A 54820-nucleotide genomic window follows, 5' to 3' on the forward strand; every position below is an offset into this window, starting at 1 on the left:
GCCCCCCGGGGCGCGGGGGGCGGGCGGGGCGGGCGGGCGCCCCCCCCGCCCGGGCCCGATCGGTGTGGGCCCGATCGGGCCGAGTCCTGAACGGACTGGATTCCGATCGGTGTGGGGTCGGGCCCGATCGGAGTGGGGCCGGGTCTTGATCGGCGGGCCGGGCGTCCCGGAGAATCGGGCCATGACCGCTCCGGGCCTGCCCCTCCTCGTGCGCCGACTGCACGTGGACCTCGGGCGGGTGTGGGCGGCGGGGTGTCGCGGTCGGTGGATGACGTCAACCGACCGCAGGCAGTCCCGCCCCCAGGAGTGTGTCCGTCCATGGCTCTCACCTTCCACTGGTTCCTCCCCACCAACGGCGACAGCCGGCTGATCGTCGGCGGCGGGCACGGCTCCACGCCCGGCACCGCCGGGTCGGACCGGCCGCCGAGCATCGGCTACCTGGGCCAGATCGCCCGCAGCGCCGAGCAGTTGGGCTTCGAGGGGGTGCTGACGCCGACCGGGGCCTGGTGCGAGGACGCCTGGCTGACCACCGCGATGCTCACCCAGGTGACCGAGCGGCTGAAGTACCTGGTGGCGTTCCGGCCCGGGCAGATCAGCCCGACGCTGGCCGCGCAGATGGCCGCGACCTACCAACGGCAGTCCGGCGGGCGGCTGTTGCTCAACGTGGTGACCGGCGGGGAGTCCGCCGAGCAGCGCGCGTACGGGGACTTCCTGGACAAGGACGCCCGCTACGCGCGGACCGGGGAGTTCCTGGACGTCACCCGGCGGCTCTGGGCGGGGGAGACGGTCGACCACCACGGGCCGCACCTGCGGGTCGAGGGGGCCCGGCTGAACCGGCTGCCGGACCCGGTGCCCGCGGTGTACTTCGGCGGGTCCTCCCCGGCGGCCGGCGACGTCGCGGCCCACTACGCCGACGTCTACCTGACCTGGGGCGAACCGCCCGCGCAGGTCGGGGAGAAGATCCGCTGGATCCGCGAGCTGGCCGCCGCCCGGGGCCGGACCGTCCGGTTCGGCATCCGGCTGCACGTGATCACCCGGGACACCGCCGCGCAGGCCTGGGCGGAGACCGAGCGGCTGCTCGCCGCGATGGACCCGCGCCGGGTCCGGGAGACCCAGCGGGCGCTCGCCGAGAGCGAGTCGGAGGGCCAGCGGCGGATGCTCGCGCTGCACGGCGGCTCGACGCGGCGGCTGGAGGTGTACCCGGGCCTGTGGGCCGGCATCGGGCTGCTGCGCGGCGGCGCCGGGACGGCGCTGGTGGGCAGCCACCGGGAGGTCGCGGACCTGATCTGCGAGTACCACGGGCTGGGCGTCGACGAGTTCGTGCTGAGCGGGATGCCGCACCTGGAGGAGGCGTACTGGTTCGGCGAGGGCGTGCTCCCGCTGCTCGCCGCCCGCAACCTGTGGGAGCGCCCGTGACGCCGGTGGGTGCGCCGGTGACACCTGGGGGAATGCTGGTGACACTTGGGGGAAGACCCGCGACACCTGGGGCGGGACCCGATCGTGACCCGCAATTCATTGGTCCGGGGCCCGCATCGGACCGAGAATTCCTGGTATGATCCAGCAGCCCCTGCTCCTCCTCGACGTGGACGGCCCGCTCAACCCCTTCGCCGCGCCGAAGCGGCGGCCCGAGGGCTACGCCACCCACCGGCTGCGCCCCGCCTGGTGGGTGGCGAAGCAGGAGCACCTGGCGGCGGTCCAGGCCCGGCAGGCGACGCGCGCCAGGCACGCCAAGCCGCCCGCCGTCCGGGTCAAGCCGCTGCGGGTCTGGCTGAACCCGTCGCACGGCGAGGAACTGTTGGCGCTGCCGTACGAACTGGTGTGGGCCACCGGCTGGATGGGCGAGGCGAACACCCACATAGGGCCGAACATCGGCCTGCCCGAACTGCCGTTCATCCGGTGGTCCGACCTGTTCGGGCAGGACCCGGACGGGCTGCACTGGAAGACCAGGGACGTGGTCGCCTGGGCCGCCGGGCGCCCGTTCGTCTGGGTGGACGACGAGCTCGGCCCGCAGGACCAGGAGTGGATCGCCGCCCACCACCCCGGCCGGGCGCTCGCCCTGCACGTCAACCCCCGGATCGGCCTGCTGGCCGAGGACTTCGCCCGGCTGCGGGAGTGGGTGGAGGGGTAGCCGCTCCAGTGCTGTGCTTCATGGGGGCGCGAGTTCTGGGGGGCGCGAACGGGAGCGTGGGGGCGCGCGAGGCGCGAACGGACGGGTGGAGTGCGCCGTGCGCCCGTTGTGCTCGTGGTACCAACCTTTCTAACGTCCAGTCATGACCATTCACACGGAGCCCATCGGCAGCATCCCGCGGCCGAGCACCCTGCTGAACGCCCTGGCCGAGCACGCCGAGGGGCGGCTGTCCGACGCGGACCTGAAGAAGCTGCAGGACGAGGCCACCGCCGAAACCCTGGCCAAGCTGGCGGAACTGGGCTGCCCCGTCCTGGTGGACGGCGAGCAGGCCAAGCCGAGCTTCGTCACCTACCCGCTCGCCGGGCTGGCCGCCCTCGCCGGGGACGGCGCCGTCATCCCCTTCGCCGACGGGCACACCCGGCAGCTGCCGCGGCTGACCGCCGGTCCCTTCCGGTACCAGGTCCGTGCCGAGACCTATCTGCGCGACGCTCGCCGCCACACCTCGCAGCCGGTCAAGCAGGCCGTCATCGCGCCCTCGGCGCTCAGCCTGCTCTACCCGGCCGACGGCATCGACGGGTACTCGCGCGAGGAGTTCCTGCGGGACCTGGCCGACGAGGCCGAAGCCGACATCCGCGGCTGCCTGGACGCGGGCGCCCACGTCGTCCAACTCGACTTCACCGAGGGGCGGTTGTCGCTCAAGCTGGACCCGTCCGGCGGCCTGCTGCGCGACTTCGTGGCCCTGAACAACCAGGTGCTCGACCGGTTCACCGAGGAGGAGCGGGCCCGCCTCGGCGTGCACACCTGTCCGGGCGGGGACCAGGACTCCACCCACAGCCTGGACGTCGACTACGCCGCGCTGCTGCCGGATCTGTTCCGGCTCAACGTCGGCAACTTCTACGTGCAGCTGGCGAGCGAGGCCGACCCCGAGGGCGTCCTCGCCATCATCGCGGACCAACTGCGTCCCGGGGCCCGGGTGTTCGTCGGGGTGACCGACCCGATCGACCCCAGGGTGGAGACGGCGGAGGAGGTGCGCGACCGCGTACTGGCCGCGGCCCGGTACATCCCGGTCGAGCAGCTCGGCACCACCGACGACTGCGGATTCTCGCCGTTCGCCGACGACGCCTCGACCTCGCGCGAGACCGCCTTCGCCAAGATCGCGGCCCGGGTGCGGGGCACCGCCCTGGCGGCGGAGACGCTCGGGGTGTAGTGCCGCTGCGCGGTTTCCGGGGCCGCCTGCTCCAGCCCGAAGTCCTCGTACATGACCGGGAGTTCCTTCTGCGCGACGTGCTGGAACTGGTCCAGTCGCGCGTGCATCAGGTCGTCGACGATCCGGACCGCCGCCGCGTAGTCGCAGTTGAAGAAGGACTGCACCACCAGGACGGCGTTGTGCAGTTCGCCCTCGTACTCGATCTCCTTCTGGTACGAGAAGAGGTCGTTCATCATGCACGCGTAGTCCATCGCGGAGTTCTCCAGCGCGCGCAGCGAGCCGTGGTCGTACACCTCCTGCGGGACGGTCCGCCCGTGGCCGAGCCGGGAGAGGCTCGTGGTGAGCTCGGAGCCGAAGGTGGAACGGCGCATCTCCAGGTAGTCCACCGGGTCCGGGATCCGGTTCTGGATCTGGTTGGCCAGCTCCCAGATCCAGCTGTCCAGCATGGCCTCGACCGCCACCCGGAACCGGCCCCTGGCCTCGACGGTCATCGGGCCGGCGGTGCGCTCCCAGATGTCGGCGAGGCCGCGCTCCAGCGCGTTGACGGGCTCCGCCGCGGGGGTGCCGTCCACCGGCATGAACAGCGACAGCCGCGCGTTGGCGGCCTTGGCGCCGGCCAGGTCGCGGGTGTGCCCGAAGGCCCGGGGGTAGTAGTCGTCGGCCCAGGTGCCCCAGGCCAACCAGGCCGAGGCGATGTCGAGTTGGTCCGCCGTGGCGTCCGGGTGGAGGCCGGCCGCGCAGAGCGGGAGGTCGTAGTCGCGCATCGTCTCGGCGTCCCAGATGCCGGAGGCGGGGACGCCCGGCTCCGGCGCCAGCAGGCCCATCCGATCGGCCCACTCGATCACGCGCTCCCGGGCGCCGTCCAGGTGCGGACTCAGCCGGAGGTCGAACGGCAGCTCGAACTCCGGCAGCCGGGACGGCCCGACGGCCTCGTACGGCACGTGGCTGTACGACCGCGCCCGCCGCTCGGCCGGGCCCCGCGCCGCCGAAGTCGCCGAAGTCGCCGACGCTCTCGGGGCCTCCGAGGACCCCGACGCCCCCGACGCCCCCGCGGCCGTGCTGCGCAGGATGTCCAGCGCCGCGGTGCCGATGCCGCCGATCGCGTACTGGTCCCACCAGTTGCCGCCCCCGGACCCGCCCGGCAGCCCCGGCAACCCCGGCAGCCCGGCCGGCGCACCCCCCGAGCCGGGCGCCACACCGCCCGAACCCGCCGCCGCCCCACCGCCGTTCATGTACCGGCTGGACCGCAGGTGCCACTCGTGCCCGCCGGACTGCCAGTCCTGGAGGCCCTTGACGTACGCCATCACCCGGGCACGGCCCGCCGGGTCGAGCCCGGTCTCCGCGAAGAGCACCGGCAGTTCGGTGAACACGGTGTTCTCGAACTGCTGGAGCCGCGAGGTGAGCAGGTCGTTGACCGCCTCGGCGGCCTCCTGGGTGGAGCACTCCAGGAACCGCTCCAGCACCAGGATGCCGTTGCTCAGCTCACCCTCGTCCTCCACCTCCCGCTGGTACGAGAAGATGTCGTTGCGCAGGTGCACCCCGTCGGAGAAGGCGTCCATCAGCACCCGCAGCGCCCGCGAACCCGACACCTCCCCGGGCACCTCGGCCCCGGCCGCGTACTCGACCAGCTGCGCTGACCAGGGCGCGCCGCCGACCTTGCGGCGCATCTCGATGTACTCCACCGGGTTGGCCACCCGGCCCTCGTTGATGTTGGCGAGCTCCCACAGCGACTCGTTGAGCAGGTTCCGGGTGCTCTCGGCGAACCGGATCCGCCAGTCCTCGCCCATCACCGGCACGGTGCGCCGCCACAGGTCGGCCAGGCCCGCCTCGACCGGGTTCTCCGGCTCGGGCAGCTCGGCGGCCGGATCGGCCGGCATGAACAGCGGCAGCCGGTCGAGGTGGGCCTTGCCCGCCTCACGGTCGTTGCTGCGCTTGTACATGTCGAGGAAGTGGTCGTCGAAGAAGAAGACCCACACGTACCAGTCGGTGACCAGCGACAGCGCCTCGGCGGAGGCGTCGGGGTGGGTGTACGCGCAGAGCAGGCCGTAGTCGTGGGCCTCCAGGTCGGCCTGGTCCCAGATCCCGGACCCTTCCAGCATCCCCATCTCCCGGGCCCAGTCGGTGGAATGGGACCGCGCCTCGTCCAGGTGCGGGTTGAGGCGCGCCGGGTGCGGCACGTAGAAGGACGGCAGTTCGAACGGCTGGGTCACGGCGGGCAGGCCTTTCTGGACGCGTCGAAGTGGACCAAGGATGACCCGCCGTCAGCTCACCGCACCGACACAACAGAAATAGTCATATGAAACGACTCGCCACCCCCACACAAATCCATCCACCCGGCCGAGCGCCCACCCACCCCCCGCACACCCCCACGCGCACGCCGATCCGCCGGGCGGGGCCGTCATCGGCCCGCCCGGCGGAAGCGGCGGAAGCGGCGGACGCCGCGAGGCAGCGGTTCAGGCCGCGAGGCCGAGGGTGAGGGAGGCGGCGGCGGGGGCCAGGTAGAGGAGGGGGAAGGGGACGTGGGCGTAGGCGCGGGCGCGGAGGACGGTGACGACCGCGCCGAGGAAGTAGAGGATCACGCCGACCGCGGCCGCGTAGCCGACGGCCGGGACGGCGAGGCCGGCCAGCAGGCCGAGGGCGCCGGCCGCCTTGGCGACGCCGAGCCAGGTCCACCAGGCGCGCGGGACGCCGTAGTCGGCGAGCGGCTTCACGACGTACTCGGCGCCGGCGAAGACGGAGTAGGCCGAGAAGCCGACCATGAGGGCGCCGAGGACGGTGACGACGGTGTGGGCGACGGACATTGGAGGGCTCCCCATTCGACGGCTGTTCGGTTCGACACTCCCCTGACCCGGGGCACCCGACGGATGTGACAGGGGCGGGCAAAAAATTGTCCGCCCCACCCCGCCGCCACGCCCGGAAACCGCCCGGAAACCGCTCCGCCAACGAACAAAGCAGCGCTGCCAAGGCCTGGAACAGACAAGACTTCCCCGGCTACGGGCGTGTTGACCGCGTACGCCAACGCCGCGTCCACCAGACTGGGCGCCGACCCGACGTCAACTCCGAGGAGGGCAAGCCCATGAACGTCACCGTTCGGCTCGCACAGCAGCCCGAGGCCGACGAGCTGCTCGGACGCAGTGCGCTCGCCGCGCTCGTCGGCATGCTGCTGGACCAGCAGGTCCCGATGGAGTGGGCGTTCACCGGCCCGCTGACCATCGCCCAGCGCCTCGGCCACGACGACCTGGACGCCCACGAGATCGCCACCTACAACCCGGAGGAGTTCGTCGCGCTCCTCTCCGCGAAGCCCGCCGTCCACCGCTACCCGGCCGCGATGGCCAAACGGGTGCAGCAGCTCTGCCAGTTCCTCGTCGCGCAGTACGACGGCGACGCCGCCGCGCTCTGGAAGAACGTCCGCACCGGCAAGGAGCTGCTCAGCCGGCTCAACGCCCTGCCCGGCTTCGGCAAGCAGAAGTCGCAGATCTTCCTGGCCCTGCTCGGCAAGCAGTACGGGGTACGGCCCGAGGGCTGGCGCGAGGCCGCCGGGGTGTACGGCGAGGAGGGCGCGCACCGCTCGGTGGCCGACATCACCGGGCCCGAATCCCTCACCCTGGTACGGGAGTTCAAGCAGGAGGTGAAGCGCGCCGCGAAGGAGGCCAAGGCCGCCGCCAAGCCGCGCACCACCACCCGGAGCACCGCCGCCCCCGCCCCGACCGGTGCGCGCTGACGACCGGCTGCCCGGCCCGAAAGCCTGCCGGCCGGCTCCGGGAGCCGGTTCGGCCCGCGCCCCGAAAACCGCTTGCCCCGCCCCGCCCCGCCGGGCGACGCTCCCGGCATGACCGCAACCAGCCCGGCCCGACCGGACGTGTCCGCCCTCTTCGCCCCCGACGGGCGGCTGATCGCCGTCCCCCGCAAGGCAGCCCGCCGGGAGCAGCTGCTGACCCACCTCGCCGGCACGCTCTTCGAGCCCGGCCGCGACTACACCGAGGCCGAGGTCAACGCCGCCCTGCGCACCGTCCACGAGGACGCCCCCGCCCTGCGCCGCTACCTCGTCGAGGCGGGCCACCTCGCCCGCCCCAAGGACGGCAGCAGCTACCGGCTGGTCCCCGACCGCCGGTAGGGGTACCGCCCGCGGATCCGCCGGACGAAGTACCGCCCGTGGCTCTCCGCCGCCAGCAGCTCCCGGTGCACCCGCGCGGGGACGCCCGCGTAGACGTACACCCGCCCGCCGGTGAACTCCAGCTCCAGGAGCCGCACCGCCGGGTCGTAGCCGACCGAGCGCAGCACCGAGGAGTCCACCGCCGTACGGTCCACCGTCCCAGTGTGCGCCGCGGGCCCCGGCCGCGCCGCGCGACCGGGGCCCGCAAAGGGGAGCGCTCCGTCAGGCCAGGACGGACTCCCGCTCCTCCGCGGTGGAGCCGGCCACCGGCCCGGCCGCCGCGCGCCGCCGCGGCAGCGCGAACATCAGCAGGAACACCGCGAGCAGCACCCCGGCGACCCACCACAGCGCGTGCACGAAGGCCCCGCCGAACGCCGCCCCGACCGCCTCCGGCGCGACCACGTCGTCCATCGCCCCGAAGAAGGCCACCGACACCAGGCCGAGCCCGAGCGCGTTGCCGACCTGCTGCACGGTGTTGATCAGCCCGGACGCCGAACCGGCGTGCTCGCGCGGCACCTCCGCCAGCACCGCGTCGGTGATCGGCGCGACGATCAGCCCCATCCCGAGGCCCATCACCACCAGCGGCAGCGCCATCTGCCAGGCCGTGATCGCCGTCCCGTACCGGTCCGCCTCCCAGATGTAGACGAGCACGCCCGCCCCCATCACCAGCGCACCGGTCTGCAGCACCTTCCGCCCGAACCGCGGCACCAGCTTCTGCACCGACAGCCCGGCCGCCGTGGAGACCGCGATCGAGAACGGGATGCCGGTCGCGCCGGCCTTGAGCGGGCTCCAGCCCAGCCCCACCTGCATGTAGAGGGTCCAGACCAGGAAGTAGATGCCGAGCGCCACCCCGAAGGCCAACTGCACGCAGATCCCGGCCGCGAAGGACTTCACCCGGAACAGCGCCAGCTCCACCAGCGGCGAGCCGTCCCGCCGCGTCTTGACCCGCTCGTACGCCACGAACAGCGCGAACACCGGCAGGCTGCCGGCCATCGACAGGTAGCCCCACAGCGGCCAGCCGGCCTCGCGGCCGTGCGTCAGCGGGTAGATCAGCATCAGCAGGCCGAGGCTGGCCAGCGCCACGCCCACCAGGTCCAGCTTCAGCGCCTGGTCGGCCTTCGACTCGTCGATGAAGCGGCGGCCGAGCAGCAGCCCGGCTATGCCGACCGGCAGGTTGATCAGGAAGATCGGCCGCCAGGCCAGCCCGAACAGGTCCCACTCGGTGAGCAGCGCGCCGATCATCGGACCGGAGACCGCCCCCAGCCCGACCACCGCGCCGAACAGGCCGAACACCTTGCCGCGCTCCTCCGCCGGGAAGGTCGCGTGGATGATCGACAGCACCTGCGGCACCATCAGCGCCGCCGTCCCGCCCTGGAGCAGCCGGGTCGCGACCAGCATCTCCGGGCCGGACGCCAGCCCGCACAGCGCCGAGGCCAGCGTGAAGCCGCCGATCCCGATCAGGAACACCCGCTTGCGGCCGTGGATGTCGCCCAGCCGGCCGCCGGTGATCAGCCCGATCGCGAAGGCCAGCGCGTAGCCGCCGGTGACCCACTGGAGGGTGCTGAAGGAGGCACCGGTGTCCTGCTGGATGCTCGGGATGGCGATGTTGACGATGGTCACGTCCACCAGGTCCATGAAGGAGGCGACCATCACGATCGTCAGCGCGATCCACCGCCGCCGGTCCGCCCCCGCGGCGCTCGTTCCGCGGTCCTCTTTCTTCTGCACGTCGACTCTCTTCTTCACGTCGACGACGGTAACGGCCATGTAGGTCAGAAGCTGTCCCAGTTGGTCCGGCATTCTGGAATGCATGAGCGACACCCCGGCCCGGCTGCTGAACCTGCTGTCCCTGCTGCAGACCCCGCGCGAGTGGCCCGGCAGCGAGCTGGCCGAGCGGCTCGGCGTCAGCCCCCGCACCATCCGGCGCGACATCGACCGGCTGCGCGAGCTCGGCTACCCGGTGCGGGCCAGCATGGGCGCGGTCGGCGGCTACCGGCTGGTCGCGGGCACCGCGATGCCCCCGCTGCTGCTGGACGACGAGGAGGCGGTGGCCATCGCGGTCGGGCTCCGCGCGGCCGCCGGGCACGCCGTGGTCGGCATCGAGGAGGCCTCGGTACGGGCGCTCGGCAAGCTGCTCCAGGTGCTGCCGGGCCGGCTGCGGCACCGGGTCGGGACGCTCAACTCCGCGACCGTGCCGCTGCTCACCGGGGACGGGCCGACCGTCGACCCGGAGGACCTCACCGTGCTCGCCCGCGCCGTCACCGCCCGGGAGCGGCTGCGCTTCGGCTACCGGGCGTTCGACGGCGCCGAGACCAGGCGGCAGGTCGAGCCCGAGCGGCTGGTCTCGGTCGGCCGGCGCTGGTACCTGGTCGGCTACGACCTGGACCGCGCGGACTGGCGGCTGTTCCGGGTCGACCGGCTGACCGACCCGGCCGCCACCGGCGTCCGCTTCACCCCGCGCCAGCTCCCCGCCGAGGACGCCGCCGCGTACGTGGCGGGCAAGCTGCGCCGCCCGTCCCCGAGCGGCACCGTGGTCGCCACCGTGCACGCCCCGGCCGAGCGGGTCCGCCACAGCCTGCGGCACGGCGACTGCGAGGTCGAGCCGATCGACGGCCGGAGCTGCCGGCTCCGCTCCCGCTCGGACTCGCTGGAGTGGACGGCGATGCGGCTGCTGTCGCTGGACTGCGCCTTCGAGGTGCACGAGCCGCCGGAGCTGCGCGACCGCCTGCGCAGGCTCGCCGACCGCGCCCGGCACGCGGCGGGGCCCGACGGCCAGGCCTGAAGCCGCCGAGGAAACGACGACCAGGCCTGAAGCCGCCGAGGAGACTACGCCGCCACCCGGAACCAGCCGTTGCCGGACCGGAACCAGAGCGCGCCGTCCCGGCCGTACGCGCGGTACCGGTCGAGCTCCCCGAGGACGCCCACCCGCTCGCGGCGCACCTCCCGCCAGCCCTTCCGGCTCTCCCGCTCGCACCGGATCAGCTCGCCGCCGGGCTGGAGGAACACGGCCCGGTCCCCGGCGATCGCGAAGCCGATCGGCTGCCGGGCCGGCAGCCGCATGACCACCGGCTCGTCCTCGGCGGGGTCGATCCCGGTGAGGTGGCTCCTGTCCCCGTACCAGGCCAGCCAGGCCCGCCGCCCCTCGGTGGCGGCGGCGAGGCCCTCCAGCGGGTGGTCGCCCAGCGCCTTGAAGTCCGGCTGCCAGACGGTCCGCCCGGCGGTGTCCAGCCCGAGCAGGCCGCGCTGGGCGAGCGGGTTCTCGCCGTAGTTGCCCTCGTCCCCGAAGGCCAGCCAGATCCGGCCGTCCCGGTCGGTGATCAACGCCTGGACGTCGTCGCCGAGTTGCAGCTCCCGGGCGAGCCCGCCGTCCGGCCCGAACACCTGGCCGTTGCGCTCCCAGCCGTCCGCCGTCCGGTCGGCCCGCGCACCGGCGATCAGCACCCGCCCGCCCGGCAGCAGGGCCAGCAGGTCCGGCGGGACCCCGGCCCCGGTGACCGGCACCCGCCACTCGCCCTGCGGGCCGCGCACCACCACCTCGCCGTCGAACGGCAGCCGGGCGGACGGCCACGAACCGGCCGGCGCCAGGTACCGCTCCGGCACCAGCAGGACGGCCAGCTCCCCCTGCGGCCCGACCGTCCAGGTCACGGCCCGGCGGCCGGCCCGGACGTCCTCCTCGGGCAGCCGCCAGACCTCGACCGGACGATCGGATGCCGCCACGGCCCTCAGACCCCGTACTCGGCGGTCAGCAGCGCCCGGCCCAGGGTGTGGAAGGTCAGGTTGAAGCCCACCTGGGCCGCCGGGGTGTCGGCGGTGACGTCCAGCTTCTCCACGTCCAGCGCGTGCACCGCGAAGACGTAGCGGTGCGGGGCGCCGGGCGGCGGGGCGGCACCGTCGTACCGGTTGCCCGGGAAGTCGGTGCGGCCGTGGAAGGAGGCCTCGCCGGGCAGCGTGGCGTCCGAGGAGCCGGCACCGCGCGGCAGTTCGGTGGTGTCGGCGGGCAGGTTCAGGGCGAGCCAGTGCCACCAGCCGGAGCCGGTCGGCGCGTCCGGGTCGTAGCAGGTGACCGCGATGCCCCGGGTGCCCTCCGGCAGGCCCGACCAGGCCAGCTGCGGCGAGAGGTTGCCGCCGGCGTGGATGAACTCCTGGCCCAGCGTGCCGCCTTCGGTGATGTCCTGGCTGCTCAGCGGGAAGGACGGTACCTGCGGAAGGAACTCGTACGGCAGCGGCGGACGAACACTCATGGGGTGGTCACCTCTCACGGTCGGACTGACACGAGTCACTGTAATGGGGTGCACGCGCCGTCCCGGCGCCCCTAGAGTCGACGGCATGGCCGCCAAATTCGCCCAGCTGTTCGCCGATTCCCGTCGGGCGCTCCTCACCATGCTCGGCATCCAGGCCGTCATCTGGACGGTGCAGGTGGCCAACTGGCTGGACGACTACGGGCTGTCCCGGGAGTTCGGCCTGCGTACGGAGCAGGTCGGCGACCTGCCCGAGATGTTCACCATGCCCTTCCTCCACTTCAGTTGGAGCCACATCGAGGCCAACTCCTGGCCGCTGTTCGTGCTCGGCTTCCTGTCCGCCTACCGCGGCATGAAGAAGTTCCTGCTGGCCAGCCTGGTGATCCTGGTCTCCGGCGGGCTGCTGGTCTGGCTGCTGGAGAGCCCGAACACCGTGACGGCCGGCGCGAGCGGCATGGTCTACGGCTACCTCGGCTACGTGGTGCTGCGCGGGGTGCTGGACCGCAACGTGCTGGACGCGGTGGTCGGCGTCGCCGTCGCGGTGGTCTACTCGACCATCCTGATCGGGGTGCTGCCGGTCACCCCGGGCGTCAGCTGGCTGGGCCACCTCGGCGGGCTGATCGGCGGACTGGCCGCCGCCGTCCTGCTCCGCAACCGCCCGGCCGCGCGGCAGGCCCCGGCGCCCGCTGCCGACACCCCCGGTTCCGCCCTGCTCAAGCAGCTGGACGACCTGGGCATCTAGCCCACCCGGACCACCAGGTATAGACCAATCCCACCCCTGCGGCTAGCGTGGACGGCTCACCCGCCCAGCTCCGGAGCCGCACCGTGCAGTCGTCCGTCCTCGCCTTCGCCACCGACCTGCTCGACGAGGGCGCCGACACCTTCTTCGGCAACCTCACCGACCGCGCCGGGGTCGGCGGCGTCACCCTCGCCTCGGTCTACCACCAGGCCCGCGACGTCTTCCCGCACAACCCCCACCGGGTGGTCCGCTACCTGGAGCCCGGCGCGGCCTACTTCCGCCCCGACCCGGCCCGCTGGTCGGGCCGCCGCCTCGCCCCCGTGCCGTCCACCGCGCTGGGCGAACGCGACCCCTTCGCCGAGGCCGCCGAGGAGGCCCGCCGCCGCGGCCTGAAGCTGCACGCCTGGACGGTCTTCTGCCACAACGACCGGCTCGGCTTCCTCCACCCCGACTGCGCCCCGGCCAACGCCTTCGGCGACCGCCACCTCACCGAGCTCTGCCCGGCGCACCCGGAGGTCCGGGAGTACGCGCTGACCCTGGTCGCCGAGCTGGCCCGGTACGGCGTGGACGCGATCCGCGTCGAGTCCCTGCACTTCCACGGCCTGCGCCACGGCTACCACCACGAGCGCTACTTCGAGCAGCTGGGCCCGATCGCCGAGGCCCTGCTCGGGGTCTGCTTCTGCCCGCACTGCCGCGCCGCCGCCACCGCCGCCGGCGTCCCCGCCGAGGAGGTGGCCGGAGCGGTCCGCGCCGAGCTGCGCCGCCGGCTGGCCGACGAGTCCGCGGCCGCCGGGCCCGCCGACCTGAGCGCCCTCGCCGACGGCGCCTTCGCCGCCTACGTGGACGCCTCCGCCGCCACCGTCACCTCGCTCGCCGCCGAACTCACCGAGCAGGCCCGCCGGCACGGCATGCGGCTGAGCTTCATGGACGGCGGCGGCCCGGGCACGGGCTGGCTCTCCGGCATCGACCTCCCGGCCCTCGCGCGGGCCACCGACCAGATCGAGACCCTCGGCTACGCGAAGACCCCGGCGGCCGTCCGGGAGAAGATCGCCGCCTTCGCCCTGCACGGCGTCCACCCGCGGTCCATGGCGGTGATCCTGCGCCCGATGTCCGCCGACTGCGACGGCCCGGAGAACCTCGCCGCCAAGATCGCCACCCTGCGCGAACTCGGCGTCCCCGAGGTGGAGTTCTACCACTACGGCCTGATGCGGCTGTCCTCCCTGGACCGGATCGGCGCCGCCCTCTCCGGCTGACCGGCCGACGCCGACCCGACCGGACGGCACCGACCCGACCGCCCGACGCCGACCCGACCGGACGAGCCAACCGGCCGCCCCCGACCGGTCAGCGCCGCCGCTTGGACGTCCCGAACAGGCTGCGCGAGATCTCCTGCCCGAGCTGCCGCCCGGCCGAGCGCGCGAAGGACTTCACCGTCGGGTTGTTCAGCAGCGATCCGAGCAGCCCGCCCGCGCCCCTGGGTTCCTCCCGCCGCGACGCCGGCTCCCGCGGCTCCTCCGGGGCCGGGGCCTCCCCCGACGGCGCCTCCACCGGCGCCGCCTGCGGCCTGGGCGCCCGCGCCGCCAGCTTCTCGTACGCCGACTCCCGGTCGACCGCGTCCCGGTAGCGCGCCGTCAACGGCGAGGCGTCCACCGCCGCCTGCAGGGCCGTCGCCTCGATCGGCCCCATCAGCGACTGCGGCGCCCGCAGCCTGGTCGCCGCGACCGGCGTCGGCGCGCCCTTCTCGGACAGGACGGTGACCACGGCCTCGCCGGTGCCCAGCGAGGTCAGCACCGCGCCGAGGTCGTACGAGGAGCGCGGGAAGGTCGAGACGGTGGCCTTGAGCGCCTTGGCGTCGTCCGGGGTGAAGGCGCGCAGCGCGTGCTGCACCCGGTTGCCCAACTGCGCCAGGACGTCGGACGGGACGTCCCGCGGCGTCTGGGTCACGAAGAAGATGCCGACGCCCTTGGAGCGGATCAGCCGCACGGTCTGGGTGATCGCCTCCAGGAAGGCCTTGGAGGCGCCCTTGAACAGCAGGTGGGCCTCGTCGAAGAAGAACACCAGCTTGGGCCTGTCCAGGTCGCCCACCTCGGGCAGCTCCTGGTAGAGGTCGGCGAGCAGCCACATCAGGAAGGTGGAGAACAGCCGCGGCCGGTCCTGCACCGCGGGCAGCTCCAGCACCGAGACCACCCCCTTCCCGTCCGCCGTGGTGCGCAGCAGCTCGGCGGTGTCGAACTCGGGCTCGCCGAAGAACGCCCCGGCGCCCTCGTTCTCCAGCACGGTCAGCGCGCGCAGGATCACCCCGGCGGTGGCCGCCGAGAGCCCGCCGATGGTCCGCAGCTCCTCCTTGCCCTCGGGCGAGGCGAGGAAGGCGATCACCGCGGTGAGGTCCTTGAGGTCGTACAGCTCCAGGCCCTTGCCGTCGGCGTAGTGGAACACCAGGCTGAGCGAGGACTCCTGGGTCTCGTTCAGGTCGAGCACCTTGGACAGCAGCAGCGGCCCGAAGCTGGTGACGGTGGCCCGGATCGGGATGCCCGCGCCCAGCCCGCCGAGCGCGTAGAACTCGGTCGGGCAGCCCTGCGGCGCCCACCGCTGCCCCACCTCGGCGGCCCGGGCGGCGGTCCGCTCGCTCGGCGTCCCGGGCGCGGCGACGCCGGAGACGTCCCCCTTGATGTCGGCCAGGAACACCGGCACGCCCTGCCCGGAGAGCTGCTCGGCGATCAGCTGGAGGGTCTTGGTCTTGCCGGTGCCGGTGGCCCCGGCGACCAGCCCGTGCCGGTTGAGCACGCCCAGCGGGATGCGCACCGGGGCGTCCGGGTACGCGGTGCCGTCCAGCAGCACCGCGCCGAGGTCGAGCGCCGGACCGGTGAAGGCGTACCCGTCGGCGATCTCCCGGACGGCCGGCGGGGTGGGGTCGGAAGGCATCGGTGCACACTCCTGAGCGGATCGGAACGCTTCGGAACGCTTCGGCATCGGCACGGAACCCGATCGGCACCGGGCGATGTTCGCGACATTTCCCATCAAACAGCCGCATTCGTCCATCCGCAGTTCACACCGGCGCGCGTGGCGGCGCCGCGGCTGCTGCGCCATCCGCCGTCCGAACGGTAGGCTTTCCGTGTGATCTTCAAGCGCATCGGCAATGGGCGGCCGTACCCGGATCACGGCCGGACGAGCACCCGCCAGTGGGCTGACGTCGCCCCGCGCCCGGTGCGACTCGACCAGCTGGTGACCACCAAGGGTCAACTCGACCTCGAAACCCTCCTGGCCGAGGATTCGACGTTCTACGGGGACCTCTTCGCCCACGTGGTGAAGTGGCACGGCGACCTCTACCTGGAGGACGGCCTGCACCGGGCCGTCCGGGCCGCGCTGCAGCAGCGCCAGGTGCTGCACGCCCGCGTCCTCGAAATGGAGTGACGGACCCTCGCCGCAGGGACCGTCGGCCCCACGGGCCTTCCGGACCGCCCCCAGCCACCCGGCGGAGGGCGGTCCGCTCGTACCCCGGTACCCCCTTTCGGGTACCGGGGTACGCCAGATGATGATCGTTTAGTACCTTCGACGCCGTACGGCACTAGGCTGCTGACTACGGCCGCGACCAGGGGATTCCGCCCGCACCGGGGGAAGTCCCCACCCGGCCGATCCGTCATCCCGACCCCGCCCCGGCACGAGGGGGAGACAAACCGTGAGCATGTTGACTCCCCGAGGCCTCAAGGGGAAGCAGTACCGCGTCACCGGCAACACCTACCCGCGGTTGGGCCGGCCCCCGAAGAAGAGCCGCAAGGTGATCGCCGCGCTCGCCGGCCTGCTCGCCCTGGCCCTGATCGGTCTCGGCGGCGTGCAGCTGTACGACATCTTCACCGGCAGGAACAAGAACACCTCGGCGCAGGCCTGCGCCACCCCGTCCGGCAAGGCGCTGGCCGCCCCGACGCCGGGGGCCACCCCGGGCGCCCCGGCCGCCTCCGGCGCACCCGCCGCCGCGCAGGGCGACCCGCACGCCGTCCCGCAGCCCACCGCCGTCACCGTGAACATCTACAACGCCACCACCAAGGCCGGCCTGGCCGGCCGGACGGCCGAGGAGTTCAAGAAGCGCGGCTTCGTCATCGGCAAGGTCGGCAACGCCCCGGCCGAGCTGGACAAGAAGGTGCCCGGCACCGCCCAGGTGATCGCCGGTCCGGCCGGCGCCGGCGCGGGCACCCTGGTCGGCTCGCAGATCGCCGGGGCCGCCGTCACCGCCGACGCCCGCACCGACGCCAGCGTGGACTTCGTGATCGGCGACAGCTACAACGCCCTGCTGGACGAGACCCAGGCGGCCGCCGCCCTCGCCCTGGCCACCAAGCCCTCCCCCACCCCGACCACCACCGGCAGCTGCTGAACCGGCACGAACACCGAGAGCCCCCGGCCGCCGGGGGCTCTCGGTGTTCGTTCGGTGGTTCGGGCGGGGAGGCTCAGCCGGCCGTGCCGTACAGGCGGTCGCCCGCGTCGCCGAGGCCGGGGACGATGTAGCCGTTCTCGTTGAGCCGCTCGTCCACGGCGGCGGTGACCACGGTGACCGGCAGGCCCGCCAGCTCCCGCTCCATCACCTCGACGCCCTCGGGGGCGGCCAGCAGCACCACGGCGGTGACGTCGGTGGCGCCGCGCTCGATCAGCATCCGGATCGCGGCGACCAGGGTGCCGCCGGTGGCCAGCATCGGGTCGAGCACGTAGACCTGGCGGCCGGAGAGGTCGTCCGGCATCCGGGTGGCGTAGGTGGAGGCCTCCAGGGTCTCCTCGTTGCGGACCATGCCGAGGAAGCCCACCTCGGCGGTCGGCAGCAGCCGGGTCATCCCGTCCAGCATGCCGAGGCCGGCCCGCAGGATCGGGACCACCAGCGGGCGCGGGTAGCTGAGCCGGGTACCCAGCGTGACCGCCACGGGGGTGGTGATCTCCACCTCGTCGGTCCGGACGTCCCGGGTGGCCTCGTAGGCGAGGAGGGTCACCAGTTCGTCGGTCAGGCGACGGAAGGTCGGCGAGTCGGTGCGCTCGTCGCGCAGGGTGGAGAGCTTGTGTGCGACCAGGGGGTGGTCGACGACGTGGAGACGCATGTATCGAGGTTAGCCCGGTCCTGGACGGGTGTACGACTCGCCGTGCCCCACCCGGGCGCCGGTCCGGGTGACGCCCCCGTGACACGCCGTGACCCGCCGCGGATGTCCGGACGGAAGCGCCCCCTGTGGTATCAACCGGGCCGTTCTGGGAATGTCACGTCTTATGACGAGCAACCCGAACGCCGGGGACGGCTCGATGGACGAGCCCGTCGACGGGCCGGGCCGGAGCCCGGGCCCGCCGTACGACCATCCGGAGACCGAGGCGGAGCGCCGCAAGCGGCGGGCCGTTTTCCTGCGCGAGCTCACCGAGGCCCGCGAGCTGCGGGAGCGGGTCCAGCCCCGGCGGACCAAGGAGCGGCGGATGCGCGAAGCGATGCGGATGCGGACCTTCCGGATCTGACCCGGGCCGAGAACGGATCGGGCAGGGGCCCCACCGCAGCCCGGATGCGGCCCGGAGGAGGGCCCGCACCGCCCTGGCACGATCCTGACGCGCGCCCGGCGGGCGCCCCCCGGCGGCGCCCGGAACGGCCCAACGCCACCCCGACGGGCGTTCGGAGCAAATTTCGACCGGCCTCGGACCGCACCGGCCCGATTCCGCCGTCCGCCACCCGGTCCTTCCGACACGACCTGCAAAGACGCGCTGCCGAACACCCCCCGCAAGGGCGGGCTTTCTGTCACGATTCCGATGGGACGGTCCGAACAAGCGGACCGCCTCTGGCGCGGGGGCGGCCAGATTTCCGCGTTGCCCGTGCGCGCCGACAGCCGAGACCGATGATCTTGGGAGTGTCCCTGGTGGCGTACTTCGCTGCAGTGCTTGCTCGCACCGAGGACGGGTGGGATGTGAGCGAGACGGAACTCGACGACGTCGAAACCCTGGCCGATCTGACCGATCTGGCCCGCGACTCCGCCCAGGACGACGACAGCGTCCTGATCTTCATCGAACAGGAGGACGCCTGGTTCGCCATCGTCCGCGTGGACGGCGAGGAGGACCCGCGGATCTTCGTGTCGGACGGCGCCGCGGCCGCCCGCAGCTCCTACGGCTCCGTCCTCACCGACGAGTTGGTCGACCAGGCCGGCGAGAGCGAGTTCGGCGACCTGGACCACCTGCTGGACGACGCCGAGGAGGCCGGGGAGCAGGACGAGGAGGAGGACGCCGACGCCCGCGGCGGCGTCCCGGTCGGCCCGCTCGGCGACGCCCACCTGCTCACCGAGTTCGGCCTCGCCTCCGACGAGCTGCTCGCGCTCAGCGGCGAGGGCGCGGTGCCGGGCGACGCCCTGGAGGAGATCGCCGAGGCCCTGGGCTGCGGCGAGGTCCTGGAGGCCGTCCGGTAGCGGGGTCGGTCGTGCCGGTGTCCACCACCGGATGCCCGACACTGGATGCCATGCAGCCCGCATCCACCCCGCTGACCGTCCCGCACGTCCCCCCGCTGCCCGCCCCCGTCCGCCCCGACCCGGTCCGCGACCGCTGGACGGCGCCGATGCGCCTCGCCATGGCCGAGGCCGCGCTGGCGCCGGCCACCGGGGACGTACCGGTCGGGGCGCTCGTCCTGGACCCGGACGGCGAGGTGATCGGACGCGGCCACAACGAGCGCGAGGCGGTCGGCGACCCGACCGCGCACGCCGAGGTGGTCGCGATCCGGCAGGCGGCGGAGAAGACCGGAGAGTGGCGGCTGAGCGGCTGCACGCTGGTCGTCACGCTGGAGCCGTGCACCATGTGCGCCGGCGCCATCGTGCTGTCCCGGATCGACCGGGTGGTCTACGGCGCCCTCGACGAGAAGGCCGGCGCGGCCGGATCGCTCTTCGACGTGATGCGCGACCGCCGGCTCAACCACCGCCCCGAGGTGGTCTGGGGCGTCCTCGCCGACGAGTGCGGCGAGCAGCTGCGCGCCTTCTTCGACACCCACCGCTGACGGCCCGCCCGACCGCCGCGGCGATACGGATTTCGTGACTGCGCCACCCCTCCGGTAGAGTTCCTCTCGGTAGCGTGTCCGAGCGGCCAAAGGAGCACGCCTCGAAAGCGTGTGTGGGGGCAACTCCACCGTGGGTTCGAATCCCACCGCTACCGCCATGAGCAGGACGAACGAAGGCCCTCGTTAGAATTCTAACGAGGGCCTTCGTCATGCCGGTCTCAGTTTTGGTCTCAGTTCGCCTGTCAGGCAGCCTTCTCCGTGCCGTCCGACTCGCCCGGCTCGTCGTCGGTGGAGCCCTTGGCCACCTCCCAGATGAGGCCGCCGATCTGCTTCGCCACGTCGCGCCTGATCCGGGCCGTCACGTGCTGGTACCGATGGGTCATGGCGGTGCTGGACCACCCCATGATCTCCATGACAATCCGCTCGGGGACGCCGAGCAGGAGCAGGATCGTCCCAGCAGTGTGACGAGCGTCATGCAGGCGCCCGTCCCGGATGCCGGCGGCGGCGAGCAGTTCCTTCCATCGGTCCCAGTCCGTTCGAGGGATGAGCGGGTGTCCGGTCTCCGAGGCGAAGACCCACCCGCCTTCCACCCACTCCTGACGGGCGGCCAGCCGCTCCCGGTCCTGCTCCTCCTTGTGAAGCTTGAGTAGCTTCACCAGCTGATCCGGCAGGCCAATCAGCCGCTTACCCGCCCGCGACTTCGTGAGCGCGGCGTCCGCGTTGGTCCGGACCCGCTCCGGGCACCGGCCGGCATGCTTCCGGCCGCACGGCTCCGAGCAGCCGTGCGCGTACTTCGGTCGCTGCCGGGCCTGCCGAACGCGCAGGGTGCCCGCCTCCAGGTCGACGTCCCTCCACTGGAGTCCGAGCGCTTCACCCTGCCGCAGGCCGAGCGCCAGCGCGATGGCCCACCGGCCGCTGTTTCGATTCTTGCCCGCCTCCAGGAGGAGCGCCTGCACCTCCTCCACCTCGTACGGCTCCACCTCTTCTTCCTCGACCTTCGGCGCGACCGCGAGCGAGGCCACGTTGCGGGTGAGGTGCCCGCGCCGGATCGCCTGGTTGAGCGCCGTCCGGATGGTGCGGTGCGCCTGATGGGCGGTGGCGGGCTTGCTGCCGTTGGCCTGCATCTTCTTGTAGAGCCTCTCCAGGTGCTCCGGCTCCAGCTTCTCCAGCCGGTGGGCCCCGACGCCGGGGATCAGGTGGACGTTCACCGCCACCCGGTACCCGGCGAGGGTGTTCGGCCGGACATGCAGCGCGGCGATGTTCTCCACCCAGTGGGTGAGCCAGGTCGCGACGGTCCACTTCTTGCCGGCCTTCGGGACGTTGCCGTCGTCCCGCTTCCTCTCCAGCTCCCGGACCTTCTTGGTCACCTCCGCCCGGGTCTTCCCCCGGACGTGCCGGCGGTCCGGCGTGCCGTCGTCCTTGACGCCGACGGTCACGCGGCCGTGCCACTTGCCTTCCTTGTCCTGGTAGATGCTGGATGCGCCGTTCGGCTGACGGGTCGCCAAGGGTGCTGCCTCCTCAGGCTGCAATGGGAGTGGTGGTGTGCTTCCGCATGCGACTGCGGGTGAACTCGACAACCGCCTCGGCCGGCACACGCCGGGCCCGGCCGATAGGGATGGTCTCGATCTCGCCATCGCGGATCAGGGCGTACATGGTGGTGCGGCCGATGCTGAGTCGGCGGGCGGCCTCTTCGACCGTGAGAGCGACGAGGGTGGGGTCGTGGTCGGGGTGGCCCCCGGGGGCGGTGACGGTCACTGCAGCTACTCCTTGGCAAGGGGAGCGGGCTCCGGGAGTTCGAGGGGCTTTTCGCGGTGCTTGTCCTAGGTGGGGATTTCTGCGTCACAGCGTCACCAGCGTCACGCGGGTCTCTGACCTGGGGCTTTGCGTGACGCAGTGGTCGGGGCTGCGTCATCGCTGCGTCACGGGCTGCGTCATCGCGTGACGTAGCCCGTGACGCAGGTGACGCAGGATGACGCAGCGGCCGTCGTCTGCGTCACGGGTGTCGGTGCAGGTCAGGGGCCGTTTTTTGGGCCGTGTGACGCAGGTGACGCAGCGGTTTCCTACTTAGGAAAAAGAGGGGGGTTTCTGTGGTGGTTCGTGCGCCTCAGAGCGTGAAGAAGGAGCCGCTGCGCGGCGCGTCCTTTGGCGGCTTCGCCGAACAGCAAGAAGAGCACCGGCAGCCGGGTGCTCTTCTTGCTTGTTCCGGGCGGTCAGGGCATCTGGAGCTGTTCGTGCGGGGGCGTGGTGGCCGGGCGGGCCGTGCGTGCCATTTCGAGGTAGCGGCCTTCTCGCGTGCGGCCGGTGTCGATGAGGACACCCCGCGCGGCGAGAGTGGGCTGGAGGCGCTTGAGCCGGTCGGAGAGGATCTTCCCGGTGGTCGGCCAGCCCTTGGGCAGGGGCCGCTGCTCGTCGCCGCTGTAGAGGCGGCCGAGGCAGGCCAGCCACTCGGTGGAGGTCATGCGCTGCGCGCCGCCGGGCTCGATGGTGTCGGCGTGCTTGAGGACGGTCTGCGCCAACAGGTCGCCCTCGATCACGTCGTCGTTCAGGTCGTCCAGGCTGGCCCGGTAGGCGGCCAGCGCCCCGAACCCGGTCGCGGCGTCGAGCTGCGCGCACAGGTGGGCGAAATCCGCCATCCGCAGATCGGTGGGCGTCTCCGCCTCGGCCGCGCGGACCTTGACCGTGAGGTCAAGCAGGGACCCGAGGACCACGGGCAGCACCTCCTCGTACTCCGCCCACAGCTCCGCCTCGGTGCGCCGGACGCTGGGCCGCTCCAGCCGCAGCGGCAGGAGCCGTTCGGCGAGGTCGGGCCGAATGACGCCGACGTCGATTCCGGTCAGGAGCAGGGGCCGGCGGTAGGCGGAGCGGTGCACGTCCCCGTCGGTGAACAGGGCGCGCTTGACGCTCTCGGCACCGGTGACGATGCAGCACATGGCATCCGACAGGTCCGGGGTCATGTGGGAGAGGTTGTCCAGGGCGGTGACCCACCCGGCCGCAACTGCCGCAACGAGGTTCTCCTCGTCCTTCGGTGCCCGGCGCAGGTCCCCGCTCATGCCCTCGATGATCCGCACGAGCATCCGGCCGCCGGTGGACTTGCCCGCGCCCTGCGGACCAGTGAGGAACGGCGCCGGGACCGGCACGGACGGGCCGAGGCAGCCGATGAGCCAGGCGAGGGCCAGGCACTCGGTCGTGGCGTCGGCGAAGTTCGTCAGCCGCAGCAGCAGGTCGATGCCCTTGCCATCGGTGTCCTTGACCGGCAGCGGGAGTTCGCCGGTGAGCTGGGTGCGCCGCCAGCACACCTCACGCGGGTCGGGGACGGCGATGTCCCAGCCGGTGGGGTGGATGCGCACGGACTTCCCGTCGGTGCGGCCCAGGTCGAGCCACGTGGCGCCGTCGAAGCCCGGGGCGACGCGGATGTGGACGGGCTGCACATCCTCGGACAGGGCGAGCGCCTCGATCAAGTCCAGCGCCTCCTTGATCGCGGACCCGTTGAACACGCCGACCCCGTCCCGGTACAGGCCGACCATGAGTTCCTGGCGGTGGCTGCCGGTCGTGCCCTGGGAGCGGATCGGACGGGCCACCGGGTGGCCCGTGCGCTGCGCGTACACGGTGCCGTCGGCGGTGCGGAAGTACCGGAAGTGTGCCTGCGCGTAGTCGGCGATGACCTCGCGCGCCGGGGTCTTCTCCTCCTCGGACACGGCTACAGCCCCAGCTGGTGAAGGGCGTTGGCCCACGCGTCGGCGCAGTGCCGCGCGGATTCGCCCTTGGCCTGCGCGGCGGCGAACAGGCGCGCGGTGTGCTCCTCGGTCAGGCACCCGCACCGCCCGTGCGTGGCCAGCACGGCGAGGAACGTCGCGAACACGGTCGCGTGCACGGCGGCGGCGGCCTCGGCGATCCGCTGCTCGGCCATGGCGATGCCACGGGCCAGGAAGGTCGGGGTGCGGTGGGGGCACGTCCCGCCCCCGGCCGGCGCGGGCACCGTGACGGCCACCGGCCGGACAGCCGCGGGCTGCTTCACGACCAGGGCGCGGACCGTGTCCGGCAGGGCCGTCATGTCGCCGGTGCCGGGGCCGAGCCACCGGGCGTAGGACATGGTCGATTTGATGTCCACGCCGGGCCGCACGTTGTTCGCGGAGGTCATGGCGCCCCGGTAGAGCCAGTGCTCGCCCCGGGTGGTGCGTACGGTCCGGGTGGCGGGCAGGGTCTCGCACGCCCACGCGACGGCGGCCTCGTTGTCGAGGTCGACGACGGTCACCCCGGCGCCGCCGGGGTGGTAGGCCACCGCTGCCGCCTCCCGCCACGCCCGCGCCCACTCCGGCGAGTTGATGACGTCCGGGTTGGTGGTAGCGGCGGCCCAGCCGTGGCAGGGCAGCGGGCAGGTGCAGGGGCCCGGGGTCTTCATGTTCGGCCGGCCGCCGCACGCGTTGCTGGCGCAGGCCCGGCAGTTGCCGAACGGCACCTTCCCGGCCCGCAGCGGCAGCACCGGAACGCCGAAGGTCGCCAGGAAGAGCGCGATGGACAGCGGGTGCTCTCCCCGGACGGTGGTCGAATGGGTCATGCTGGGGGTTCTCCTCGTCTCGATGGGGCGGGGGAACCGGAGCGGCCGGGTTCCTTGGCCGGGATGGCCGGCCGCTCCGGGCGGCATCAGAGCGTGGGGCGGCAGGGACTGGTGGGCCGCCAGAGCTGGGCGTCGGTCACGATCGCGGTGTGGTCGAAGGCGAGGTCGGGCAGGTCCCCCAGCGACACCCACGCCACGGCCGTGGCGTCGTCCCCGGCCTGCGCGCGGGGGTCGTCGGACACCTCGATCCGGTAGGCGACGCTGATGTACCTGCCGCGCGGATCGCGCTCGGGGGCGTCGTAGATACCGATCAGCGTCAGGTCCTCGGCAGCCACGCGGATGCCGGTCTCTTCCAGCAGCTCGCGCGCGGCGGCGGCGCGGGACGTCTCTCCGGGGTCGACGTGCCCGCCGGGAAGGGCGAGCTGGCCCTTGTGCGGCGGCCAGCCCCGCTCGATCAGGAGCACACGGCCGTTCCAGACACACACGACGTCGGCGGTGTATCGCAGGGTCTCGAAGGTCTCGGTCATGAAGTCCTCTGTCTCTCTGGGCGAAGTCAGTCCTGGTCGGGGCCGCAGGCGCAGTTCTCGGGGTCGGCGCCCTGCCCGATCTGGCAGGCGCAGTAGATGAACCCGAACGGGGTCTCGGTGGGCTCGCCGCCGGTGCAGTGGTCGCACTCGCCCGGGGCCCAGTCCTCGATGTCCTCGTTGGTGTATTCGTCCGGGTCGTAGTCGTAGTCGTTGTACACGGGCAGGCCTTCCGGTCAGGCGGTCTTGATGGCGGCGGCGAGGGCGTCGAGGAGGGTGTGGTGGGCGGCGAGGGCGGCGGGCCGGCCGGTGGTGATCTGGTCCTGTTCCTGGTCGTCGCCGAGGGCGAAGGTGGCGTCGAGGGCGTTGTGGACGGCGTCGCGGACGGCGGTGTCGGTGGTGAGGAGGAAGAGGGCGTCGCGGGCGGCGGTGAGCGCGGCCCGGGCGATGCGGACGGTGGTGATCTGCTCGGTGGGCGGGTTGTCGGCGTCGGGGTTGGTGGTGTTGGCGGTCCACAGCGCGTAGACGGCGGCGCGGTAGGCGGTCAGGGCGGTGAGGAGCTGTCCGCCGGCGCTCTGGAGGTCGTGGCGGTGGACGGCGCGTCGGGTCGCGCGCTGCTGGAGATGGATGGTGCCGAGGCTCCCGGTGAGGGTGCCGATGACGGCGATGAGGCTGGCGAGCACGGTGTCCACGGGGTCCTTCGTTCGTGGTGGGGTGCGGGCTGAGGTGGGTGGTCCGTCAGTAGAAGGTGGGCTGGTCGTCGTCCCAGTCGTCCGGGTCGTCGTCCGCCTCGTCGTCGGTGTCCATGTCCTGCCACGGGGTAGCGTCGGCGGCGGCCTCGGCGGCCCTCTCCTCCTCTTCCCAGCGGGCGTAGTTGGAGCGGTCCTCGTCCCATTCAGCGAGGAAGAAGTCGTCCGGGTCTCGGTCGTCGTGCACGGGCAGGCCTTCCGGTCAGGCGGCGCGGATGACGCGCGCGCTGGGGAGCTGGTGGACGGCGGCGAGCCGGGCCGCCGGGGCGGCGGTGGCCGGGGCGGGGGCGCCCTCGCCGCCGTCGGGCGGGGCCGCGTCGCCGGTGTCGGTGGTGCGGGCGGCGCGTTCGGCGGCGGAGGCGGCGAGGGCGCGGTGGACGGTGGCGCTGTCGGCGGTGGCGCCGCGCTGGGAGGCCACGATCGGGAGGCTGAGGAGCACGCCGGGGCCGATGAGGACGGCGGCGGCGATCAGGTCGGTGGTGGTGCTCATCGGGGGGTTCCTCCCGTGCCGGCGGTGTGGGCGAGGACGTCGAGCAGGTCGGTGCCGAGGGCGGCGAGGCGGTGTTCGATGGCCTGCCAGGAGTCGGGGTCGATGTGCATGAGGGCGGCGAGGGCGGTGGCGGGCTCGCGGTCGGCGGCGGCCTGGAGGGCCTCGCGCAGGTGGGTCGCGGCGAGCGGGCGGATGGTGTTCGGGGGCATGGCAGAGCCTCCCTTCCGGGCGGGTGCTGGGGGCGGTACGCGGGGTGTCAGGGGCGGGTGTCAGCGGGTGTCAGGGCCGCTGTCAGGCGCCCCTGACACCCGCGTCTGCCTAGGAGAATGGGTGTCAGGAGCTGTCAGATGTCAGGGACTGTCAGACCAGGGCCGGGGTGGGGACGATCCGGTAGCGGCCGCCCTTCGCGGTGGGCACCAGGCGGCCGTCCTCGATGAGGCGGCGGAACTCCCCGCTCACCCACTGCCGGGTGCGGCCGAACTTCTCGGCGTGCTCCATGACGTCCTTGGGGCCGATCACCATCGTCCCGTTCTGCTCGAAGTCGGCGACGATGGCGTCCATCGCGGCCCGGGCCTCCTCGGCGGTGAAGGTCGGGACGTTCGACTCGGCGCCGAACGTGAGGCCGGCCAGCGCGTCGGGGACCGGGGGCAGTTCGGCCTGCGGGTCCAGGCCCTCGTCCTCCGGGTCCAACCGCCGCTCGACACCGCCGTCCTCGTCGCCGCTGCCGTTGCCGTTGCCGTCCGCGTACACGCTGTCCCCGTCCTGGTCGGTGGCGTCCTGGTGGTGGCGGTCGGTGTAGGCCTTGCCGGCGACGCCGGCGGCGGCCTTCGCGGTGACGGGGTCGACCTTGGCGCCGTTGCGCACGGCCCACGCGGCGAGCTGTTCCATGACGCGGGCGGCCTGGCCGGTGAAGCGGAAGGTCCGCCCGGGCGAGCTGTAGCGCTGTTCGTTGACGCCGGGGGTGACGAGGTAGCAGTAGCCGGGCCGCCTGTTGGCCCAGGCGCCCGGGTGGGCGCCGGCGTCCAGGACCGGGACGGGCAGGGCCATGCCCTCGTCCCGGGCGTCCAGGCCGAACACGAGCGCGGACGGCAGGGAGGCCCGGGTGCTGGTGCTGATCTGGTCGTGGCTGGGCCGCTGGAGGGAGATGACCAGGGCGGCGCCGGCGGCGCGGGCGAGTTGGGCGATCTCGGTGAAGCCCTCGTCGCCCATGAACCGGATGGTGGCGGCGGCCTCCTCGAACCAGCCGACCAGGAACGGCATTCCGGGGCAGTTGCAGGCGCGGCCCTTCTGGCACGAGTGCCCGGGGTCGGTCTGCTGCTCGGCGGCGGCCGGCACCCACTGGCGGTAGCCGTGGGCGCCGAGCCAGCGGGTGCGGGCGGGGATGACGGCCTGGAAGGCGCTGACCATGGTCTCGGTCTCGGCCCCGCCCTCCACGGCCCAGTCCAGGCCGGGCCGCAGCGGGCCGAAGTCCTGGAAGCTCTTGGGGTCGGACAGCCAGACGATGACGTCGCGCCGTCCCATGATCTCGGTGAGGACGTTGAGCGCGCCGTCGCCCTTGCCGGAGCCGGTCATGCCGCAGATCAGCAGGTGGGTGCCGTTGCGGCCGGTCTCCGGGTCGCCGGGCAGCCACAGCAGGAGCGGGGAGCCGTCGTCGTAGCGGCCGATGACCAGCGGCTCGGCGATGGAGCCGCCGATGTTGGTCGGCATCTCCCACTCGACCACCTCGGCGAGCATGTCCCGGGGCACCACGACCAGCTCGCCCCGGCGGGCGGAGTCGGGGTCGGGCAGGTAGCGCACGGCGGTGGGGGCGACGTCGAGGGCGGAGGCGATGTTCGGCAGCGCCCGGGTGACGTCGTCGTTGGTCATCTCCCCGGCGGGCAGGACCAGTTCGGAGGTGACGCGGTTCGGCTCGACCTCGCTCTTGCGGATCTTCGCCCCGGCGAGCTTCACCTTCTCCAGCAGCGACGCGTCCGCGTTGTCGGTGGCGGCCTGGACGGCGTCGGGGTTGCGGCGCAGTATCTGCCGCACGTTCCAGGACAGGGCGAGGATGCTGCCGCCGAGCCAGAACGTGCCGAAGGTGAAGCCGTTCCACCCGCCGAGCGCGGTCGTGGTGAACCAGCCGGACGCGGCGGCCACCGTCACGGCCGAGTGCAGGCGGCGCTGCGGCGAGGTGGTCTTGCCCGCCCACGCGGTCGCCGCGGTGAGACCGACCGAGCCGAGGGTCAGGCCGACCGCGTAGCCGGTGGAGTCGTGGGCGGGCATCCACGCCATGGTCCCGGCGACGCCGGTCGCGCCGGCCAGGATCCACGGCGGGGTGTAGGGCTTGGCCCGGTGGGCCAGCCACGCGGCGACGCCCTTGCCGGTGCTGGCGCCCTCCAGGTTCTCCCGGTGCTGCACCTCCGGGTCGGTGTCCTTCTTCGGCACGGTGGTGCCCCCTTTCAGAACTGGAACGGACGGTGCTGCTGCTGGGCCGGGCGGGGGGCCATGACGTCGGCGTACTCGCGCTGGAAGGCGGCCCACGCGGCGGCGGCGTCCTTCGCGGCGTCGGTCAGCGCGTCGGCGGCCTTGGAGAGCTTCTTGGCGACGGAGCGGGCCCGCATCTTCTTCTGGAACACGTGGTCACCCGGGGCGCCCGGGGCCTGCTCCAGCGCGGCCTTGAGGATCTCGGCGGCCACCTCCACCTCGACGGCGGCGTAGGCGCCGAACGCGCGCAGGGCCTCGCAGTAGGAGCGGACGTCGCCGGTGGAGTAGAACGCGGGCTCCGGCAGGGCCAGGGCGCTGCTGCGGTCCACGCCGGTGCCGGGGTTCGCGGCGGCACCGAACCTCGGGGCACCGCCCCCGCCGCCGGTGGTGGTGTTCTTGTTGACGTTGATGCTGATCCCGGGGGCGAACGTCGCCCCGGAGCCGAAGCCGTTGCGGGTGCTGTTGGTGCTGCTCGCGCCGTTGCCCGGCGTGGCGTTCACGGTCATCGCAGGCCTCCTGGTGGGCCGGGGCTGTCCCGACTCCCCGCCCCCTCCCGACCCGCGAAGGGCCGGGCGAGGACAGGCAACCGTCAGCGCCGGTCAGACGGAGGCGATCAGGGCCGCGAGGGCCTCGAAGGCGTGGTGCCACGACTGGTCGAGCAGGTAGCCGCCGTTCATGCCGTGATCGGCCAGCCGCACGAACACGCCCTTGCCGGTCGCGTCCGCCAGCCGGCGCAGGGGCTCGCGCCGGTCGGCGACGTAGTGCGTCACGGCCGAGAGGGCGAGGGCGGCGGCCACCGGCCCGGGCCGCAGACGGACACCGAGCAGCCGGGCGCCGCCGAGCAGGGCGGCGGCCTGCGCGGCGGTGTAGGAGGCGACGTGCGCGGCGCAGGCGCGACGGCCGGCCGCACTGGACTGCCCGTCGGTGTGGTCGTGGTGGCCCTTGGTGGTGGCCTGGTGGTCGGTCTGGATCCAGTGGTCCGCCACGTCACCGGCGGCACGGAGCAGGGCGTAGGCGGCGGCGAACCTGGCCGCGCGGATGCTGGTCATGGGGGCTCCTTCAGCGCTCGACGACCGGCTTGGCCAGGTCGCGGTGGGTGAGGCAGACGCGGGTGCCGGTCTTGGACAGTCGCTTGGCGAGGGTCATGGCGACGGTGGCGGCCCGGTGCCGGCCGCCCGCGCAGCCGACCGCGATGGTCAGCGGCGCCTCGGACGGCCCGGTGTCGAACGAGTCCGCCAGCAGCGCGGCACCGGCGATCAACTCCCGGATGCCCGGGGTGGCGAGCACGGCCCGGCGCACCGGCAGGTCGTGCGCGGTCAGCTGGCGCAGGGCCGGGTCGACGTGCGGGTCGCGGAAGTGCCTGCGCAGGTCGAGAGTCAGGTGCGCCTCGGGCGGGGCGCCGTGCAGGTAGCCGAAGCTGACCACCCGGATCTCGGTCACGGACATGACAGGGGTCTCCTTGCTGAGGATCAGCGGAGCAGGTCAGGGGGCGGGCTAGATCTCGTCGCAGCTCAGCCCGTAGCAGTCCGCGCAGATCGGGATGATCCACTTCTCGTTGTTGACGTCCCACGCGAACGGGTCCGCGCAGACCTCCACGTCCGGCTTGCTCTCGCCGCAGAAGTAGCAGCTGTTCACGGGCGCTCCTTGGGCTTCAGGCCACGGTGGAGGTGGGTTCGGGCTGGTGGTAGAAGCCGGTCAGCTTCAGCGGGATGCCGCCGTGGGGGGTGGTGGCGGTGAGCCAGGCGAGCGTGCCGCGCATGGCGGTGTCGTGGCTGACGGCGGCCGGGTCGATGCCGAGGGCCTGGCGCCACTGCTCGAAGTGGTCGAGGCCGTCGTGCAGGGCGACTTCCAGCCCCCACAGGAAGTCGTGGGTGTCGGGCATCCGCAGGTACTGGAGCTGAATGGTCGCGGTGGGCAGGGCCGAGTTGGCGTGCAGCAGGGCCAGCAGCACGCCGGCCGCGCGGATCTGGTCGACGGCGGTGGGGAGGGTGTCGGTGGTGGTGGTCACGATGCCTGCTCCTCGGCGTGCGGCGCGGTGGTCTCTTCGGTGTCGGTCGGGACGGCGTGCAGGGCGGGACGCTCCGTGCCGACCGTGCCGAACTCCCGGTAGCGGGCGGCGACCCAACCGGTCGACCAGCCGGTCAGCTCGGCCGCCCGGCGCTGCGGGATGCCGAGCGCCACGGCGGTCTGGACGGTCAGCCGGGCGTCGTCCTCGGGCAGTCGCTCGGTCGTCGCGGGCGCGGCCAGGAGTTCCTGCCGCAGCCGTTCGGCGTCCTGCTCGGCGCTCTGCTCACGCTCGCGCTCACGGCGCTCACGCTCGCTCGCCTCGCGCTCACGGCGCTGCCGCTCGGCCCGGTCGATCTCCTCCAGGCGCCGCTGTTCCTGGCGGGCGTCGATGGCCATCCGCAGCTCGTGCTCACGCTGCTGGGCGGCCATCCGCTCGTCGTGCTCACGGCGCTCACGGTCGGCCCGGTCGGCCCGGTCGAACTCGGCCAACCGCTCCTCGCGTTCCTGCTGGCGGCGCTGCTCGGCGCGGCGCTCGCGCTCGGCCCGCTCATCGCGCTCACGGGTCTCACGAGCGGCCAGCGCGGCGGCGATCGCCCGCCGGTAGGCCAGCGAGGTCTCCGCCGTGACGATCAGCAGCAGCGGCGCCACCGAGTGGACCGCGACGCCGACCTTGTCGTGATCCAACGCGCTCTGACCCACGTTGAGCAGTACCGTCATCAGCCCGGTCATCCAGCGCAGCACGACCGGCCACCGGCCGCCGTCGCCGTCGAGTCGGGCGAGCGTGCTGTCCATGCGGACCACGATCACCACCGCCGCGTCCACGACCAACGGCAGGATCGGGGCCGTCCATTCCCAGCCCTTCGGGCTGTGGTGGGACATCAGCGGGGTCACCGTGAGCACGCTGTAGAGGACCGCGCCGAGCGTGATCGTCCACGTGCCCACGGCCAGCGCCTTCTCGGCGGACCGGATCTGGTCCGGGCTCATCCGCAGCTTCACCGCGACCACCGCCCGGTGAGCGGCGAGCGCGTCTTGAGCACGGAGTGAGCGGACGTGAGCACGACGAGCGCGGGGTCCGTCGTCACGCGGCCACCCGCTCGACGCCGGCGGTGCGGCGGATCACGGCCGGGCGCCGCAGCGGCACCGGCGCCATGCTCAGCAGGCGTTCGGCGTAGGCGGCGAGCACCGGGTCCTCCCGGTGCAGGTCCGCCAGGACGTCGTCCGCCGCGTCCATCCGGGCCGCGCGCTCGACCGGGCTCTCACCGGGCACGCCGGTGAACAGCCGGGTGAACTCCGAGTCGTTGACGAGGCCGAGCGCCAGCTCGGCGAACTCGTCCTCGTTCAAGGCCATCTGGCCTGCAACAATCGACCTCACGGGTCTACCTCTTCTCTGGTGGGGGTGGGCCCGGGGCCGCCGCGCGATCCTTGGCCGGGTGCGCGGCGGCCCGACTTCGCGGGCCCGGCTTCTCGTCGTTCACGAGCAGCCGCGGAACCCGACGCGCACCCGGGACCGTGAGAACGGTCGGTGCGCGCCGGGGACCGTGATCGCTGGTAACGCGACCGGAAGCGGTGAGCCCCGCCCGCTGGTCAGCGGCGGGGCCGGATACAGCTCAGGCGCATGCCCATGGGCGCGCCCTCCTCGGGTCGAAGCCCTGGTGGGGGCCGGTGATTGGGGGTTGCCCGTCCTACGGGCGTCAGGTCTCTCGGGCCTGGTCCGGTGCTTCCTCTCTGCTCAGCACGAGCGGGGCGGCACACCCCGGAATCGGGGTGCTGCGTGGCTCGCTGCCGCCGGCGACATCACCCGGTCACCACGGGGGCGGTCTGTCTCATCCCGCCACGTGCTTGGGACTCCGCTGTGCTTCCCCACACCCCCGGAAGGGGTGGCATGCCACTGCGTAGGGGGAGGGCTTCGTTCATCACGGCGGTTCGCCACCTAGGCGCCTACCGCGACCGCCGCCCTCGCGTCGGTCCCGCACGATCACTCTTCAGTTCTCAAGGAACGGCGCTTCCTTCGGACGGCTGTCACACCGCCCTCCGGGCGCGTTTACGCAGCTCAGAGCAGCCCAAAGAAGGCCCTACCAGGCATGCAATCTCACCTGGTCTTGTTGGCTGACTTGTTCCAACAAGCTGATGGCATGAGCTTGGGGCATCGACGCTCGCTTCGTCAAGCGCTTCGGGGTACCTTGTTGGAACAAGTCCTCCAAGTCAGGGAGACCAGACATGGCCAAACAGGTCCCGCGCTACCACGCCATCGCCGATGACCTGCGGCTTCAGATCGAGCAGGGGCAGTTGGCGCCCGGCCAAAAACTTCCGTCTGAGGAGGAACTGACCACGGCCTACGACGTCAGCCGGAACACGGTGCGACTCGCGCTCGGCCGCCTGACTGACGAAGGCCTCCTGGTGTCCGCCCAGGGACGCGGCAGCTTCGTGCGGGAGCGCTACGAGCCGGCCGTCTGGAACTGGACCACCATGGAGTCTCGGTCGGTCCATGAGGCGAACCACACCGCCGGCGACCAGTGGGCCAGCCAGATAGCTGCCAACGGCCACGAGCCGCGCCAGGAAATCCGGGTGTCAATCAGGCGGCCCCCGGAGGACGTGGCGCTACAGCTACAGCTCGACCCGACCACGGCGCTGACGGTCGTCCGCGAGCGAATCCGCTACGTGGATCACGAGCCGTATGCCCTCGCCGACTCGTACTTCCCGGAAGAGCTGGTCCGGAACACGCCGCTGATGCTCCCCGAGGATGTGTCGGCCCCCGGAGGCGTCCTGGCCAGCGCCGGTCTGATCCAGGTGCGGTACAGCGATGAGATCACGGTCCGGATGCCCACCCGAGAGGAGAGCGAGCGGCTCGTTCTTCCCGCAGCCACGCCGGTCGCGGTCCACCGCCGCACCGGCTACGACAAGGACGGAAAGCCCCTCCGGGTGATGATCACGACGCTCCCCGGTGACAGGCACGTCATCCGCTACGACGTCTCAACGGAGTGACATGACGACTCTGAGTGCTGCACGACGTCCAGACCCCCTGACCGGCCGCGAGTCACGTCCAGAACTCGTCTGGTACGCCGCCTACGGCTCGAACATGCACCTCGACCGGCTGATGTACTACATCGCGGGCGGCCGCCCGCCGGGCGGTGCGCGGACCTACCCTGGGTGCCGCGACCAGCGGCCGCCCCGTGCAGCGCTGCCCGTGCTGCTGCCCGGACAGCTCTACTTCTCCCTGGAGTCGAAGGTCTGGACCGGCGGCATGGGCTTCTACGACCAGACGGACGACGGGGAGATGCCGGCCCGGGCCTACCTGATCACTCCCGAGCAGTTCTCCGACATCGCGGCCCAGGAGATGCACGAGTCACCCGGGCGAGACCTCGACCTCGCACCGGCTCTGAAGCTGGGCAGCGTCCGCCTCGGGCCCGGCCGCTACGAGACGCTGGTGTGTCCTGGGCAGATCGACGGCTACCCCGTCCTGACGTTCACCGCCCCGTGGCGGCGCGCGGACGCCAAGGTGACCCGTCCGTCTGCCGCCTACCTCCGAAACTTCGCGTCCGGGCTGCGCGAGGCGCACGGCTGGTCCACAGAGGAGGCGGCCGCGTACCTGGTGGCCCGGCCCGGCGTGGCCGGCGCTTGGACCACGGAAGCAATCATGGATGCGTTGAGCGCCGAGCCCCCGAACGGCGAGCCGGGGTCGTAGGCGCAAACGCCCAGGTAGCGTCCGGGTCTCTGGTCTCAGTTCTGGTCTCATTCACCCCCGTTCGCTGGGGTTCACCGCACCCCTACGACACCCCTCCCACCAGGGGCTGGAACTCCGGCGAACCTTGCCGGACGCGGCCGCACAGACCTCGAAAGCGTGTGTGGGGGCAACTCCACCGTGGGTTCGAATCCCACCGCTACCGCTCGAAGCCCGAGGGCCCGTCCGATCCGGACGGGCCCTCGGCGTTTGTCCCGCCGCGAACTCCCGGCACCGACGACCGGCACCGACGGCGAGTCGACCCGGGCACGAAAAACGGCTCCGTACCCCGGGCCGATGACCACCGGTGCCCGGTCCGTACGGAGCCTGGAGGGGGGAGCGGCTCGGGGGGACTGACCGCTCCCCCGTCGGAGTCCCACAACCGGCACCGCTTCGGGGGGAAGCCGCGGCGACCGGTCCCACAGCGGGGAGCTCCGGATCCACGTACCGGGATTCCTGCCAGATCCTCGGTACGTCATCCATCCTGCCGTCCGGCCCGCGACCGGGCACCCGGAGAAAGGCCCCACTCGCGGGGACCTTCGTCCCGCCGGCCGAACGCGTCGCACACTTGATAGCCCGTCCGGGTGGATAAGCTGCCCCTGCAGGCCGCTCGGGGACCGGATGACGGCGGCCCACGGCTCGGAGGAAGGTCACCCGATGGCGCAGGCGAAGAAGATCGGCATGGTCCTCCTGCTCGTCTTCGTGCTCTACTCGATCATCACCTCGCCCTCCCGGTCCGCCGAGCTGGTCCAGCTCGGGTTCGAGGGGATCTCGAACGCGGCCAAGGCGGTCGGCACCTTCATGACCGGTCTGATCAAGTGACGGACGGCCCCCGCCCCCTCGCGTGGCGACGGGCCCCCGCGCACCGGCTACGGTGAGCGGGACCCTCTGTCCCCGTCCGCGAGGAGCGGCAATCGTGATCCGGCACCTGGTCCTGTTCAAGCTCAACGAAGGCGTCAGCAAGGACGAAGAGCGCGTGCTCGCCGGCGCCAAGGCCTTCGAGGCGCTCGGCGCGGTGATCCCCGAGCTGCGCGAGTGGGAGTGCGGCTGGAACACCACCGAGCGCGACATCGCGTACGACTATGCGATCAACAGCCTGGTCGAGGACCGCGACGCCCTCCAGGCCTACCTGACCCACCCGGACCACCAGGCCGCGGCCGGTCTCTGGCGCGAGTTCGCCACCTGGGTGATCGCCGACGTCGAGGTCTGAGCACCCGTCCGGCCCCGACCCGTCCCACCCAGCCCGTCCGCGCCCCCTCCGGGGCCCTTCGCCCGGACGGCCCGCGGCGCCCCGTCCGACCTCCGGGCGGGGCGCCTTGCTACGTCCCGGAACGACCCTTGCGGCGCCTCGCCGGCCGGCCCGGGAAAGGTTGAACACCCCACCAACACACCTCCGTCGGGTGCTTGCCCGATGTGTGCCCACCTTGTGATGCTATGACCGGTTTTGCCGGACATGGCGAGGTAGTGAACCAACCGCGACACCCGATCCGCTGGGCCCGCCGTTGACGACTTTGGGAGGGGTGAGGTGTCCGTGGACGAGGTGCTGGCTGCGATCACCAGCCCGGCCGGCGAGCTCCGCCCGGACCGGCTGCGCGGCCCCGGCGGCCGCCCCGCCGTGGACGTCCGGACGCTGACCCGGGTGCTGTTCGAACGGCTCGCCGAACTGCCCCCGGACGCCCCCGAGCGGGAGCGGGTCCGGGCCGCCCTGATCGAGGTGAACATCCCGCTGGTCCGCTACGCGGCCACCCGCTTCCGCAGCCGCAGCGAGCCGATGGAGGACGTCGTCCAGGTCGGCACCATCGGCCTGATCAACGCGATCGACCGCTTCGACCCCGGCCGCGGCGTCCAGTTCCCCACCTACGCGCTGCCGACCATCCTGGGCGAGATCAAGCGCTACTTCCGGGACAACGTCCGCACCATGCACGTCCCGCGCCGGCTCCAGGAGCTGTGGGTGCAGGTCAGCGGCGCCATGGAGGAGCTGACGGTGCTGCACGGGCGGGCGCCCAAGGTGCCCGAGATCGCCGCCAGCCTGCGGATCCCCGAGGAGGACGTGCGGGCCTGCCTGGACGCCGGGCGGGCCTACAACGCGGCGTCCCTGGAGGCGGCGCAGGAGCACGAGGGCGGGCTCGCGCTGCTCGACCGGCTCGGCTACGAGGACTCCGCGCTGGCCGAGGTCGAGCACCGGGACATGGTCCGCCACCTGCTGGTCCAGCTCCCCGAGCGGGAGCGGCGGATCGTGATGCTGCGGTTCTTCGCCAACCTGACCCAGTCCCAGATCAGCACCGAGCTGGGGATGTCCCAGATGCACGTGTCCCGGCTGCTCTCCCGGATCCTGACGAGGCTTCGGACCGGCAATTCCTGGGAAGAATGAGAATCGCAGCGAGTTACCCCGGCGTGACATCTTGCGACGTTCGGGTTTGCCGTGGACCGTGTTCCGGTATGGAGGGGGAAGGCCCTCGCCGGGAACCTCCGCGCGACGGCCCCCGTTCAGCTGACAGTCACAAGGGGGTGGGTGCATGTCCGGAGAGCTGGCCACTGCGGAGATCCACGCTGGACAGGCCGATGTCACGGCCGTCGCCGAGGACCTGGTCCCGCGGCAGCGGCTCGAAGCGGTCCAGCCGCCCGGCCCCGACGCGGCACCGGGGACGCCGCCCGGCGCCGGCCTGGACACCCGGACGCTCTCCCGCTCGCTGTTCCTGCGGCTGGCCGCGCTGGACCCGGGCAGCGCCGAGCACACCTACGTCCGCGACACCCTGATCGAGCTCAACCTGCCGCTGGTCCGGTACGCCTCGGCGCGCTTCCGCAGCCGCAACGAGCCGATGGAGGACATCGTCCAGGTCGGCACCATCGGCCTGATCAAAGCGATCGACCGGTTCGACCCGGAGCGCGGGGTGGAGTTCCCCACCTTCGCGATGCCCACCGTGGTGGGCGAGATCAAGCGCTTCTTCCGGGACACCAGCTGGTCGGTCCGGGTGCCCCGGCGGCTGCAGGAGCTGCGGCTGGCGCTGACCAAGGCCGGCGACGAGCTCTCCCAGCGGCTGGACCGCTCCCCCACCGTCGCCGAGCTGGCGGCCTGCCTGGGCGTCAGCGAGGAGGACGTGGTTGAGGGCCTCGCGGTCGGCAACGCGTACACCGCCAGCTCGCTCGACTCCAGCACCGGCGAGGAGGACAGCGACGGGCCGCTGGCCGACCGGCTCGGCTACGAGGACCTCGCGCTGGAGGGCGTCGAGTACCGGGAGTCGCTCAAGCCGCTGCTGGCCAAGCTGCCGCCGCGCGAGCGCCGGATCATCATGCTGCGGTTCTTCGGCAACCTCACCCAGTCGCAGATCGGCGAGGAGATCGGGATCTCCCAGATGCACGTCTCCCGGTTGCTCACCCGGACGCTCACCCAGCTGCGCGAGGGGCTGATCAACGAGGGCTGAGCCGGCCGCCGGGAGCCGGGCCGCTCCGCCCGGCCCCCGGCTCGTCCGCAACCGGCCCACGGCCAGCCTGCGGCTAGTCCAGCAGGTTGGCGCGCAGCCCGGCCAGCACCTCGTCGTCCAGCCCGAGCCCGTCCCGCCAGAACGCGTCGAAGCCGCCCCAGCCGGCCTCGACCTCGGCGAAGGCCGCGTCCAGGTAGCCGTCGTCGGCCCGGAAGACCGGCAGGAGCAGTTCGGGCTCGCGCATCAGCCCGCGGGCGCCGAAGTCGTCCAGCGCCCGCCGCACCACCGGGGCGGAGCGCTCGTTGGTGAGCAGGTAGTCGGCCCGGACGGTGCCGCGGTCCACCCCGAGGGCGGTCAGCAGGAGGGCGGCGGCCCAGCCGGTGCGGTCCTTGCCCGCGGAGCAGTGGAACAGCAGCGGCGGGCCCTCCGGGGCGGCCAGCAGGCGCAGCAGGGCGGCGAAGCGCTCGCGCGCCACCCGGTCCGTGACGAACCAGCGGTAGAGGCCGGTCATCAGGGCGGCCGCCCGGCCGTCGCCGAGCAGCGCCCGCTGGCGCTGCGGGCTGTGGTCGGCCAGCGCGTCGCGGACCAGCAGGAAGATGTCGAAGTCCGCTGCCAGCAGCGGGAGATGGTGGAGGGTCACGCCGCCCGGCAGGCGGTCCAGGCCGGCTCCGCGGACCTCGTCCATGCTCCGCAGGTCCACCACGCTGCGCAGGCCGAGCGCGGCGAGCGGGCCGAGGTCCTCGGCGGTGACGTGGTTCAGTCCGTCGCTGCGCAGCGCCACCCCGCGCCGGAGGAGCCGCCCGTCGGCCGCCCGGTACCCGCCCAGATCCCGGGCATTCAGTGCACCGCGCAAACCGAGGCTGCGGCCGACGAGCGGCGTTCCGTCGGGCTCCGGTGACGCATTCCGCACACTCCGGAATCCCTCCGGTCCGGTATGCCGATCGACCACGCGAGCGCCTCCATTGCATATTCGGACTGTCACATGGCACAGCCGTGCCCGATATTGCATGAACCTGCCCGACGGGGCGGTGGGATGTGCAAGAGTGTCATGCGCATCGACGACAGTGTAGGTGTCCCGCCCGACCGGCCGGGCCACACCGTCGGTAACCGCTTGTAGCGCTCAGCGTCCGGCTTTTCATTTCCAATTCATTATTTGCGCCGCCGGTCCGGTTCCGGTCACAATCAGCGCCTTCATGGCATCACCATGAACGTTGGTAACAGGTTCGCTGCACTCTCGCCCAATTGGTCCCTCGCACCACCGTCCCTCGACCAGGATGGGCCCGGGCAGCCTGCTGCCCGCGAACAGCTACACGGGCAGGCGAGCGCGGAGCAGCGGCGCGTGCCCCAAGGGGAGGATCACCATGGGTCGAGCGACCCGAAGAGTCGCCGCGTGCGCGGCGGCAGTCCTGCTGGCCAGCGGCTTGCAGACCACCCTGGCCCACGGCGACACCACGCCGCCCAGGATCGACCTCACCGTCCTGGTCGTCGACGACGGCGGCCCGTCCGTCGCCGCCATCACCGCCGAGCTGAAGGGCCAGGGCACCCCGTACAAGGTCATCAGCCTCAATGACCCCAACCGTCCCGTCATCACCTCGGCTTTCCTGAGCGACACCGTCAACGGCCAGTCCCGGGGCAAGTTCCAGGGCATCGTGCTGCCCAACGAAAACCCCTTCTCCAACAGCGCCGAGATGGCGGCGATCGCGAGCTACGAAGCCGCATTCAACGTCCGCCAGATCGACGCGTACACGTGGGCCAGTCCGGCGGTGGGGCTGAACTACGCCCAGAATCCCGGATTCGTGGGCTCCCTCGACGGATTCCAGGGCGCCACCACCGCCGCCGGAACTTCGGGACCGTTCGGGTACCTCAAGGGCAGCGTCCCGTTCGAGGACAACGACCCGAACGTCGGCGAGAGCTACGGCTACCTGGCCACCCCGCTCGCCGCTCTGCCGGCCGGCGCCTCCTTCGTCCCGCTGGTCGACGCGGCGATACCCGCCACGACCGCCCGCGGTTCACTGGTCGGCGAGTACACCCATGACGGCCGCAAGGAACTGGTCGTCACGTTCGTCTACAACCAGTACCAGCAGCAGTACCGCCTGCTGGCCCGCGGCATGGTCGACTGGCTCACCCAGGGCGTCCACCTCGGCTACGACCGCAACTACTTCGCCACCCACGTGGACGACGTCTTCCTGGCCGACGACCGCTGGGACACCGTCCTCAAGTGCACCCCCGGCGACGTCACCTGCCCGCCCGGCACCCCGGAGACCGCCAACCCGATCCGGATGACCGCCGCCGACGCCGACCACCTGAAGCAGTGGCAGGCCGCCAACGGCTTCACCCTGGACATGGTGTTCAACGGTGGCGGCAGCGAGGACTGGAAGGCCGACCACGCGACCACCGTGGACCCGACGGCGGACCGGATGATCGCCGACCAGAACAGCTACCGGTGGATCAACCACACCTACACCCACCCGTACCTGGGCTGCGTGCAGGACGTCACGGTGGTCCCGTGGCGCTGCACCAAGGACGGCGCGGGCAACACGGTCTGGACCGACCAGAACACCATCTCCACCGAGATCCGGAACAACATCGACTGGGCCAACGCGCGCGGCCTGGCCTTCGACCCGAAGACCCTGGTCACCGGCGAGCACTCCGGCCTGAAGACCGCCCCGCAGGAGACCACCGACAACCCGTACCTGGCGCCGGCGGTGGCCTCCCACGGCATCAGCTTCACGGCCAGCGACGCCTCCCGCGAGACCGGCCAGCGAAACATCGGCTCGAACGTGCTGACCGTGCCGCGGTACCCGATGAACGTCTTCTACAACGCCGGTACGGCGAAGGAGGAGGCCGACGAGTACAACTGGATCTACACCAGCGCGGCCAACGGCGGCAGCGGCATCTGCGAGAACAACGCCAACTCGACCTGCCTGCCGCAGCCGCTGGACGTCAACACCGGCTACCAGTCGTACATCGTGCCGCTGGAGGCCCGGATCGACCTCGGCCACGTGCTGAGCAACGACCCCCGGCCGCACTTCGTGCACCAGTCGAACATCTCCGAGGACCGCATCCTGTACCCGGTGCTGGAGCGGATCCTCGGCACCTACCGGTCGCTGCACGCGGACAGCGCCCCGATCGTGAACCTGAGCCAGCGCGAGATCGGCCTGGAGTTCCAGCGCCGCGCGGCGTGGAACACCGCGCTCGCCTCCGGCCAGGTGACCGCCTACCGGGTCGGCGGCACCGTCACCGTGAACGCCCCGTCCGGCGTTCAGGTCCAGGCCACCATGCCGACCGGAACCGCTCAGAAGCTGGCCATCGGAACGACCGGGTTCGGTTCCTCCTACGCCGGTAGCCTCTCGGGTTGGGTGTCCCCGGGCGCGCTGCAGACCAGCGTGACCCTGCAGCTGCCGTCCGCGCCGGCCGCCCCGGCCGCCGTCGCGCCGAGCGTCGCGGCCAAGTCCGTCCCGGCCCCGGCACCGGCCGACCGGACGGTCGTCCCGCAGGGCGTCGCCACCCCCGTCCCGGCGGGCCCCGGCGACACCACCCGCAAGCCCGCGCCGTCCCTGGTCCCGGGTAGCGGAACCCCGGTGCCCGGCAAGGACGTGGCCGCTGGCACCATCGGTCAGGGCGGCGACGGCCACCACGGCGAGAAGGCTGCGACGAAGAACGGCAAGGCCCCCGGGGGGACGGCCACGCCGAGCAGCACCACCGGACGCCCCGGCAACCGGTAACCGGCACCACCCGCCGGCGGGGCCGGGCCGTTCCCCCGGCCCGGCCCCGTCACGGCTCCCGTTCCGGTCGTCCAGGCCGGAACCGACGCAAGAACAGGAGGGGGGACAGGAATGCGCGTCACCCTGCTCACCGAGGGGACGTATCCGCACCAGCACGGCGGCGTGAGCGTCTGGTGCGACCAGCTCGTCCAGGGGATGCCGGACGTCGAGTTCGACGTCATCGCCGTCACCGGAACCGGCCACGAACCACTGGCCTGGGAGCTGCCCGCCAACGTGCGCTCGGTCACCACCGCACCGCTGTGGGGCCCGGCCGCGGAGGGCCGGCCGCCGCGCGGCAAGGAGATGCGGCGCTTCCTCAACGCGTACGAGCGCTTCCTGCACTCCATCCTCGACCCGGTCTACACCACCCACTTCGGCACCGAGCTGTACGGCTTCGCCGACCTCGCCCGGCGCGGGCTGCTCGGCCCGGCGCTGCGCAGCGAGCGGGCGCTGCGCACCCTCCAGCAGGTCTGGACCCGCGACTACCTGCCGACCGCCGTCTCCCGGCCCACCCTGCACGACGCCCTGAACGCCACCGACCTGCTGGAGCACGCCCTGCGGCCGCTCGCGGTCGAGCCGCCCAAGGACGGCGTCGCGCACGCGGCCAGCGGCGGGCTCGCCACGCTGCCCGGCCTGATCGCCGCCCAGCAGTACGGCGTACCGTTTCTGCTCACCGAGCACGGCATCTACCTGCGCGAGCGCTACCTCGGCTACCGCACCGGCCCGTACCGCTGGCCGGTCAAGGCGCTGCTGCTCGGCTTCTACCGGATGCTCGCCGAGGAGAGCTACCGGCAGGCCGCGCTGGTCACCCCCGGCAACCGGTACAACCGGCGCTGGGAGGAGCGCGGCGGCACGCCGTCCTCGCACATCCGCACCGTCTACAACGGGGTGGACCCGGCGGCCTTCCCGCCGGCCGGCCCCGAGCCCGAGACGCCGACCCTCAGCTGGGCCGGCCGGGTCGACCCGATCAAGGACCTGGAGACGCTGATCCGGGCCTTCGCCATCGTCCGGCGCGAGATCCCCGAGGCGCGGCTGCGGCTCTTCGGCGGCACCCCCAAGGGCGGCGAGGCGTACCGCGACGGCTGCATAGCCCTGGCCGCCGAGCTCGGCATAGCCGAGTCGGTGGCCTTCGAGGGCCGCGTCGCCGACATCACCGACGCGTACGCGGCGGGCAACGTGGTCATGCTCTCCAGCATCAGCGAGGGCTTCCCGTTCACCCTGATCGAGGCGATGTCCTGCGGCCGCGCGACCGTCTCCACCGACGTCGGCGGCGTGCGCGAGGCCGTCGGCGACACCGGACTGGTCGTCCCGCCGCGCGAACCCGAGCCGATGGCGGCCGCCGCGATCGAGCTGCTGCGCGACGCCGAACGGCGCGCCCGGCTCGGCGAGGGCGCCCGGCTGCGGGTGATCGAGCAGTTCACCCTCCGCCAGAACATCGACGGCTTCCGCGGCATCTACACCGAACTCCTGGGCACCGCCCGCTGGATGCCCGGCGGCGTGGTCGCCGTCGCCGACCAGGCCCCCAGCCCCGACTGGGACCAGCAGCCGGCCGCCACCCGGCCCGAGCCGAGCGAGGTCGGGGCGTGAACGAGTACAGAACCGACGCCGAGCACTACGAGGTGGGCGCATGAGTGGTCCCCTGCGTCTGATCCCGGGCGAGGCCGGTCCCGAGCACACCATGCAGCTGCGCACGCTGCCGCTCAAGCGCCGCCGCCCCGCCCCGCCGGAGCCGGAGCCCGAGGAGTCGCTGCACCTCTCCGCGGACCCGCTGGACGAACTCGCCGAGCGCCTGCGCGACGTCTGCGCCGACGCCGTCCACCCGTACGAGATCGCGGCCTTCCTGGAGTCCGACGGCCTCTCGGACGAGCAGGCCGCCCTGCTGTACGGCCGGCCCGACGCGTTCACCGTCGCCGAGGAGCTGTTCGAGAAGGTCGAGCGCCGCTACCCCGGCCAGAGCTCCGAGTTCGCCAACCCCTGGCGGGCCGACCCCTGGCGCTGCGTGGTGCGGGGCCTGGTCTTCGCCCTGCCGGGGCTCGGCTACCTGCTCGGCGCCAACCTGTTCGCGACCACCCGGATGCGCTTCGGCCTGCCCTCGGGCATGCTCGCGCTGTCCGTCGCCACGCTGGTCAGCTGGGGCTTCAACCAGGCGCTGGCGCACCGCTCCTACCGCTGGCTGGGCCGGCTGCGCCGCCGCGAGGCGGCGATCTGCCTGGCCGTCGGCGCCCCGGTCGGCGCGCTGGTCGCGGCGGCCGCCGCGTACGTGGTCGGCGGGCCGCTCGGCGCGCTCTGCTTCGCCGCCGGGCAGTCCTGCTACCTGGGCGCGGCCACCGTGCTGCTGGTCCTGGGGCGGGAGAAGTTCCTGCTGCTGGCGCTGGCCCCGGCCTCGGTCGGCGCCGGCGTGGTGCTGGCGGTGGACGTCCCGCAGGCGGTCCGTACGGTCGTGCTGCTCGCCTCGCTGGCGCTGGCGGTCGGACTGGCCGTCCGGGAGCTGCTGGTCTGCATCCGCGGCGGCGAACGCGAGTCCGTGGAGCTGAGGCTGCCGGTCCGCCAGGAGGTCCCGCACCTGCTGTTCGGCCTGGCCTGCGGCGCGCTCACGCTGATCGCCGGCCTCGGCGGGACCATCCACCAGGCCGTGCAGACCGGCGGGCACCCCGCGCAGGAGACGTCGACCACCCCGACCGGCCCGGCCATGATCGCGCTGACGCTCAGCCTGGGCCTCGCCGAGTGGCTGCTCTTCCGCTACCGGGCGCTGGCCGTGGCCGCACTGCGCACCAGCCACACCAGCGGCCAGTTCTCCCGCCGCACCGGCGGGATCCTGCTCGGCTGCCTGTTCATCTACCTCACCACCGTGGCCGCGCTGGACGCCGCCGCGACCGTGCTGTGGCCCGGCGCCCCCGCGCTCGGCGTGCCGCAGCTCGGCGCGATGCTGCTCCTCGGCGGCTCGCTCTGGCTGGCGCTGCTGCTGAACGCCTTCGGGTTCAGCTGGAGCACCGCCCTCGTCTGTCTGGCCGCCGCGGTCGCCGAGAGCGCCGGGCTGCTGGCAGGTGCGGACCCGATCGTCCTGCAGCTGATCGGCTGCGGGGCGGCCGCCCTCGTCCTCACCGCACTCGCCGGGCCCGCGCTCGGCCGCACCACCCGGCACCGCTGAACACACCGAACACACCGACACACCCCGCACGCCTCCACCGCGTGCACCGTCGTACCCGCTCCACCCGAGACACCCACGGGCCGCGGCGGCCGGCCACCACAGAGCGCCGGACCGCCCCGGCAGATCGAGAAAGCGAAAATCCGCATGAGCAGCGTCGCGGTTACCGGAGCCGAGGGCTTCATCGGCTCCCACCTCGTCGAGACCCTGGTCGCCGACGGGCACCACGTCCGCGCGATGGTCCAGTACAACTCCTTCTCGTCCTTCGGCTGGCTGGAGACCCTGTCGAAGGAGGTGCTGGACTCCGTCGAGATCGTGCTCGGCGACGTCCGGGACCCGGGCTCGGTCAACGGCCTGGTCAAGGGCACCGAGGCGGTCTACCACCTGGCCGCCCTGATCGCGATCCCGTACTCGTACCGCGCCCCCCACTCGTACGTGGACACCAACGTCACCGGCACCCTGAACGTGCTGGAGGCGGTGCGCCACCTGGAGGTCCCCCGCCTGGTGCACACCTCCACCAGCGAGACCTACGGCACCGCGCAGACCGTGCCGATCACCGAGGACCACCCGATCAACACCCAGTCCCCGTACGCCGCCTCCAAGGCCGGCGGGGACCGGCTGGCCGACAGCTACCACGCCAGCTTCGAGACCCCGGTCGTCACCCTGCGCCCGTTCAACACCTTCGGCCCGCGCCAGTCGATGCGCGCCGTCATCCCGACCGTGATCGCCCAGGTCGCGGCCGGCCAGACCGAGATCACCCTCGGCGACCTGCGCCCGACCCGCGACTTCATGTTCGTCAAGGACACCGCCAACGCCTTCCGCACGGTGGGCACCGCGCCCGCCGAGGCGGTGGTCGGCCGGACCTTCAACGCCGGCACCGGCGGCGAGATCTCGGTCGGCGACCTGGTCACCCTGGTCGGCAAGCTGATGGGCGTGGACCTGGTGGTGAAGGAGGACGAGCAGCGCATCCGTCCGACCAACTCCGAGGTCATGCGCCTGGTCGCGGACGCCACCCGGCTGCGCGCGGCCACCGGCTGGGCCCTCGCCTTCAGCCTGGAGCAGGGCCTGGAGCAGACCATCGAGTTCTTCCGCGACCCGGCCAACCTGGCCCGCTACAAGACCGACATCTACAACGTCTGACCCGTCGCGACCGATCTTGCTCGTCCTGGTAACCAAGGTTCGTGTCCTGCACATCCTTTCCGTGGGGGAAACACCATGCACGCAGTGATCCTGGCCGGCGGTAAGGGCGTCCGTCTCCGCCCGTACACCACCGCGCTTCCCAAGCCGCTCGTCCCGATCGGCGACCAGCACGCGATCCTGGAGATCGTGATGCGCCAGCTCGCCGCCGCGGGCTTCCAGAGCGTCACCCTGGCCATCGGCCACCTCGGCCACATCATCCGCGCCTACGTCGGCAACGGCTCCCAGTGGGGCCTGCGGGTCGGCTACGCCGTCGAGGACAGCCCGCTCGGCACCATGGGCCCGTTGCTCACCATGCAGGACCGCCTGCCCGAGCACTTCCTGGTGATGAACGGCGACATCCTGACCGACCTGGACTTCGCCGGGGTGCTCAAGCACCACGAGGCGTCCGGCGCCCCGCTGACCATCGCCACCTACGCCCGTCAGGTCAAGATCGACTTCGGCGTGCTGACCGCCGCCGAGGGCAGCATCACCGGCTTCCAGGAGAAGCCCAGCATCGACTACCGCGTCTCGATGGGCGTGTACGGCGTCTCCCGCTCGGCGCTCGCCGCGTACACCCCAGGCCTGCCGCTGGGCTTCGACGAACTGGTGCTGGACCTGCTGGCCGCCGGGACCCCGCCGTCCGCGTACGACTTCGGCGGCTACTGGCTCGACATCGGCCGGCCCGACGACTACGACCGGGCCAACGCCGAGTTCTCCACCATCCGCCCGGTCCTGATGCCCTTCGAGTCGACCGACCTGACGCCGGGCGTCGCGGAGCTGCCGATCCCGGCCGCCCGCACCGCCCCGGACGACACACCCGCCGAGCCCGCCGCCGCGGGCGTCGAGAGCGACGGACGGGCCGCGTGAGAATACTGCTCCTCGGCGGCGACGGCTTCCTCGGCCGTCACGCCGCCACCGTCCTGCGGTCACTGCCCGGTGCCACCGTGCTGACCGCGGGCCGGCGGCCCGCCCACGACCTCCGGCTGGACCTGGCCACCGCCCAGGCCGGCCCGCTCGGCGAGGAACTGTCCGCACTGGCCCCCGACGCGGTGGTCAACTTCGCCGGCGCGGTGGCCGGCAGCGCGGTGAAGCTCGCCGAGGTGAACGCCCGCGGCCCGGCGGTGCTCTGCGAGGCGCTCTCCCTCGGCGCCCCGAAGGCCCGCCTGGTGCACATCGGTTCGGCCGGCGAGTACGGCGTCTGCGCGCCGGGCAGCTCGCTGTCCGAGGACGCCGACGCCCGCCCGGTCGGCGTGTACGGCGCGACCAAGCTGGCCGGCTCCCTCGCGGTGGCCGGCTCGCCGCTGGACGCCGTGGTGCTGCGGGTGTTCAACCCGGTCGGCCCGGGCGCCCCGGCGGGCTCGCTGCCCGGCCGGCTGGCGGCCGAGCTGCGCCGGGTGGCGCCCGAGGGCGCCGACGGCGTGGTCACGGTCGGCGACCTCTCCGCCCACCGCGACTTCGTCGACGCCCGGGACGTCGCCGGGGCCGTCGGCCTGGCCGTCACCGCCGACCGTCCGCTCCCCCGGGTGCTCAACCTCGCCTCCGGGCGGGCCCGGCGGGTCCGGGCGATCGCCGACGGCCTGGTCTCCGCCTCCGGCTTCACCGGCCGGATCGACGAGAGCGGGGCCGGCTCGGAGCGCTCGGCCGCGGTCTCCTGGCAGCAGGCCGACGTGTCGGCCGCCGCCCGGGAGCTCGGCTGGCGGCCGACCACGGACCTCGCCGACACCCTGCGCGACCTGTGGCTGGACACCGCCGCCCGCACGCCCGACCCGGTGGTCGCATGACCGCCGGGCAGACCCCCGACGGCCGCCTGCTGGTGCCGCTGTACGTCCACCCCGCGGTGGACCCGGCGGCCTGGCGGGCGGTCGCCGCCGCCGACCCCGCCCGGATCGCCGCCATCGTGCTCAACCTCGCCGACGGCCCGGGCGAGGTCCCGGACCACGTCTTCGCCGAGGCGGCGGACGAACTCCGCGCCGCCGGCCTGCCGTTGGTCGGCTACGCCGACACCGACTACGGCCGCCGACCGCACGCGGCCGTGGTGGCCGACATCCTGACGTACCGTCAGCGCCACGGCATCACCGGCGTCTACCTCGACCAGGTGGCCACCCACCCAGGCGCGCTGGCGCACTACCGGCGGCTGGCCACGGCCGCCCGCGCGGCCGGCTGCGGCACCGTGGTGTTCGGCCACGGCGAGCACCCGGACCCGGGCTACGCCGAGGTCGGCCTGGCCGACCTGCTGGTCACCTTCGAGGGCGACTGGGACGCCTACCGCGCCATGACGCTGCCGCTGTGGACCGGCCGGCACGCGGCCTCCCGCTTCTGCCACCTGGTCTACGACGTCCCCGCCGAGCACGCCCGGGACGCCGCCGCCCTGATCGCCGCCCGGCGAGCCGGCGTCGGCTGCGCCGTGCCGGGAGCCGGGGAGAACCCCTGGCGCACCCTGCCGTACGGCCTGAACGCCGCCGAACTGACCTGACCCGATCCGGAGTCCGACTACCGTGAACCGACGCAACCGGCTGCTCCCGGCCGTCCTGGCCCTCGCCACCGCCACCGCCCTGCTGGTCAGCTCGTGCAGCAGCTCGGGATCGGAGGACGACCAGGACGCGGCCGACGGCACCCCGAGCAGCACCCCCGCGGCCACCGCGCCGAACACCCCCGGCACCCCCGGCACCCCCGACGCGACCACCACCGCCCCGGGCACCCCGGCCCCCGCGCCCGCCACTCCCGGCACCACCGGCCCGGCCCCGGGCACTCCCGGCGGCCAGGCACCCGCCACCCCGCCGGGCAGCCCGGCACCGCCGCCGGCCGGTGCCCGCTGGCAGCCCACCCCGGGCCTGGCCTGGCAGTGGCAGCTCGGCGGCGGCGTGGACCAGTCGGTGGACGTCCCGGTCTACGACATCGACGGCTTCGAGAACGACGCCTCGGTGGTGGCCGCCCTGCACGCCAAGGGCCGCAAGGTGATCTGCTACATCAACGCCGGCTCCTGGGAGGACTTCCGCCCCGACTCCGCCGCCTTCGCCAAGTCCCTCCAGGGCTCGGACACCGGGTGGAAGGGCGAGAAGTGGTTCGACATCCGCAAGCTCGACCAGCTGCGACCGCTGATGGCCGCCCGCTTCGACATGTGCCGGAGCAAGGGCTTCGACGCCGTCGAACCGGACACCATCGAGGCCTACAACCAGAACAGCGGCTTCCCGCTGACCGCGGACGACCAGCTCAGGTACAACCGGATGCTGGCGCAGCTCGCCCACGAACGCGGCCTGGCCATCGGTCTGAAGAACGACCTGGACCAGATCCCGGCGCTGCTCGGGGACTTCGACTTCGCGGTCAACGAGGAGTGCGCGCAGTTCGACGAGTGCGACCGGGTCGCCCCCTTCGTGAAGGCGGGCAAGGCGGTCTTCCACGTCGAGTACAAGCTCGACACGGACCGGTTCTGCGGCAAGGCCACGTCGCTGGGCTTCAGCTCGATGCGCAAGAAGCTCGAACTGGACGCCTGGCGCAAGCCCTGCTGAGGCGGACTCCTACCGTCGCGCGGGTGACCCTCGGCCGGGTCACCCGCGCGAGGGTCACTTGACCGCCAGCCAGATGACGCCGCCCAGGACGACCAGCGCGACGACGGCGACCAGCGCGATCACGCCGGTGCGGCTGCCGCTCTTGGCATTGCCGTAGGTGGAGACGGAGCCCGGGGCCTGGGCCGCCGGGGTCTCGTCGACGAACGCCCGGAACATCTGGGTGCTGCCGGCGGGGTCGTAGTCGTTGTCAGCCATGGCACGGACTCTAACGAATCGGCCCACCTCAGGCACACCCCGGACCCCCGTCGCGCGGGACACACCACCCCCACGTGCGACAGCGGTGCGACAGCCCGGTGAAGACCGCGGCGTTCGCGGAATGCCCCGCCGCGCAATAGGGTTGACTGCCTCCATGACCGGAAACCACAGCCGGGTGCGCCTCGGCACCTCCGACCTGTCCGTCTTCCCGCTCTCCCTCGGCGGCAACGTCTTCGGCTGGACGGCCGACGAAGAGCAGTCCTTCGCCGTCCTGGACGCCTACGCGGCGGCCGGCGGCAACTTCGTCGACACCGCCGACGTCTACTCCTCCTGGGCCCCGGGCAACACCGGCGGCGAGTCCGAGACCGTCCTCGGCAACTGGCTGCGCAGCCGCGGCAACCGCGACGACGTCGTGATCGCCACCAAGGTCGGCATGCTCGCCGAGCGCAGCGGCCTGGGCGCGGCCACCATCAAGGCCGCGGCCGAGGACTCGCTGCGCCGCCTGGGCGTCGAGCGGATCGACCTCTACTACACCCACCGGGACGACGACACCCCGGTCGAGGAGTTCGTCACCGCGCTGGACGAGCTGGTCCGCGAGGGCAAGGTCCGGGCGGTCGCCGCCTCCAACATCTCCGCCGAGCGGCTCACCGAGGCGCTGGCCTTCGCCGAGCGCGAGGGCCTGGCGAAGTACGTCGCCGTCCAGCCGCACTACAACCTGGTCTCGCGCGGCACCTTCGAGGGCCCGCTGGCCGACGTGGTCGCCGACCATGGCCTGGCCACCGTCCCGTACTACGCGCTGGCCTCCGGCTTCCTCACCGGCAAGTACCGCCCGGGCGCCGCCGGCCCGGACAGCGCCCGCGCCGAGGGCGCCGCCCGCTACCTGGCCGAGCCGCGCGGCCCCAGGGTGCTGAAGGCGCTGGACACCGTCGCCGCCGAGCTGGAGGTGGAGCCCGCCTCCGTCGCGCTGGCCTGGCTCGCCGCCCGTCCGACGGTCGCCGCCCCGATCGCCAGCGCCCGCACCGTCGAGCAGCTCCCACCGCTGCTGGCCGGCGCCACCCTGGAGCTCACCCCGGAGCAGACCGCCCTGCTGGACGCCGCCTCCGCCTGAGCCCGCCCGCGCCGTGCCCCACAGGCCGCGAACCCGCCCCGCCCCGGGCCCGGTTCGCGGCCTGTGGCGTTCCCGGACCGCACCCGCGGGAGCGGGAACCATCGCAGCTGACGAGCTGTCATGATCAATGAACCGCCAAGAACGCATCAAGACTTCATCCACGAGCCAATACGGGGGACGCTTTGGCCGACAATCCCGCCTGGAACGGTCTGTTCGACGACGAGGACCGGCAGCGCTACGCGAGCATGCGGCTCAACTCCGCCGGCGGCAGCGGGGGAGGTGGCGGCAAGGTGACCGTCACCCCCGCCGACCTGAAGGCGCGGGCCGGCACCATCGACGAGATCAAGGGCAACTTCCACACCGTCGACGACGGCGCCCAGGAGAAGACCACCACCGCCTATGCCGCGCTGACCAGTTGGCAGACCGGCCCGGAGCTGCGCAACCGCTCCATCCGCTGGGACGACCAGGTGGCCACCCTCGGCAACCTCCTCTACGACCTCTCCCAGCGCCTGCGGAAGACCGCCGACCAGTACACGGCGACCGAGAACGCGAACAAGCAGAACCTGTCCGGCGGGAACTGAGGGGGGCCACCACCGTGCTGAGCTACGAGATCGTCCGCAACGCCAAGTTCGAGCCGCTGCACGCGGCCGCCGAGGAGTGGAAGACCCTCCAGGCCCGCTACACCGGCCTGAAGGACCGGCTGACCAGCGAGGTCGCGAACAAGCTGGCCGCCGGCTGGGAGGGCGAGGCCGCCACCCAGGCCCGGGCGCAGATCCAGAAGGCCGCCGAGCAGCTCGACGCCGCCGGAAAGGAGTCCGCCGACATCAGCGGGCTGCTCGCCGACGCAGCCCAGAAGTTCGCCGCCGCCCAGGCCCGGCTGAAGAAGATCGCCGACGAGGACGGCCCGGCCAACCACCTCAAGGTGGACGGCACCGGCAAGGTCACCGACGTCCATCCGCTGCTGACGGACAAGTCCGCCCAGGGCGACCCGGAGTACGAGCGGGTCTTCCTGCCGCAGCGCAAGCGCGCGGTGGAGGACCTGGTCCACAGCCTCGAAGCGGCGCTCCAGCAGGCCGCCGACGCGGACCAGGCCGCCGCCTGGGCGCTGCGCTCGGACCCGAACGGCGCGAACGACCGCTCGTTCAACGCCAACGGCTACCGCAGCCTCACCGAGGCCACCGAGGCCCGCAAGGACCTCACCGACGCGCTCGCCCTGGCCGGCAAGGGCGGCGACCTCTCGGTCGAGGAGCTGACCAGGTTCAACGCCCTGCTGGAGAAGCGCAAGAACGACCCGGCGTTCGCCGAGCAGTTCGCCACCACGCTCGGCCCGCGCGGCACCCTGGACTTCTGGCGCGACGTCAACGACCCGACGAAGTTCCCCGGGGGGTACAGCAAGGAACGCAACGAGGCCATGAAGAAGCTCCAGGCCTCGCTGGGCGTGACCCTGGGCACCGCCACCCAGAGCCACTCCCAGGCCATGCAGGACTGGAAGAACAAGATGATCGAGCTCGGTCCCCAGCTCGTGACGCGCGACCACGGCGGCCCGCTGCCGCGGGGCTACCAGCTGATGAGCAGCCTGATGCGCTCCGGCGAGTACGACACCGACTTCCTCAACTCCTACGGCGAGAGCCTGCTCAAGTTCGAGCGCGACGCCGACATGCGCCCGCAGGGGGTCTGGGTGCCGATGTCCAACGAGCCGAGGTGGGACCACCTCACCGAGGGCCGCGGCGGCGACCCGGTGGCCGGCTTCCTGGAGTCGCTCAGCCACAACCCGCAGGCCTCCACCCGCTTCCTGGACCCGGGCGAGCCCCGGACCAACGACCACCTCAAGTACCTGCTGGACGACCGCCACTGGCCGGACGAGATCAGCCGCCAGGCCAAGTACGTCCAGGACAAGCACGCGCTCGGCCTGGCCATCGAGGCCGCCGCCACCGGCGACCGGGCGGGCCAGGAGGACGGCGTCCGGCACCACAGCGAGGCCCAGGCCCGGGTGATGCGCGACAGCATCAACATGCTGGACGGCGGCATCAAGAACGAGGGGCTCCCGGACGGCATGCAGCGCCCGATCGCCAACGCGCTGGCCGACTACGCCGCCGACACCCACGACATCCTCTCCGGCTCCAACCGCGCCGCCAAGGACCACTCGGGCGAGGACGCCAGCGGCGTCTGGGTCGACCCGGCCACCGGCGAGACCAGGATGGCGACCGACAAGGGCTCCCTGATCCGGGTCCTGCGCGGCGTCGCCGACGACCCCGAGTCCCACCACATCGTCCAGCAGGCCGAGATGGTGCACGTCGCCCAGACGCTCGCCGAACTCCCGCCGAACGTGGGCGAGAAGGAGTGGAAGGGCGTGATGGCCAACTCCTCGGTCGCCCTCGGCGTGTACGACGCCGTCCAGGCCGACGCCATCCTCGACCAGCGCGACGACGACACCAAGGTCGCGGCCTGGCGGGCCAAGGGCCTGTACCAGGGCATCGGCACCCCGCTGAAGCTGGTCCCCGTCCCCGGGGTGGCGGACATGGCGCAGAGCCTGCTCGGCAGCGGGATCATGGGGTGGCAGATGAGCGCCACCGAGGAGATCAACGCGACCGCGGCCGGCAAGATCGAGGAGAACACCCTCACCGGTGCCAACGGCCGCAGCGGACACGAGGGGATCAGCGCCATGGTCGAGAAGTGGCAGCAGCAGCGGGCCGGCCTCAACGCGGACGCCCCGTCCGTCGACTGGGACGAGCAGCAGATGCGGACGATCTACAACACCGGTCGCAGCGACGCCGCCAGCGCACTCGGCCGCGGGGGCGAGAACAAGTGACGCCCGGGCCCGCGGAACCACGCGGGGCCCGGCGGCGGTGGCGGCTCCCGGTCGCCGCCGCCGTCGGGCTGGCCCTCGCCGCCGGCGCCGTGTTCTACCTGGGCGGCGGGTACGACCGCTGGCAGGACGGCCGCTCGCTGGCCGGGCTCTGCCACGGCAGCGTGGACACCGCCGAGGTCGCGGACCTGCTCGGGGTGGACCGGGTGCGCGGCAAGGACGCCGCGGCCCCGGAGGGCCTGGCCGCCTGCTCCGTCGACAACGCCGACAGCCCCGGCAACGGCTCGCTGGACGTCCGGGTCGACCGGGGCGAGCGGGGGGTCGGCACGGCGCTGCACGCGCTCGACCGGGACCGTCCGAGCCTCGCCACCAGCATGGTGATGCCGCTCGGCCACGGCCGCCGGGGCGTGCTGGACCTCCAGGGCCGGGCCGGCGCGACCGCCGTGGTCGCCCTGGCCTGCCCGGCCCCGGGCGCGGAGGAGCTGCTGGTCACCGTCCACACCCTCCCCGCCGGCGGCCGGAACCTCCTCGACGACCCGGCCCGGCGGGCCCGGTTCGCCCGCGTCGCCGCCCGGGCCGCGGACGGCGCCGCCCGGGTCTGGGGCTGCACCGCGCCCGCCGGGCCGGAGATCACCGAGGTCCCCGCGGACACCCGGTACGTCAAGGTCCCGGACGGCGCGGCGCGCGGCACCTGCGCCGGACTGCCCGGCGTCACCAACGAGTCGCCCGCGGACCCGGGCGCCCCGGTCGAGGACTGCTTCCTGTACGCCGGCCAGGACGCCCCGCGCTTCCGCCTGGGGGCGTACTACCCGCCGTTCGCGGCCGTCCTCCCGTCCGTCGCCGACTACCCGGTCACCGGTCCGGCCGGCGGCCGGGACGGCCTGGCCTGGGCCACCGCCGGCTGCCCGGGCGGCGCCACCGCCCTGTTCACGGTGGACACCGTGTTCGACGGGAACCGGGCCGCCGCGCCCGACCCGGCCCTGGAGAAGGAGGCGCTGCGCACCTTCGCCGCCCGCTCCGCCCAGCGGCACGGCTGCTCGCCGCCGCACCTGCCCTGAGCACGCGGAACGGCCCCGGAAGCGCGGTGCTTCCGGGGCCCGTTCACGGCGTGCGCGACTACGGCCGCCCGAAGTGGGTGGGGTAGTAGCCCGGGCTGAGGGTCGATATCCGGACGGTCGTGCCCGGCCGCGGCGCCTCCACGAACTGGCCGCCGCCCAGGTAGATCCCCACGTGGTGGATCCCCGAGGCCCGGCCGCTGTCGGACCAGAACACCAGGTCGCCGCGGCGCAGCTGCCCGGCGCTGATCGGCGTGGTCGCGGCGTACTGGTCGTCGGCCACCCGCGGCAGGCTGATCCCCGCGCGCCGGTAGGCCTGCTGGACCAGCCCCGAGCAGTCGTAGCCGGACGGGCCGTTGCCGCCCCAGACGTACGGCTTCCCCAGCTGGGCGAGCGCGTAGTCGATGGCCGACTCCTTGCTCCCGGACGCCGGGGCGGAGTTCGACGACGGACGGCTCGCGGGGGGCGCGGGCTGCGCGGGGGCCTTGGCCGAGCCGCCGCCGGACTGCCCGGTGCGGCCGGCGTACACGTCGTAGTGGCTGGTCCAACGCCACTCGCCGGAGCCGTTCTTGAACCAGTACTTCGAGCCGTCCCAGCCCTGGCGCATCCCGGCGGAGGAGGCCGAGCCGT

The 54820-nt window shown here is 72.8% G+C and carries 58 protein-coding genes, 2 tRNA genes and 2 pseudogenes (1 of these 62 cut by a window edge); 33 read left to right on the forward strand and 29 right to left on the reverse strand.

Going from position 1 to position 54820, the window contains the following annotated elements:
- Nucleotides 1-318 precede the first annotated feature (318 nt).
- The 3 genes from ABZW03_RS00715 (at nt 319) to ABZW03_RS00725 (ending at nt 3335) form a co-directional block, all read left to right on the forward strand.
- The gene (locus ABZW03_RS00715; RefSeq protein ID WP_355250007.1) at nt 319-1416 is read left to right on the forward strand and encodes an LLM class flavin-dependent oxidoreductase; all 1098 of its coding nucleotides are present in this window, start codon (nt 319-321) and stop codon (nt 1414-1416) included.
- Between the two features lie 136 nt (nt 1417-1552).
- Complete coding sequence (locus tag ABZW03_RS00720; RefSeq protein WP_355250009.1) at nt 1553-2128, forward strand: hypothetical protein; 576 nt, start codon at nt 1553-1555, stop codon at nt 2126-2128.
- A 142-nt stretch (nt 2129-2270) separates the two neighbouring features.
- Entirely contained in the window at nt 2271-3335 is a 1065-nt protein-coding gene (locus ABZW03_RS00725; RefSeq protein WP_355250011.1) for a cobalamin-independent methionine synthase II family protein, read from the forward strand.
- Nucleotides 3336-3367: 32 nt separating this feature from the next.
- On the opposite strand, the pseudogene ABZW03_RS00730 reads toward ABZW03_RS00725, so the two are convergent.
- Both ABZW03_RS00730 and ABZW03_RS00735 read right to left on the reverse strand, forming a co-directional pair.
- A pseudogene (locus tag ABZW03_RS00730) lies at nt 3368-5545 on the reverse strand (terpene synthase family protein); the annotation flags it as partial.
- 243 nt (nt 5546-5788) lie between these two features.
- On the reverse strand, nt 5789-6136 hold the full coding sequence (locus ABZW03_RS00735) for a DoxX family protein (RefSeq protein WP_355250013.1): 348 nt from the start codon (nt 6134-6136) through the stop codon (nt 5789-5791).
- Between the two features lie 275 nt (nt 6137-6411).
- On the opposite strand from ABZW03_RS00735, the gene ABZW03_RS00740 reads away from it, so the two are divergent.
- A complete protein-coding gene (locus ABZW03_RS00740) occupies nt 6412-7056 on the forward strand; it encodes an HhH-GPD-type base excision DNA repair protein (protein WP_355250015.1) in 645 nt (214 codons plus the stop codon).
- 108 nt (nt 7057-7164) lie between these two features.
- A complete protein-coding gene (locus ABZW03_RS00745) occupies nt 7165-7449 on the forward strand; it encodes a DUF2087 domain-containing protein (protein WP_355250017.1) in 285 nt (94 codons plus the stop codon).
- Here ABZW03_RS00745 and ABZW03_RS00750 read toward each other — a convergent pair.
- Complete coding sequence (locus tag ABZW03_RS00750) at nt 7422-7643, reverse strand: KTSC domain-containing protein (protein ID WP_355250019.1); 222 nt, start codon at nt 7641-7643, stop codon at nt 7422-7424. The genes ABZW03_RS00745 and ABZW03_RS00750 overlap by 28 nt on opposite strands.
- A 67-nt stretch (nt 7644-7710) precedes the next feature.
- Nucleotides 7711-9138, reverse strand: a complete 1428-nt coding sequence (locus ABZW03_RS00755) for an MFS transporter (protein WP_355250160.1) — start codon at nt 9136-9138, stop codon at nt 7711-7713.
- A gap of 157 nt (nt 9139-9295) precedes the next feature.
- On the opposite strand from ABZW03_RS00755, the gene ABZW03_RS00760 reads away from it, so the two are divergent.
- Complete coding sequence (locus ABZW03_RS00760) at nt 9296-10267, forward strand: YafY family protein (protein ID WP_355250021.1); 972 nt, start codon at nt 9296-9298, stop codon at nt 10265-10267.
- Between the two features lie 44 nt (nt 10268-10311).
- Here ABZW03_RS00760 and ABZW03_RS00765 read toward each other — a convergent pair whose 3' ends face one another.
- Nucleotides 10312-11202 (reverse strand): hypothetical protein, encoded by an 891-nt coding sequence (locus ABZW03_RS00765; RefSeq protein WP_355250024.1) that lies wholly within the window; start codon nt 11200-11202, stop codon nt 10312-10314.
- Between the two features lie 5 nt (nt 11203-11207).
- On the reverse strand, nt 11208-11726 hold the full coding sequence (locus ABZW03_RS00770; protein ID WP_355250027.1) for a YbhB/YbcL family Raf kinase inhibitor-like protein: 519 nt from the start codon (nt 11724-11726) through the stop codon (nt 11208-11210).
- A gap of 85 nt (nt 11727-11811) precedes the next feature.
- Between ABZW03_RS00770 and ABZW03_RS00775 the strand changes: the two genes are divergently transcribed.
- Nucleotides 11812-12465: a rhomboid family intramembrane serine protease gene (locus tag ABZW03_RS00775; RefSeq protein ID WP_355250030.1), complete on the forward strand. Its 654-nt coding sequence runs from the start codon at nt 11812-11814 to the stop codon at nt 12463-12465.
- Between the two features lie 83 nt (nt 12466-12548).
- Nucleotides 12549-13715: a hypothetical protein gene (locus ABZW03_RS00780; protein ID WP_355250033.1), complete on the forward strand. Its 1167-nt coding sequence runs from the start codon at nt 12549-12551 to the stop codon at nt 13713-13715.
- Between the two features lie 88 nt (nt 13716-13803).
- Here ABZW03_RS00780 and ABZW03_RS00785 read toward each other — a convergent pair whose 3' ends face one another.
- Entirely contained in the window at nt 13804-15381 is a 1578-nt protein-coding gene (locus ABZW03_RS00785) for a helicase HerA-like domain-containing protein (protein WP_355250036.1), read from the reverse strand.
- Nucleotides 15382-15573: 192 nt separating this feature from the next.
- Here ABZW03_RS00785 and ABZW03_RS00790 point away from each other — a divergent pair, with 192 nt between their 5' ends.
- Nucleotides 15574-15870, forward strand: coding sequence for a type II toxin-antitoxin system VapB family antitoxin (locus tag ABZW03_RS00790; protein ID WP_030061387.1), 297 nt, complete (start codon nt 15574-15576; stop codon nt 15868-15870).
- Between the two features lie 271 nt (nt 15871-16141).
- A complete protein-coding gene (locus tag ABZW03_RS00795) occupies nt 16142-16825 on the forward strand; it encodes a LytR C-terminal domain-containing protein (RefSeq protein WP_355250042.1) in 684 nt (227 codons plus the stop codon).
- A gap of 73 nt (nt 16826-16898) precedes the next feature.
- On the opposite strand, the gene upp is transcribed toward ABZW03_RS00795, so the two are convergent.
- Nucleotides 16899-17534 (reverse strand): uracil phosphoribosyltransferase, encoded by a 636-nt coding sequence (upp, locus tag ABZW03_RS00800; RefSeq protein WP_049650159.1) that lies wholly within the window; start codon nt 17532-17534, stop codon nt 16899-16901.
- Nucleotides 17535-17730: 196 nt separating this feature from the next.
- On the opposite strand from upp, the gene ABZW03_RS00805 reads away from it, so the two are divergent.
- The 4 genes from ABZW03_RS00805 to ABZW03_RS00820 all read left to right on the forward strand — a co-directional run bounded on the left by ABZW03_RS00805 (nt 17731) and on the right by ABZW03_RS00820 (nt 19602).
- Nucleotides 17731-17934 carry a hypothetical protein gene (locus ABZW03_RS00805; protein WP_355250163.1) on the forward strand — a complete coding sequence of 68 codons (204 nt, stop codon included), beginning with the start codon at nt 17731-17733 and terminating at the stop codon, nt 17932-17934.
- Nucleotides 17935-18305: 371 nt separating this feature from the next.
- Entirely contained in the window at nt 18306-18866 is a 561-nt protein-coding gene (locus ABZW03_RS00810; protein WP_355250045.1) for a hypothetical protein, read from the forward strand.
- Nucleotides 18867-18916: 50 nt separating this feature from the next.
- Nucleotides 18917-19444 carry a tRNA adenosine(34) deaminase TadA gene (tadA, locus tag ABZW03_RS00815; protein ID WP_355250048.1) on the forward strand — a complete coding sequence of 176 codons (528 nt, stop codon included), beginning with the start codon at nt 18917-18919 and terminating at the stop codon, nt 19442-19444.
- 68 nt (nt 19445-19512) lie between these two features.
- Nucleotides 19513-19602 (forward strand) — tRNA-Ser (locus ABZW03_RS00820).
- 84 nt (nt 19603-19686) lie between these two features.
- Here ABZW03_RS00820 and ABZW03_RS00825 read toward each other — a convergent pair.
- From ABZW03_RS00825 to ABZW03_RS00910, 18 genes are all read right to left on the reverse strand, one after another.
- Nucleotides 19687-20949 carry a tyrosine-type recombinase/integrase gene (locus tag ABZW03_RS00825; RefSeq protein WP_355250051.1) on the reverse strand — a complete coding sequence of 421 codons (1263 nt, stop codon included), beginning with the start codon at nt 20947-20949 and terminating at the stop codon, nt 19687-19689.
- 13 nt (nt 20950-20962) lie between these two features.
- The gene (locus ABZW03_RS00830; RefSeq protein ID WP_355250054.1) at nt 20963-21199 is read right to left on the reverse strand and encodes a helix-turn-helix domain-containing protein; all 237 of its coding nucleotides are present in this window, start codon (nt 21197-21199) and stop codon (nt 20963-20965) included.
- Between the two features lie 455 nt (nt 21200-21654).
- On the reverse strand, nt 21655-23139 hold the full coding sequence (locus ABZW03_RS00835) for an ATP-binding protein (RefSeq protein WP_355250057.1): 1485 nt from the start codon (nt 23137-23139) through the stop codon (nt 21655-21657).
- Between the two features lie 2 nt (nt 23140-23141).
- Nucleotides 23142-23999 carry a bifunctional DNA primase/polymerase gene (locus ABZW03_RS00840; RefSeq protein ID WP_355250059.1) on the reverse strand — a complete coding sequence of 286 codons (858 nt, stop codon included), beginning with the start codon at nt 23997-23999 and terminating at the stop codon, nt 23142-23144.
- Between the two features lie 86 nt (nt 24000-24085).
- On the reverse strand, nt 24086-24526 hold the full coding sequence (locus tag ABZW03_RS00845; RefSeq protein WP_355250062.1) for an NUDIX hydrolase: 441 nt from the start codon (nt 24524-24526) through the stop codon (nt 24086-24088).
- A 26-nt stretch (nt 24527-24552) separates the two neighbouring features.
- Nucleotides 24553-24744: a hypothetical protein gene (locus tag ABZW03_RS00850; protein WP_355250065.1), complete on the reverse strand. Its 192-nt coding sequence runs from the start codon at nt 24742-24744 to the stop codon at nt 24553-24555.
- A 15-nt stretch (nt 24745-24759) separates the two neighbouring features.
- Complete coding sequence (locus ABZW03_RS00855) at nt 24760-25215, reverse strand: hypothetical protein (protein ID WP_355250068.1); 456 nt, start codon at nt 25213-25215, stop codon at nt 24760-24762.
- Between the two features lie 46 nt (nt 25216-25261).
- Nucleotides 25262-25459: a hypothetical protein gene (locus ABZW03_RS00860; protein ID WP_355250069.1), complete on the reverse strand. Its 198-nt coding sequence runs from the start codon at nt 25457-25459 to the stop codon at nt 25262-25264.
- Nucleotides 25460-25474: 15 nt separating this feature from the next.
- The gene (locus ABZW03_RS00865; RefSeq protein WP_355250071.1) at nt 25475-25762 is read right to left on the reverse strand and encodes a hypothetical protein; all 288 of its coding nucleotides are present in this window, start codon (nt 25760-25762) and stop codon (nt 25475-25477) included.
- Entirely contained in the window at nt 25759-25971 is a 213-nt protein-coding gene (locus tag ABZW03_RS00870) for a hypothetical protein (protein WP_355250074.1), read from the reverse strand. The genes ABZW03_RS00865 and ABZW03_RS00870 overlap by 4 nt, the downstream gene beginning before the upstream one ends.
- Nucleotides 25972-26122: 151 nt before the next feature.
- A complete protein-coding gene (gene traB / locus ABZW03_RS00875; protein ID WP_355250077.1) occupies nt 26123-28186 on the reverse strand; it encodes a plasmid transfer protein TraB in 2064 nt (687 codons plus the stop codon).
- Between the two features lie 14 nt (nt 28187-28200).
- Complete coding sequence (gene traA / locus ABZW03_RS00880; RefSeq protein ID WP_355250080.1) at nt 28201-28731, reverse strand: plasmid transfer protein TraA; 531 nt, start codon at nt 28729-28731, stop codon at nt 28201-28203.
- A 93-nt stretch (nt 28732-28824) separates the two neighbouring features.
- Nucleotides 28825-29274, reverse strand: a complete 450-nt coding sequence (locus tag ABZW03_RS00885; RefSeq protein WP_355250083.1) for a hypothetical protein — start codon at nt 29272-29274, stop codon at nt 28825-28827.
- Nucleotides 29275-29284: 10 nt separating this feature from the next.
- Nucleotides 29285-29671, reverse strand: a complete 387-nt coding sequence (locus ABZW03_RS00890) for an RNase adapter RapZ (RefSeq protein ID WP_355250086.1) — start codon at nt 29669-29671, stop codon at nt 29285-29287.
- A gap of 48 nt (nt 29672-29719) precedes the next feature.
- Nucleotides 29720-29860 (reverse strand): hypothetical protein, encoded by a 141-nt coding sequence (locus ABZW03_RS00895; protein WP_355250089.1) that lies wholly within the window; start codon nt 29858-29860, stop codon nt 29720-29722.
- A gap of 16 nt (nt 29861-29876) precedes the next feature.
- Nucleotides 29877-30233 (reverse strand): hypothetical protein, encoded by a 357-nt coding sequence (locus tag ABZW03_RS00900; protein WP_355250091.1) that lies wholly within the window; start codon nt 30231-30233, stop codon nt 29877-29879.
- On the reverse strand, nt 30230-31216 hold the full coding sequence (locus tag ABZW03_RS00905) for a DUF2637 domain-containing protein (RefSeq protein WP_355250093.1): 987 nt from the start codon (nt 31214-31216) through the stop codon (nt 30230-30232). Before ABZW03_RS00905 ends, ABZW03_RS00900 begins: the two co-directional genes overlap by 4 nt.
- Nucleotides 31217-31310: 94 nt before the next feature.
- The gene (locus ABZW03_RS00910) at nt 31311-31580 is read right to left on the reverse strand and encodes a hypothetical protein (protein WP_355250095.1); all 270 of its coding nucleotides are present in this window, start codon (nt 31578-31580) and stop codon (nt 31311-31313) included.
- Between the two features lie 869 nt (nt 31581-32449).
- Here ABZW03_RS00910 and ABZW03_RS00915 point away from each other — a divergent pair.
- The 7 genes from ABZW03_RS00915 (at nt 32450) to ABZW03_RS00945 (ending at nt 37372) form a co-directional block, all read left to right on the forward strand.
- A complete protein-coding gene (locus ABZW03_RS00915) occupies nt 32450-33214 on the forward strand; it encodes a GntR family transcriptional regulator (protein WP_355250098.1) in 765 nt (254 codons plus the stop codon).
- 1 nt (nt 33215) lies between these two features.
- The gene (locus tag ABZW03_RS00920) at nt 33216-33914 is read left to right on the forward strand and encodes a histone deacetylase (RefSeq protein ID WP_355250101.1); all 699 of its coding nucleotides are present in this window, start codon (nt 33216-33218) and stop codon (nt 33912-33914) included.
- Between the two features lie 116 nt (nt 33915-34030).
- A tRNA-OTHER gene (locus ABZW03_RS00925) sits at nt 34031-34113 on the forward strand.
- A gap of 494 nt (nt 34114-34607) precedes the next feature.
- Complete coding sequence (locus tag ABZW03_RS00930) at nt 34608-34772, forward strand: hypothetical protein (protein WP_199823286.1); 165 nt, start codon at nt 34608-34610, stop codon at nt 34770-34772.
- A gap of 94 nt (nt 34773-34866) precedes the next feature.
- The gene (locus ABZW03_RS00935; protein ID WP_355250104.1) at nt 34867-35160 is read left to right on the forward strand and encodes a Dabb family protein; all 294 of its coding nucleotides are present in this window, start codon (nt 34867-34869) and stop codon (nt 35158-35160) included.
- 378 nt (nt 35161-35538) lie between these two features.
- Nucleotides 35539-36321, forward strand: coding sequence for an RNA polymerase sigma factor SigF (locus tag ABZW03_RS00940; RefSeq protein WP_355250166.1), 783 nt, complete (start codon nt 35539-35541; stop codon nt 36319-36321).
- A gap of 145 nt (nt 36322-36466) precedes the next feature.
- Nucleotides 36467-37372, forward strand: a complete 906-nt coding sequence (locus ABZW03_RS00945) for an RNA polymerase sigma factor SigF (RefSeq protein WP_355250107.1) — start codon at nt 36467-36469, stop codon at nt 37370-37372.
- Between the two features lie 73 nt (nt 37373-37445).
- On the opposite strand, the gene ABZW03_RS00950 is transcribed toward ABZW03_RS00945, so the two are convergent.
- Nucleotides 37446-38225 (reverse strand): tyrosine-protein phosphatase, encoded by a 780-nt coding sequence (locus tag ABZW03_RS00950; protein WP_355250110.1) that lies wholly within the window; start codon nt 38223-38225, stop codon nt 37446-37448.
- Between the two features lie 508 nt (nt 38226-38733).
- Here ABZW03_RS00950 and ABZW03_RS00955 point away from each other — a divergent pair.
- The 8 genes and pseudogenes from ABZW03_RS00955 (at nt 38734) to ABZW03_RS00990 (ending at nt 48966) form a co-directional block, all read left to right on the forward strand.
- A complete protein-coding gene (locus ABZW03_RS00955; protein WP_355250113.1) occupies nt 38734-41097 on the forward strand; it encodes a hypothetical protein in 2364 nt (787 codons plus the stop codon).
- Nucleotides 41098-41208: 111 nt separating this feature from the next.
- Nucleotides 41209-42723 carry a GT4 family glycosyltransferase PelF gene (pelF, locus tag ABZW03_RS00960; protein WP_355250116.1) on the forward strand — a complete coding sequence of 505 codons (1515 nt, stop codon included), beginning with the start codon at nt 41209-41211 and terminating at the stop codon, nt 42721-42723.
- A gap of 40 nt (nt 42724-42763) precedes the next feature.
- Nucleotides 42764-44284, forward strand: coding sequence for a hypothetical protein (locus ABZW03_RS00965; protein ID WP_355250119.1), 1521 nt, complete (start codon nt 42764-42766; stop codon nt 44282-44284).
- Between the two features lie 144 nt (nt 44285-44428).
- Nucleotides 44429-45421, forward strand: a complete 993-nt coding sequence (locus tag ABZW03_RS00970) for an SDR family NAD(P)-dependent oxidoreductase (protein WP_355250122.1) — start codon at nt 44429-44431, stop codon at nt 45419-45421.
- Nucleotides 45422-45496: 75 nt separating this feature from the next.
- A pseudogene (locus tag ABZW03_RS00975) lies at nt 45497-46198 on the forward strand (nucleotidyltransferase family protein); the annotation flags it as partial.
- Nucleotides 46199-46323: 125 nt separating this feature from the next.
- Nucleotides 46324-47241: an NAD-dependent epimerase/dehydratase family protein gene (locus ABZW03_RS00980; RefSeq protein ID WP_355250125.1), complete on the forward strand. Its 918-nt coding sequence runs from the start codon at nt 46324-46326 to the stop codon at nt 47239-47241.
- On the forward strand, nt 47238-47933 hold the full coding sequence (locus ABZW03_RS00985) for a spherulation-specific family 4 protein (protein ID WP_355250128.1): 696 nt from the start codon (nt 47238-47240) through the stop codon (nt 47931-47933). Before ABZW03_RS00980 ends, ABZW03_RS00985 begins: the two co-directional genes overlap by 4 nt.
- Nucleotides 47934-47955: 22 nt before the next feature.
- The gene (locus tag ABZW03_RS00990; protein ID WP_355250131.1) at nt 47956-48966 is read left to right on the forward strand and encodes an endo alpha-1,4 polygalactosaminidase; all 1011 of its coding nucleotides are present in this window, start codon (nt 47956-47958) and stop codon (nt 48964-48966) included.
- Between the two features lie 54 nt (nt 48967-49020).
- Here the strand turns inward: ABZW03_RS00990 and ABZW03_RS00995 are convergent, their stop codons facing one another.
- Nucleotides 49021-49221: a hypothetical protein gene (locus ABZW03_RS00995; protein ID WP_355250134.1), complete on the reverse strand. Its 201-nt coding sequence runs from the start codon at nt 49219-49221 to the stop codon at nt 49021-49023.
- Nucleotides 49222-49375: 154 nt separating this feature from the next.
- On the opposite strand from ABZW03_RS00995, the gene ABZW03_RS01000 reads away from it, so the two are divergent.
- The 4 genes from ABZW03_RS01000 (at nt 49376) to ABZW03_RS01015 (ending at nt 54193) form a co-directional block, all read left to right on the forward strand.
- A complete protein-coding gene (locus ABZW03_RS01000) occupies nt 49376-50329 on the forward strand; it encodes an aldo/keto reductase (protein WP_355250137.1) in 954 nt (317 codons plus the stop codon).
- Between the two features lie 182 nt (nt 50330-50511).
- On the forward strand, nt 50512-50910 hold the full coding sequence (locus ABZW03_RS01005) for a hypothetical protein (protein WP_355250139.1): 399 nt from the start codon (nt 50512-50514) through the stop codon (nt 50908-50910).
- A gap of 14 nt (nt 50911-50924) precedes the next feature.
- The gene (locus ABZW03_RS01010) at nt 50925-53138 is read left to right on the forward strand and encodes a hypothetical protein (RefSeq protein ID WP_355250142.1); all 2214 of its coding nucleotides are present in this window, start codon (nt 50925-50927) and stop codon (nt 53136-53138) included.
- On the forward strand, nt 53135-54193 hold the full coding sequence (locus ABZW03_RS01015; protein WP_355250145.1) for a hypothetical protein: 1059 nt from the start codon (nt 53135-53137) through the stop codon (nt 54191-54193). The genes ABZW03_RS01010 and ABZW03_RS01015 overlap by 4 nt, the downstream gene beginning before the upstream one ends.
- Before the next feature lie 58 nt (nt 54194-54251).
- Here ABZW03_RS01015 and ABZW03_RS01020 read toward each other — a convergent pair whose 3' ends face one another.
- Nucleotides 54252-54820: the 3' portion of a C40 family peptidase gene (locus ABZW03_RS01020; protein WP_355250148.1), read on the reverse strand. Its footprint extends 439 nt past the window's final position; only the last 569 of its 1008 coding nucleotides appear in the window; its start codon lies beyond the right edge, outside the window — the gene reads right to left on this strand; the stop codon is at nt 54252-54254.

The sequence above is a fragment of the Kitasatospora sp. NPDC004799 genome (assembly GCF_040609095.1).
In the GTDB taxonomy this organism is placed as follows: domain Bacteria; phylum Actinomycetota; class Actinomycetes; order Streptomycetales; family Streptomycetaceae; genus Kitasatospora.

What these genes read in the sequence shown, in the direction of transcription:
- ABZW03_RS00715 (WP_355250007.1), top strand. Translation starts at nt 319, where the DNA reads ATGGCTCTCACCTTCCACTGGTTCCTCCCCACCAACGGCGACAGCCGG.
- ABZW03_RS00720 (WP_355250009.1), top strand. Translation starts at nt 1,553, where the DNA reads ATGATCCAGCAGCCCCTGCTCCTCCTCGACGTGGACGGCCCGCTCAAC.
- ABZW03_RS00725 (WP_355250011.1), top strand. Translation starts at nt 2,271, where the DNA reads ATGACCATTCACACGGAGCCCATCGGCAGCATCCCGCGGCCGAGCACC.
- ABZW03_RS00735 (WP_355250013.1), bottom strand. Translation starts at nt 6,136, where the DNA reads ATGTCCGTCGCCCACACCGTCGTCACCGTCCTCGGCGCCCTCATGGTC.
- ABZW03_RS00740 (WP_355250015.1), top strand. Translation starts at nt 6,412, where the DNA reads ATGAACGTCACCGTTCGGCTCGCACAGCAGCCCGAGGCCGACGAGCTG.
- ABZW03_RS00745 (WP_355250017.1), top strand. Translation starts at nt 7,165, where the DNA reads ATGACCGCAACCAGCCCGGCCCGACCGGACGTGTCCGCCCTCTTCGCC.
- ABZW03_RS00755 (WP_355250160.1), bottom strand. Translation starts at nt 9,138, where the DNA reads ATGGTCGCCTCCTTCATGGACCTGGTGGACGTGACCATCGTCAACATC.
- ABZW03_RS00760 (WP_355250021.1), top strand. Translation starts at nt 9,296, where the DNA reads ATGAGCGACACCCCGGCCCGGCTGCTGAACCTGCTGTCCCTGCTGCAG.
- ABZW03_RS00770 (WP_355250027.1), bottom strand. Translation starts at nt 11,726, where the DNA reads ATGAGTGTTCGTCCGCCGCTGCCGTACGAGTTCCTTCCGCAGGTACCG.
- ABZW03_RS00775 (WP_355250030.1), top strand. Translation starts at nt 11,812, where the DNA reads ATGGCCGCCAAATTCGCCCAGCTGTTCGCCGATTCCCGTCGGGCGCTC.
- ABZW03_RS00785 (WP_355250036.1), bottom strand. Translation starts at nt 15,381, where the DNA reads ATGCCTTCCGACCCCACCCCGCCGGCCGTCCGGGAGATCGCCGACGGG.
- ABZW03_RS00795 (WP_355250042.1), top strand. Translation starts at nt 16,142, where the DNA reads ATGTTGACTCCCCGAGGCCTCAAGGGGAAGCAGTACCGCGTCACCGGC.
- upp (WP_049650159.1), bottom strand. Translation starts at nt 17,534, where the DNA reads ATGCGTCTCCACGTCGTCGACCACCCCCTGGTCGCACACAAGCTCTCC.
- ABZW03_RS00805 (WP_355250163.1), top strand. Translation starts at nt 17,731, where the DNA reads ATGGACGAGCCCGTCGACGGGCCGGGCCGGAGCCCGGGCCCGCCGTAC.
- ABZW03_RS00810 (WP_355250045.1), top strand. Translation starts at nt 18,306, where the DNA reads ATGATCTTGGGAGTGTCCCTGGTGGCGTACTTCGCTGCAGTGCTTGCT.
- tadA (WP_355250048.1), top strand. Translation starts at nt 18,917, where the DNA reads ATGCAGCCCGCATCCACCCCGCTGACCGTCCCGCACGTCCCCCCGCTG.
- ABZW03_RS00840 (WP_355250059.1), bottom strand. Translation starts at nt 23,999, where the DNA reads ATGACCCATTCGACCACCGTCCGGGGAGAGCACCCGCTGTCCATCGCG.
- ABZW03_RS00845 (WP_355250062.1), bottom strand. Translation starts at nt 24,526, where the DNA reads ATGACCGAGACCTTCGAGACCCTGCGATACACCGCCGACGTCGTGTGT.
- ABZW03_RS00865 (WP_355250071.1), bottom strand. Translation starts at nt 25,762, where the DNA reads ATGAGCACCACCACCGACCTGATCGCCGCCGCCGTCCTCATCGGCCCC.
- ABZW03_RS00870 (WP_355250074.1), bottom strand. Translation starts at nt 25,971, where the DNA reads ATGCCCCCGAACACCATCCGCCCGCTCGCCGCGACCCACCTGCGCGAG.
- traA (WP_355250080.1), bottom strand. Translation starts at nt 28,731, where the DNA reads ATGACCGTGAACGCCACGCCGGGCAACGGCGCGAGCAGCACCAACAGC.
- ABZW03_RS00885 (WP_355250083.1), bottom strand. Translation starts at nt 29,274, where the DNA reads ATGACCAGCATCCGCGCGGCCAGGTTCGCCGCCGCCTACGCCCTGCTC.
- ABZW03_RS00890 (WP_355250086.1), bottom strand. Translation starts at nt 29,671, where the DNA reads ATGTCCGTGACCGAGATCCGGGTGGTCAGCTTCGGCTACCTGCACGGC.
- ABZW03_RS00905 (WP_355250093.1), bottom strand. Translation starts at nt 31,216, where the DNA reads ATGAGCCCGGACCAGATCCGGTCCGCCGAGAAGGCGCTGGCCGTGGGC.
- ABZW03_RS00910 (WP_355250095.1), bottom strand. Translation starts at nt 31,580, where the DNA reads ATGGCCTTGAACGAGGACGAGTTCGCCGAGCTGGCGCTCGGCCTCGTC.
- ABZW03_RS00915 (WP_355250098.1), top strand. Translation starts at nt 32,450, where the DNA reads ATGGCCAAACAGGTCCCGCGCTACCACGCCATCGCCGATGACCTGCGG.
- ABZW03_RS00920 (WP_355250101.1), top strand. Translation starts at nt 33,216, where the DNA reads ATGACGACTCTGAGTGCTGCACGACGTCCAGACCCCCTGACCGGCCGC.
- ABZW03_RS00930 (WP_199823286.1), top strand. Translation starts at nt 34,608, where the DNA reads ATGGCGCAGGCGAAGAAGATCGGCATGGTCCTCCTGCTCGTCTTCGTG.
- ABZW03_RS00945 (WP_355250107.1), top strand. Translation starts at nt 36,467, where the DNA reads ATGTCCGGAGAGCTGGCCACTGCGGAGATCCACGCTGGACAGGCCGAT.
- ABZW03_RS00955 (WP_355250113.1), top strand. Translation starts at nt 38,734, where the DNA reads ATGGGTCGAGCGACCCGAAGAGTCGCCGCGTGCGCGGCGGCAGTCCTG.
- pelF (WP_355250116.1), top strand. Translation starts at nt 41,209, where the DNA reads ATGCGCGTCACCCTGCTCACCGAGGGGACGTATCCGCACCAGCACGGC.
- ABZW03_RS00965 (WP_355250119.1), top strand. Translation starts at nt 42,764, where the DNA reads ATGAGTGGTCCCCTGCGTCTGATCCCGGGCGAGGCCGGTCCCGAGCAC.
- ABZW03_RS00970 (WP_355250122.1), top strand. Translation starts at nt 44,429, where the DNA reads ATGAGCAGCGTCGCGGTTACCGGAGCCGAGGGCTTCATCGGCTCCCAC.
- ABZW03_RS00985 (WP_355250128.1), top strand. Translation starts at nt 47,238, where the DNA reads ATGACCGCCGGGCAGACCCCCGACGGCCGCCTGCTGGTGCCGCTGTAC.
- ABZW03_RS00995 (WP_355250134.1), bottom strand. Translation starts at nt 49,221, where the DNA reads ATGGCTGACAACGACTACGACCCCGCCGGCAGCACCCAGATGTTCCGG.
- ABZW03_RS01000 (WP_355250137.1), top strand. Translation starts at nt 49,376, where the DNA reads ATGACCGGAAACCACAGCCGGGTGCGCCTCGGCACCTCCGACCTGTCC.